Origin of the sequence: Pseudomonas sp. EA_15y_Pfl1_P101 (assembly GCF_963970835.1) — a bacterium.
Classification (GTDB): domain Bacteria; phylum Pseudomonadota; class Gammaproteobacteria; order Pseudomonadales; family Pseudomonadaceae; genus Aquipseudomonas; species Aquipseudomonas tritici.
This window is the reverse complement of the sequence record NZ_CAXAPA010000023.1, coordinates 1-56,463: the sequence shown is the minus strand read 5'-3', so window position 1 is coordinate 56,463 and position 56,463 is coordinate 1. Positions and strand designations below refer to the sequence as shown.

Genomic DNA, 56,463 nt, shown 5'->3' with positions numbered 1-56,463 from the left:
GCCAGGGCGCGGGAGTGGTCGGCAATCACTAGGGTGTCGGCACGCAGGCTGACTTCCTGACCGTCGAGCAGAACCAGCTTCTCGCCTTCTTCAGCCATGCGAACACGGATGCCGCCGTTGATTTCGGCGAGATCGAAGGCGTGCAGCGGCTGGCCCAGCTCAAGCATCACATAGTTGGTGATGTCGACGGCAGCGTCGATGCTGCGTACGTCGGCCCGACGCAGACGCTCAACCATCCACAGCGGGGTTGGCTTGGACAGGTCGACGTTGCGGATCACACGCCCCAGGTAACGTGGGCAGGCGTTTGGCGCCAGCACTTCGATCGGGCGCACCTCTTCATGAACGGCAGCCACGGCTGCAACCACTGGGCGGGTGACCGGGGCGTTGTACAACGCGCCCACTTCACGGGCCAGGCCGGCGAGGGACAGGCAGTCGCCACGGTTCGGGGTCAGGTCGACCTCAATGCTGGCGTCTTCCAATTCCAGGTAAACACGGATGTCCTGGCCCACTGGTGCGTCGGCCGGCAATTCCATCAGACCATCATTGCCCTCACCTACTTGCAGTTCTGCCTGGGAGCACAGCATGCCGTTGGACTCAACGCCACGCAGCTTGGCCTTCTTGATCTTGAAGTCGCCCGGCAGCTCAGCACCGATCATGGCAAACGGGATCTTCAGGCCCGCGCGCACGTTTGGCGCTCCGCACACGACCTGGAAGGTTTGCGCGCCATTGCTGACCTGGCACACACGCAATTTATCGGCATCAGGGTGCTGCTCGGTGCTCAGCACCTCGCCCACTACCACACCGCTGAAAACACCGGCGGCCGGCGTAACGCTATCGACCTCAAGACCGGCCATCGACAGACGAGCAACCAGCTCATCGCGATCTACCTGCGGGCTTACCCAGCCGCGCAGCCATTGTTCACTGAATTTCATCCTGCTCTCCTAAAGATTCGTTACGACTAGCGAAATTGCGCGAGGAACCGCAAGTCGTTGTCGAAGAACAGACGCAAGTCGTTCACGCCGTAACGCAGCATGGCCAGACGCTCAACGCCCATACCGAAGGCAAAGCCCGAGAACTCTTCCGGATCGATGCCGGACATGCGCAGCACATTGGGGTGAACCATGCCGCAGCCCATCACTTCCAGCCAGCCAGTCTGCTTGCAGACGCGGCAGCCTTTACCGCTGCACATCACGCATTCCATGTCGACTTCAGCGGACGGCTCGGTGAACGGGAAGAACGATGGACGGAAACGCACCGCCAGTTCCTTCTCGAAGAACACGCGAAGGAATTCTTCGATGGTGCCTTTGAGGTCGGCGAAGTTGATGTCGCGATCAACAAGCAGGCCTTCGACCTGGTGGAACATCGGCGAATGGGTGATATCCGAGTCGCTACGGTACACACGGCCTGGGCAGACAATGCGGATCGGCGGCTTGTTCGCTTCCATGGTGCGGACCTGTACCGGCGAGGTATGGGTGCGCAACAGCATGTTCGCGTTGAAGTAGAAGGTGTCGTGCATCGACCGGGCCGGGTGATGGCCTGGGATGTTGAGCGCCTCGAAGTTGTGATAGTCGTCTTCGACCTCAGGGCCTTCGGCAATGCCGTAGCCGATATGGGTGAAGAACTGCTCGATACGCTCCAGAGTCCGGGTGATCGGATGCAGACCGCCCGAGGCCTGGCCGCGGCCTGGCAGGGTGACATCAATGGACTCGGCCGCGAGTTTGGCCGCAAGATCGGCCTCCTCGAGCGACGCCTTGCGCGCATTGAGAACCTCTGTGACACGCTCCTTGGCGACGTTGATGAGCGCGCCGACTTGCGGGCGCTCTTCAGCCGGCAAATTCCCCAGGGTCTTCATCACCTGAGTCAATTCACCCTTTTTGCCAAGGTAGTGAACCCGGATTTGCTCCAGGGCATTGATATCTTCAGCGCTTTGCACAGCCTCAAGAGCTTGAGCGACGAGCGCGTCCAGGTTTTCCATGTACAGACTCCAGATACAAAATAGGGGAAGAGCTTGAAGGCTCTTCCCCTATTTATGACGTTTACCACCTAGGGCTGCAGGAGCAACCCAGGGTGACTGTCGGGGGTACTTAAGCCAAGGTGGCTTTAGCTTTCTCGACAATCGCAGCAAACACCGCTTTTTCGTTCACGGCCAGTTCAGCCAGAACCTTACGGTCGATTTCGATGGACGCTTTTTTCAGGCCAGCGATGAAACGGCTGTAGGACAGACCGTTAACACGTGCACCAGCGTTGATACGAGCGATCCACAGAGCGCGGAACTGACGTTTTTTCTGACGACGGTCACGGTAGGCGTATTGGCCTGCCTTGATTACCGCTTGCTTGGCAACACGGAATACGCGTGACCGCGCGCCGTAGTAGCCTTTAGCGAGTTTCAGAATTTTTTTGTGACGTTTACGGGCAATGACGCCACGCTTTACACGAGCCATGAGTTACTTCCTCTATCTTGATCCAAAAATTAACGAAGGCGCAGCATGCGCTCGACTTTTGCCACGTCAGACGGATGCAGCAAGCTGCTACCGCGCAGTTGACGCTTACGCTTGGTCGACATTTTGGTCAGGATGTGGCTCTTGAAAGCGTGCTTGTGCTTGATACCGTTAGCAGTTTTCAGAAACCGCTTAGCAGCACCACTTTTAGTCTTCATCTTTGGCATGTTCGGATACTCCGCATTCAGTTGATAAACATAATCAGAAGGCCTGCCGTGCCCTGTTGATTACTTCTTCTTTTTCGGGGCGATGACCATGATCAGTTGGCGTCCTTCCATCTTAGGATGCTGTTCGACCGAACCGTACTCGAGCAGGTCAGCTTCAACCCGCTTGAGGAGTTCCATCCCCAGCTCCTGGTGGGCCATCTCACGGCCGCGGAATCGCAAGGATACCTTGGCCCTGTCCCCATCACTCAGGAAACGTACCAGGTTGCGCAGTTTTACCTGGTAATCCCCTTCCTCCGTCCCTGGACGAAACTTGATTTCTTTAACCTGGATCTGCTTCTGGTTTTTCTTGGCTGCGGCAACCTGCTTCTTCTTCTCGAAGATCGATTTGCCGTAGTCCATCAGCTTGCAGACAGGCGGTACAGCATCGGCGGAAATCTCCACCAAATCGAGCTTGGCTTCTTCAGCCTTAAGAAGCGCGTCTTCAATTGACACAATCCCAAGCTGCTCACCTTCAGCCCCAATTAACCGAACCTCACGTGCCGAGATATTCTCGTTGATCGGGGCTTTCGGTGCAGCTCGTTTATCTTGTCTCATTTCACGCTTAATAATAATTACTCCGAATCTGGGCGACCACGCCGGGAAACCGCTTGCGCGAGGAACTCAGCGAGCTGGGCGACGGGCATCGAGCCCAGGTCAGCACCTTCACGAGTACGCACAGCGACAGTCTGCATCTCGACTTCCCGATCTCCAATAACCAAAAGATAGGGAACCTTGAGCAAAGTATGCTCGCGGATTTTAAAGCCGATCTTTTCATTTCTCAAGTCGGACTTGGCACGAAATCCGCTTTCGTTGAGAGTTTTTTCAACTTCAGCGGCAAAATCTGCCTGTTTATCAGTGATATTCATGATCACTGCCTGGGTCGGAGCCAACCACGCGGGGAATGCACCCTCGTAGTGCTCGATCAGGATCCCGACGAAACGCTCGAACGAGCCGAGGATCGCCCGGTGCAGCATAACCGGGTGTTTACGGCTGTTGTCTTCGGAGACATATTCGGCTCCCAGACGGATCGGCAGGTTAAAATCGAGCTGCAGGGTACCACACTGCCAGACGCGGCCAAGGCAATCTTTCAGCGAGAACTCGATCTTCGGACCGTAGAACGCGCCTTCACCCGGCTGCAGATCGTACGCAAGGCCCGCGCTGTCGAGCGCTGCGGCCAGTGCCGCTTCGGCGCGATCCCACAGCTCGTCGGAGCCAACGCGTTTTTCCGGACGAGTGGACAGCTTCATTTCGACTTCGGTAAAGCCGAAATCTCGATAAACGTCCATGGTCAGCTTGATGAACGCAGCGGATTCAGCCTGCATCTGCTCTTCGGTGCAGAAGATGTGGGCATCGTCCTGAGTGAAGCCGCGCACGCGCATGATGCCGTGCAGCGCACCCGACGGCTCGTTACGGTGGCAAGCACCGAACTCGGCCAGGCGCATTGGCAACTCGCGGTAGCTCTTCAGGCCCTGGTTGAACACCTGCACGTGGCAAGGGCAGTTCATCGGCTTGATAGCGTAGTCGCGGTTTTCCGACTGCGTGGTGAACATATTGTCGGCGTAGTTGGCCCAGTGCCCGGATTTCTCCCACAGGCTACGGTCAACAACCTGAGGCGTCTTGATCTCCAGGTAGCCGTTCTCGCGCTGCACCTTGCGCATGTACTGTTCGAGCACCTGGTACAGGGTCCAGCCGTTCGGGTGCCAGAACACCATGCCCGGCGCTTCTTCCTGGAGGTGGAACAGGTTCAGGCGCTTGCCGATCTTGCGGTGGTCACGTTTCTCGGCTTCTTCGATGCGCTGGATGTAGGCAGCCAGCTGCTTCTTGTCAGCCCAGGCGGTGCCGTAGATCCGTTGCAACTGCTCGTTCTTGGCGTCGCCGCGCCAGTAGGCGCCGGACAATTTGGTCAGCTTGAACGACTTGAGGAAGCGCGTGTTCGGCACGTGCGGGCCGCGGCACATGTCGACATATTCTTCGTGGTAGTACAGGCCCATGGCCTGCTCGTCCGGCATGTCTTCCACCAGGCGCAATTTGTAGTCTTCGCCACGGGCGGTGAACACGTCGATCACGTCGGCGCGCGGCGTGACTTTCTTGATCACGTCGTAATCTTTTTCGATCAGCGCGTGCATGCGCTGCTCGATGGCTGCCAGGTCGTCCGGCGTAAAAGGACGCTCGTAGGCGATATCGTAATAGAAACCTTCGTCAATGACCGGGCCAATCACCATTTTCGCGGTGGGGTACAGCTGCTTGACCGCATGGCCAATCAGGTGAGCGCAAGAGTGGCGAATGATCTCAAGCCCCTCTTGATCCTTGGGCGTGATGATTTGCAGACTGGCATCGGAGGTGATCAGGTCGCTGGCGTCGACCAGCTTGCCGTCGACTTTGCCAGCCACAGTGGCCTTGGCCAGGCCAGCACCAATGGATGCGGCGACCTCAGCTACGGAAACCGAATGATCGAAAGAACGTTGACTGCCATCGGGAAGAGTAATAGTTGGCATGGCGCCTCCTCTCCTAGTGGTGACCCCTACCAAAGGTCACGTGGGTTGGGATGAGCCAGTACAAGATCCAACACCAGGCCGTTCAGTGATGAACGCCTGCCTCACAGCGGCAGGAGCCTTTCGGCCAACCGATAATCAGACCAGAGTGACTGGAGTGAGCTAAAAAGAACGTGGCAAGGCGGCAAATGGCGCGCCTGGAAATAGCCAGGCTGCGGATGCTAGCACAGATGAACGGTCATCGCGCCGCCGCCATCTTGCGTAAACACAAATTCCGGCCTTTATAGCTGCAAAAGTGAACTTGAGCTGTACGCAACGCCTCAAACCCACTGAGAATCGCCGTTCGTCCTCGACCCAAAGGAGCATCCTCATGATGCGTTTCACCTCTACCCTCGCTCTCGCCGCTTCCCTGACCCTCCTTTCTCTCGGCGCACAGGCAGCTGCCCCGTCGAACTGGCCAGCCGGTGCTCGCGACAGCTTCGTCAGCGATTGCAGCGCAGCTGCGAGCCAGAATGTGGATGCCAAAACTGCCAAAGCCCATTGCGAATGTGGCGCAGACAAGATCAACGCCGAATTGAGCACTGCGGAGATCAAGGAACTCATGACCAACCAGAACGCCAGCCCGGAGCTTAAAAACAAGGCAGTCGCGGCTATTTCGTCCTGCAAAGTCGTGAAGAAAAAGTAAGATTCTTGGCGGCTCACATGCCTGTTTCGCCGGAAAAATGGCCCGAAAACTGCCGTTTCTCACAAATTACGCAGCTTTTACGGCTTTTTTTACGAGCTGATATTTCGAGCTAAAGCCCCGTAAATCGGGGCTTTCAGCCGACCAAAGAATCAAACGCAACGCGATTGATTAGCAAACAATGCCTTGGGGGGGCTCCCAAGCCGAACATTTCGACTATGATAGCCCTGTGTGCCCAGTTGGCCTGAGCAGCACAGCACTACTGACAAATATATGTTTCTTGGAGATACACCATGTCTAATCGCCAAACCGGCACCGTTAAATGGTTCAACGATGAAAAAGGCTTCGGCTTCATCACTCCTCAAGGTGGCGGTGACGACCTGTTCGTACACTTCAAAGCTATCGAAAGCGACGGTTTCAAAAGCCTGAAAGAAGGCCAAACCGTTTCCTTCGTGGCCGAGAAAGGCCAAAAGGGTATGCAAGCGGCACAAGTTCGCGGCGAGTAATTCTCCGCTGAGCTAAAAAAACCCCGTCCATGTGACGGGGTTTTTTATGGGCGCTGCAAAAGCCAGCAGAGGCTTAGCCGCAATTGACCCGCGTGATCACCAGGTTGTCGTCGGTGCTCAGGTTCAAGCGGTCGGAGCGGTATTCGAGGGTAATCATGTCGTTCGGCTTGAGGATTCGTGCGTTCTGCGCACCGGCTCGCGTACGCGCCTGGTCCAGCAACTGGGGCGAAGCTTTCTGGCCTATGGTGAATTCGGCGGCCTTCGACTCACAGCGGCTGTAACCGGCACCGGCCGCGGCGGCGTCTTTGGCTGGCTCAGAGGCACCCGGGGTGCTGCAACCCGCCAACGCGAGTGCTGCCAACAAAGTACCGAATGATGCGAGCTTCCAAGGCATGAAGCCTCCTATGATAAAAAATGGACAGAGATCGTGCGACAGCGATTGGGCGGATTGGTTTCAAGACGTAAATCGCCGCAGGGCAAGTCTGCCTGACTCTCGACAGGCATTCGCCCGGTCAATCGTGACCAGATATGAATGAAATCAGTAGATGTCGATGTAGGCGAATTCTGGGTGTGGCCAGTTCTGTTTTAACGCGTTGAAAATCTGCGTCACCCAGACCTCGTCGCTGGCGGCCACATTGCCTACGTATCCGGAGCCTTTGGCCCAGGTCTCCAGGCGAAACAGCAGCCCGTCGATGTCCACACCGCCTACAGCGTGGCCTGAAGAGATAAAGGCGATTCCGGCTTTGGTCACCCGTAACTGGGTATGTTCGTCGTCGCTGGCACTGGCCAGCAGTTGGCGCACATTCGCCAGGGTCAGGTTCTCGGGGTTGTTCAGGTCGATCTGCACGTGGTGTTCCCCGGCAATTAAACAGGCCGACAGTGTCGCACAGCGCCGACGTCATTCCGAGCCACCTCATGCCTAAGTATCAGTGCCAAACGCAACGTAAAATGGTTAACTGCCCCGGTAAGAACCGCGCTCCAGCGCACTACACAGCACTTTTAGCCCCGCGAGATAGTCATGACCACCGTAACGCTCCAAGCCGACATCAAAGCCAAGTGGCCCCAGGGACAGAGCTCCTACAGCCCCGGAAGCCCGGAGGAATTGGCCATCATCGGTATCGACCTGCTGGTCAAGGAATTGGGCACACGGGCGGCGCAGGCGTTCATCGGCCAGGTATTCGAGAAATACCCGGCCGACCACATGGGGGCACACAACCCCGAGCTCGAATAAGAACCGGCCGACGAACGCCGACCAGTCAACACATTACTTCAGGCGCGCGAGACGCTCGGTCAACAAATCGAAAAAGCCCTGCGCATCACCGCTCTCAACCCAGAACACGTTCTTTTCGTGTTTCAGGCCGTCGTACCAATCGACAATGGTCTGGCCGAAGGTCGGGCCTTCTCGGCTGTCCACCACCACATTGGCCTGACGACCGCTGAACAGCGAAGGCTTGAGCAGGTAAGCAATGACGGTAGCGTCATGCACCGGGCCTCCCGGAATGCCGTAATGCTCCATGTCGCCCTTGACGTACTCGTTGAGAATGTCGCCGACAACCTTGCTCGCGTTGTTATTGATGTCGGCAATCTTTTTCAGGCGCGCCTCGCTGGTCAGTACCTTGTGAGTCACGTCCAGCGGCAGGTAGGTCAGCTTGACGCCACTTTTGAGCACAATCTCGGCCGCGATCGGGTCAGCGAACAGGTTGAACTCCGCCACCGGGGTGATATTGCCGCCATTGAAGTGCGCGCCACCCATCACCACCACTTCCTTGATGCCTTGGGTGATTTCCGGCGCCTGGGTCAGTGCCAGCGCCAGGTTGGTCTGCGGGCCGAGCATGGCGATAGTAATGCTGTGAGGCTTGGCAGTGCTCAGGGTCTTGATCAGGTAATCAACGGCATTGCCGTCAGCCAGGCCTTTTTTAGGTTCATGCACAGTGACGCCGGAAATACCTTCCTTGCCATGAATATTCTCAGCGTAGATCGGCGTGCGCAGCAGCGGCGCTGGCGCACCGGCGTAGACCGGGATTTCCTCGCGCCCTGCCCACTCGCGGGCCAGGCGTGCGTTGCGGGAGGTCTTGTCCAGGCGCACGTTACCGGCGACGGTGGTCAGCGCACGAATGTTCAGTTCCTCCGGCGAAGCCATGGCGAAGAGCAATGCCACCACATCATCGGCGCCTGGGTCGGTGTCGATGATCAGGTCGATTTTTTCCGCCGCGTGGGCGCTCGCTGCTGTGAGTGCGGACAAAAGCAGGACACTCCGGAACAGGTTTTTCAGGGTTGGGAGACCACGTTGCATAAAACACTCCTTGTCGTTGGGAACTCTAGAAGGTTACGCCGGACACCAGCGCGATATTGCAGTAAGGCTGGCATTCGCCGGTGCGCACTACGGCGCGCGCCTTGCGGCTGAGCAGCTTGAATTCTTCATGGCTGGCCAGGCGCCGCTCACCGAGGGCTGCCTGCTCTGTGAGCGTATTGAGGTCGGCCAGCGCCGGCGGCTGCTTGAGCAGGATTTCTTCGGCCAGCACATGGCTTTCCACCTGCATTTCGCTGAGCACGATACGCAAAGTGCTGATGAAGTCCGGGATGCCCTGGGTCAACGCCAGGTCAATCAACTCGACGCCCGGCGGCACCGGCAGGCCGGCATCGCCAATCACCAGGATGTCGCCATGCCCCAGGGAGGCGATCACACGCGACAGTGCGATATTCAGCAGAGGTGTCTTTTTCATGAGGGCACAAAACCTTGTACGTCGTGCAGCGTTGGAATAGAGGGTTGCGCACCGGCTCGGGTGACCGACAACGCCGCCGCGACCTGACCAAAACGAATCGCCTCGGCCTCGCTTTTGCCATCGGCCAACGCCGAGGCAAAACCACCGACAAAGGTATCGCCTGCCGCCGTGGTATCCACAGCCTTAACCTTCGGCGCCAGCAGATGCTCAAAGCCCTGGCCGTCGGCAAACAGCGCGCCCTGAGAGCCCAGCGTGATGATGACCTTACCGGCGCCCGCCTGAATCAGCTGGGTCGCCGCCGCCTTGGCGCTCTCAATGGAGTCGACCATCACACCGCTCAGAGCGGTCGCTTCGCTTTCATTGGGGATCAGGTAGTCAATCGAGGCGTACCACTCAGCCGGCAATGGACCGCTGGCCGGGGCCGGGTTGAGGATCACCGTCTTGCCCAATTCACGCCCGCGCTTGAGGGTGTAGCCCACAGTGTCCATCGGCACTTCCAGCTGGCAAACGATCACGTCGGCCGCCTGCAGCACCGCGTCGAACGCCTGCAACGAGGCCGGCGTGAGTTCGCCGTTACTGCCCGCGACAATCACAATCGCGTTCTGGCTGCTGTCATCCACTACGATCAATGCCACGCCACTGGAGCCGTCCACGCTGCTGACGGCCTGGCAGTCGATGCCTTCCACCAACAGCGCGTCACGCAACTGGGCGCCATAGGCATCGGTACCGACACAACCTATCATCGAAACATCGGCGCCCAGTCGCGCCGACGCTACAGCCTGGTTCGCGCCCTTTCCGCCAGGCACCGTGGAAAACGTTTGGCCGATGAGGGTTTCACCGGCACGCGGCAACCGGCTGGCGCGGGTGACCAGGTCCATGTTCAAACTGCCCACTACCACTACTTTTGCTGGCATACATCAGTACTCATCAATTCGGTTCAGCGGTATTGCGCGAACGTACCGGCGACGGGCGCCGTCGACTCACGCAATACGATGCTCGGCGTCACGATGCGTTGATCGATCGGCAGTTGGGGGGTTGCAATTCTTCGCAGTAAAAGCTCGGCCGCTGTTTCGCCCAGTTGCACGATCGATTGCCCGACCGTGGTCAGCGCCGGATAGACGTAGCGGCCCATTTGAATGTCATCGAAACCGATCACCGACAGCTCACCCGGCACGCGGATATTACGCTCCGCCGCTGCGCGCAACACGCCGAAACCGATCATGTCGTTGCTGGCAAAAATGGCGCTGGGCGGATTTTGCGCCAGTAATTGCACGGCGGCGGCATAACCGCCAGTGCTGGTGAAATCACTTTCCTGGGTGCGATTGGCCCCCACCGCCACGCCCGCCTCACTCAACGCGCGGTGATAACCCGCCAGACGCATCTGCGCGACGCGGGTATGGGCCGGGCCGCCAATGCAGGCGATATCGCGGTGGCCCAGGTCGAGCAGGTGCCGGGTCGCCAGGTAGGCGCCCTCCTCGTGATCGATACGCACGAGGTCCACGTCAATGCCATCCAGCGCGCGGTCGACGATCACCATGGGCGTACGCACCGCACTCAAGCCTGCGGCAAGGCCACTGTCGTCGCCACCCACCGAGGTCACGATCAAGCCATCGATACGCTTCTCCAGCAATACGCGCAGATAGCTGCGCTGCTTTTCAGCGTTGTCGTCGGAGTTGCAGAGGATCACGCAATAGCCATTACGCTCGCAGTAATCCTCGATGCCCCGGGCCAGCTCCGCAAAATATGGGTTAAGGCTATTGGGCACCAGCAAACCGATGGTGGCCGTGGTCTTGGCTTTGAGTGAGCGCGCGACAGCGCTGGGCACATAGTCGAGTTGCTTGATCGCCGCCTCGACCTTGATGCGTACCGGCTCGCTGACAGGGCGAGTCTTATTCACCACATGGGACACCGTGGTGTAGGAAATACCTGCAAGCGCGGCCACATCCTTGATCGTTGCCATGGTTCAGCCTCGCCGACTGGCGCGCTGGCTGCGGTAGGTATCCAGAACCACGGCAATCACGATCACGGCACCGGTGATGATGCGCTTAGTGGGTTCCGTGGCACCGATCTGCGCAAGGCCAGCGGCCAATACCGAAATAATCAACACACCAAAAAAAGTACTGATCACCGAACCACGCCCGCCCATCAGGCTGGTACCACCGATGACCACCGCAGCGATCACTTGCAGCTCCAGGCCGGAACCCGCGTTCGGGTCCGCCGCTTCAAGGCGCGAGATCTGGAACAACGCCGCCACACCGGCCAGCAGGCCCATGAGGCTGAACACCAGGATCTTGTAAGGCTTGGGATTGATCCCAGCCAGGCGCACGGCTTCTTCGTTGGTGCCGATACCGATCAGATAGCGACCAAACACAGTACGCGTCAGTACGAGTTGCGCGGCGATGATCACCAGCAAGGCAATGATGAACGACGGTGAGATACCAAGGACAATCGGGTTGGACAGCCAGGCAAACGAATCACCGATGTAAGCCGTGCGCGATCCGGTCATCTGGTACGCCACACCACGGGCCATTTCCAGCACGCCGAGGGACACGATAAATGAAGGAATGCGCCAGGCCACGGTGATCGAGCCGGTGATGGTGCCGGCCAATGCGGCGCAGCCCATACCCAGCACTGCGGCCGGCAATACACTCCAGCCCCAACTGAGAATGGCCACGCTGACGGCCGAGGCCGCCAGTGCCAGCACCGAGCCCACTGACAGGTCGATGCCGCCGATGATCAGGATGAAGGTCATGCCCACCGCCAGAACCATCAGGTCCGGAATCTGGTTGGCCAGGGTGCTGAAGGTGGCGTAGGACAGGAAGTGGTCGCTGAGCACCGAAAACAGCGCAATCATCGCCAGCAAAGCGCCCGCCAGGCCCAGGTAAGTGCCCAGGCCATAGAAGTTGCCGCCGGCTTTACCGGGTGAAGTGGTGGTTTTCATGGGGTATCCCTAAGCACTGCGCCGTTGAGCAGCGCATCATGTTTTTGATAGCCGGCAAAGGCGGCGGCGAGCAATTCGTCCTGAGTCCAGCTGTCGCGCTCGAAGGTGTCGATCAGGCGCCCAGCGGACAACACACCGATACGATCACAGATCAGCATGAGTTCACGCAGATCGCTGGACACCACCACCAGCGCTTTGCCCTGGCGGGTCAATTCGCCGAGCAAGGCATAGATGTCGAATTTGGCACCGACGTCGATACCGCGAGTCGGCTCATCGAACAGCATCACCGAGCAATCGCGCTCCAGCCAGCGGCCAATCACCACTTTCTGTTGGTTACCGCCAGACAGCTCGGACACCAACTGCGCCGGGCTGGAACTGCGAATGCGCATGGCATCGATCTGGCGCATGGCCAGTGCGGTTTCGTTGCGGCTGTTGACTAAACCGCCGCCGGAAATTTCCGGCATGTTGCCCAGGGCAATGTTGGCGCTGATGGACTGAGTCAGCAGCAGGCCTTCGCCCTTGCGGTCCTCGGTGATCAAAGCAATGCCATGGCCCACCGCGTCTACCGGCGAGCGGATGCTCACCACTTGAGCCGGCGAACCGAGTGCAACAGTGCCGCTGTCGGCAAGGTCGGCGCCGAAGATCAGGCGTAACAATTCAGTACGACCGGCGCCGATCAGGCCGGAAATGCCGTAAATCTCACCTGCGCGCACTTCAAAGGACACGTCGCGGACTTTGTCCGAGCGGGTCAAGCCTTTTACCGTCAGGGCCGGGCCACCAATGGTGCGTGGGCCCAGGTCAATGTGTTCGCCCAGTTCACGACCGACCATCAAGGTGACCAGTTGTTCGCTGTTGTAATTGGCCATCGGCTCGACACACACCAACTTGCCGTCGCGCAACACTGCAATGCGCTGAGCAACACGGGCCAGCTCTTCCAGCCGGTGTGAAATGTAAATGATCGCCACGCCCCGGGCCTGCAGACGAGTGATTTGTTCAAACAGCATCTCGACTTCACGGGCGGTAAGCATCGCCGTGGGCTCGTCGAGGATCAATACGTGGCAATCGCCGATCAGGTTGCGGGCGATCTCGACCATTTGCTGATGGCCAATGCCCAGGGTGCCGACCAAGGTATCCGGGTCGATGGCGTCCAGGCCGACCTGGGCCATGGCCTCAATCGCAGCCTTGCGCAGTTGCTTGCGGCTGATCCAGCCACAGTGGCTGGGCAGGTTATCCAGAAACAGGTTTTCGGCCACGGTCAACGTGGGCAGCAGGTTGAGTTCCTGCATAACCATGCGCACGCCCAGCTCTTCGGCCTGGGTGCGGCTGGCTGGACGGTAGTCCTGGCCATTAAACTGCATGTGCCCGGTGGTGGGTGTGACCAACCCGCCGATGATCTTCGACAAGGTACTTTTGCCTGCGCCGTTCTCACCAGTCAGCGCCAGCACTTCACCACGATTGAGCGTCAGGGTGATGTCGGACAGAACCGGTTGGGCATAGGTCTTGCCGATACCGCTGACCGAGAGGACAGCGTTCGGGGCGGAAGATGACATAGGAAAATCTCCAGGCGCCCGCTCAGGACGAGCGGACGCTGTTGGGTGCTGCCAGGATTACTTCTTGAGGACGAGTTCGACCGGGGTTTCGATCACGCCGTCTTTGGAATCGACTTTCTCACCCTTGACCAGCTTGAGCGCGTTCTGGATACCGAACACGGCTTGCTGGGCAGCAGCCTGGTCGGCGGTCGCCAGCACACGGCCGTCCTGCAGCATCGGCTTGATAGCCTCAATGTTGTCGTAGCCTACGACCAGCACCTTGCCGGCCTTGCCTGCCGCACGCACAGCGGACACGGCGCCCAGGGCCATGTTGTCGTTACCGGCCAACAGGGCCTTGAGGTCCGGATACTCGCTCAGCATGGCGGAAGCCACTTTGCGGCCTTCGTCAATTTCCCAGTTACCGGATTGCGTAGAGACGATCTTCAGGCCGGCAGCGTCCATCGCATCCTTGAAGCCAGCTGTGCGCTGCTGGGCGTTGGTTGTGGTCGGGACGCCTTCGATAATGCCGACCTTGTCACCCGAGGCCAGTTGCTTGGCCAGGTAATCGCCCACCAGCTTGGCGCCTTTGCGGTTATCCGGGCCTACGAAAGGGATATCGAGGTTTTTGCTTTTCAGCACAGCCGGATCCAGGCGGTTGTCGATGTTGACGATCTTGATCCCGGCTTTAGAGGCATCCTCCAGCACTTTCACCAGCGCCTTGGAGTCAGCTGGCGCGATAACGATGGCATTGACCTTGGACAGGATCATCTGCTTCACGATATCGATCTGCGCGCTGGTATCGGTTTCGTTCTTGATCCCGTTGGTGATCATGTCGAAATCGGCGGCGTGATCTTTCTGATAAGCCTTGGCACCGTCTTGCATGGTGACGAAGAATTCATTGGCGAGGGATTTCATGACCAGGCCGACCTTGGGTTTGGCGGCGGCGTCATCAGCAAATGCAGAGGAAAGAGGCAAAGCGGCGGATGCGGCAGCAAGCACAGCGACAGCAAGAAGACGTCCAGCGAATGGCAGCTTCATGGGTTCACTCCGATCTTATGATTATTGTGAGCAACGCTTGCACCGAAGAGTGCTTCGGCAGCCTTCCCACCCGGGTGGCTGATACGAGCTGTCACGACACTTCAGGCGTGTTACGTGAAACATCTCGCAAACGTTTGCGTTATTCAAACTATGAGAACCTTGTCGAGATTTGTCAACGGTTGAAAGCAGCCTTTCATTCAAGCCATACAGCACCTCGCTCGCGCCTGACAAAGGATGTGATTAAACACCGCCCTCCCCGGCCGCTCTCTAAAACGACAGGCCGTGCCGCGCCACGCCTACAAACTCGAAGGACCGACCGCCAACTTTTTTCGGACAACCGAACGCAATACAGCCCGATGTTCGGAAAGCCGGACGCCCACTCGGTCTAACAGGCCACGAAAAGAATATAAATTCTTACAAATCAATAAGTTATTTTACGTCCGCGCGCACAATCGGCCTGGTACAGATCCTGCTCTACTCAACCACCTCGTGGCATTCAGAACCGCCCGGGTGTTCTAGATGAACCTGCTACAGCACTCATCAAAAACCAGAGAGAAAAATAATGAAATCTGCACTGAAGACTTTTGTTCCGGGCGCGTTGGCCCTCCTGCTGCTGTTCCCCGTTGCCGCCCAGGCAAAGGACGTTGAAACCAAGACCAAACTGTCCAACGTGGTGATCCTCGCCACCGGCGGCACTATTGCCGGTGCTGGCGCCTCCGCCGCCAACAGCGCCACCTACCAGGCCGCCAAGGTCGGCATTGAGCAATTGATCGCCGGTGTTCCTGAGCTTAGCCAGATCGCCAACGTACGCGGCGAGCAAGTGATGCAAATTGCGTCCGAAAGCATCAACAATGAAAACCTGCTGCAACTGGGTCGTCGCGTCGCCGAACTGGCTGACAGCAAGGACGTGGACGGCATCGTGATCACTCACGGTACCGACACTCTGGAAGAAACCGCCTACTTCCTGAACCTGGTAGAAAAGACCGACAAGCCCATCGTGGTGGTCGGCTCCATGCGTCCAGGCACCGCGATGTCGGCAGACGGCATGCTCAACCTGTACAACGCCGTGGCCGTGGCCAGCAGCAAAGAGGCACGCGGTAAAGGCGTGCTGGTTACCATGAACGACGAGATCCAGTCGGGTCGCGACGTCAGCAAGATGATCAATATCAAGACCGAAGCGTTCAAGAGCCCATGGGGCCCACTGGGCATGGTGGTTGAAGGCAAATCCTACTGGTTCCGCTTGCCAGCCAAGCGTCACACCATGGACTCGGAGTTTGATATCAAAAACATCAAGAGCCTGCCCGATGTCGAGATCGCCTATGGCTATGGCAACGTGAGCGACACCGCCTACAAGGCCCTGGCTCAAGCGGGCGCCAAAGCCATCATCCACGCCGGTACCGGCAACGGCTCGGTATCGTCCAAAGTCGTACCTGCACTGGTGGAGCTGCGCAAGCAAGGCGTGCAGATCATTCGTTCCTCCCACGTCAATGCCGGCGGCATGGTTTTGCGTAATGCCGAACAGCCTGACGACAAGTACGACTGGGTCGCGGCGCTCGACCTGAACCCGCAGAAAGCGCGCATCCTGGCGATGGTCGCCCTGACCAAGACTCAGGACAGCAAAGAGCTGCAACGGATGTTCTGGGAGTATTGATTCCCGGTGATACCTCGGCAGGAGCGGCTTGCCCGCCCCTGCCTCCTCGCAAACCCTTCGATAAAAACACCTGCGCCCTACACCAAATTACCTGAATTGCTGTCAGACGGACTTCTTGAAGTTTAAGCAGTTGCGAAATCGCCTACAGTTAAATACTGTATGTGCGTACAGCAAACTAAGGAATACTCCGTGGCAAAGTCCTCTCCCGCAGCGCCAACCCCACCTGGTGCCTACGAACGCCTGGCCATTCGTGTGCAAAAGATCATCAATTCGACCAACGCCCAGAAAGCCAAGGCGGCTTTGATTTTCCGTTTGCCGGAAGAGCCGGAGGATGAGTGGGCGCGCTTGCTGGAGGAAATCGCGGAGAACGACAACGTCACCCTCGCCTATCGGGACGATGGCGGTGTGCAGATTTTCTGGGTTGTGCCGAAGGAAGATTGATTCAATGAGTGTCCGTTTTATCGCTGTGTGTTGCCTGTTTTTCGCCGTTACCGCCCACGCCCAAGCGCCCCGAACCTTCAGCGAAGCCAAGAAAGTCGCGTGGAAACTGTACGCCCCACAATCCACCGAGTTTTATTGCGGGTGCAAATACACCGGCAACCGCGTGGACCTGAAAGCCTGTGGCTACATCCCACGCAAAAACGCCAACCGTGCCGCGCGCATCGAGTGGGAGCACATCGTTCCGGCCTGGCAGATCGGGCATCAGCGCCAGTGCTGGCAGAACGGCGGGCGCAAGAACTGTACGCGCCATGATGACGTGTTCAAACGCGCCGAAGCCGACCTGCACAACCTGGTGCCGAGCATAGGCGAGGTCAATGGTGACCGTAATAACTTCAGTTTTGGCTGGCTGCCGGTGCAAAGCGGGCAGTACGGCTCATGCCTGACCCAGGTGGACTTCAAGGCGAAGAAGGTAATGCCACGCCCTTCCATTCGGGGAATGATCGCTCGCACGTATTTCTACATGAGCAAGCGATACGGCTTGCGCCTGTCGAAACAGGATCGCCAGTTATACGAAGCCTGGAACAAGACCTACCCGGTGCAGTCCTGGGAACGTCAGCGCAACCAGACCGTGGCGTGCGTGATGGGACGCGGCAATGAGTTTGTCGGCCCGGTGAACCTTAAAGCCTGCGGTTGAAAAAGGGCGGAAACCCCGCCCGTCCAAGTCGTTACTGCGTAGCCTTGTGTTCAATGATTTCTGAAACAGTATCGGTTTTCTTGGCTCGGGCCATTTTCTCGTTGAGCAGCGTCTGCTTGGCTTCGGCTTCGGCCTTGGTTGCAAACGGCCCCAGCAGTACGTCGTCCTTGCCGTCTACCTTCACGATGTAAAAATTGAAACCATGTTCCAGCAACCAGGCCGTGAGGTCGGTAATCGCCTGCAACTTGTGGTCCGGCGGGCCAACCCGCACGTCCCATTCCTGGGCGGCAATCGCGCCGGTCTGGGGCTGGCTTTCGGTCACGACAGGCTTGGCCTTTGGCGCATCGACGCTTTTGCCTTCACCGCAACCGGCCAGTGCCAACACCGCAATTGCCATCGCTACTTTACGCACTGCCCTGCTCCTTTAAAGATAAAGAGGCGACTTTATCATTCGCTGTCTATTCTGGCCGTCATAAACGTTGGATTAAACAATGCGAATGATGTATCGCAGACCTGTATGATGCCGCCATGGGAATTAATGTCGCCTCTATGCGTCCTAAAAAGAGGCAGTCACAGGGAAGCGCTAAGCAGTACGCTACACACATCCGACACCTGCCCTGTCTGAAACATGTGTCCTTAAAAGTAATCAAGGAGAAGTCCATGCTTATACTCACCCGCAAAGTTGGTGAAAGCATAAACATCGGTGATGACATCACGATCACCATTCTGGGCGTCAGCGGCCAGCAAGTACGAATCGGCATCAACGCCCCCAAGGATGTTGCCGTGCATCGCGAGGAGATCTACCAGCGCATCCAGGCCGGCCTGACTGCTCCGGACAAAAACCAAACGCCTTGAAGTGCCTTCAGTAGCCAGCCCTTTCGTTCACTGTAACGGCTGGCGAAAACTCCTTGGAACTGCTTTTGTCTTTATTGCGTGAGTGACGTCGCCAATGTGTTCATCTTCGTGGACAAGATGAAACTGTCTTCACGCTTGGAACTTGCTCTTTCATTCAAGGCCGAATCTCCTGACTGACTCTAGCCATTCGTGTGCATTCAGGAGCACGTCAATGAGGCCTACGACCACCCCACAATTTGCCTACAGGTCTTGGTTGATCGCCCTATTGATAGGGTTGATCTTCGTCGGGCTGACCTATGGCTTGAGGTACGCAATCGAAGGCACTGGCTCCACCGCCCCCCACTCGTGGCTGGACCTGGCGCTGCTGCTCGGCGGCTACCTGTTCCTGTTTTGCCTCAAACCCATCCAGCGGGCCGTGCAACGTCGGTTGTGCCGACAAATGACACGCTGATACCGCATTCGTCGCTATCAGATCGCCGGTGTTTACAGCGCTCCAACTCGACCTATGCTTGGGCGTGCATGATCAGTAAAAGGGGCTGAAGCAAGATGGATACCCTGAGTAAATCGAAAATCGAGTCCGCACTGGCAGCCCGCCTGCCCAGCTATCAAGTGACTTGCACATTGCATGCGGACGGAACGCTTTCGGCAGTGCTCAGCGGCCCGGAAACCGACCACTTTGCAATTACCGGGATCGTACGCGCCCATTATCAGGGCGCCGAAGCAATCGCGCGGCTGGCCAATGAAGTTCTCCGGGAGATGGTGCTGTCACGCCAAGGCATGAGGAATGATCGGATGCAGCCGCCCGATCCAGCCATTGCCGAACAAGGCCGAGGCCGTTAACGGGCTCGGCCTTTTTTGTGTCAGGCAGCACCGCTCTGCACATACAACAAGCCGTCTGCGTCGCACTGCACCTTCAACGGTTCATACCCGTCAATCGAAGGATGCTCGGTGACCATAGGCGTGTGATGTGTCGACGTCACGACCATCACATCCGCCCCTGCTGCCTCTGCCGCCCGGATGCCTACCGCCGCGTCTTCAAACACCAGACAATCCTGCACCGGCACACCCAGGCGTTGCGCGCCCAGCACGTAACACGCGGGGTTCGGCTTGCCGACGGCAACATCTTCAGCGGTCACCAGCACCGCCGGCGGCGCAATACCTGCCGCTTGCAGCCGGCGCAACGCCAGTTCCCTGGGTGCGGAAGTGACCAGCGCCCACTGATCACCCGGCAGGCTATTCAAAAACGTGACCGCGCCGGGGATCGCAACAACACCGTCCACATCATTGATTTCAGCCTCGGTAATCCATTGTGCCTCCACCTCAGGATCGACGCCTGGCAATGCCTGGCCTGTGATGGTATCGATCGCACGGGCACCGTGAATGGTCTTCAAAAACGCTGCCACATCCAGGCCATGGCGTTCAGCCCAGATGCTCCACACCCGTTCGGCAGCGGCAATGGAATTGAGCAACGTCCCATCCATATCAAATAGAAAGGCACGGTAACGGCGGTTGAATACAGCTGAACCTTGGATGGACACTGCTTGGTTTCCTCATCGGCTTTAACAAATATCGGCCCGATGCAATCTACGGATCACCTCGGCACTTGTAAACGCAACCGACGTCGGATGCATTACAGGTTTGTAAGGCAGCCGCAAGTCTTGGCAGCACCCTCACTTCATACAGCGAAGTCGTCAGTCACCCACGCCGGATGACGCCACTTCCTCCTGATGAAAAGGGTCCCACCATGAAACCTGCAAGCAAACTCTGCCTGATCGCCGCCAGCCTGCTGATGCTGGGCACTGGCACCGCCATGGCAGGCACAGTCGCACCGATCAAAGCCAATAACGTGGTGCTGGTACATGGCTCATGGGCTGACGGTTCGAGCTGGTCCGAGGTCATCACCCGCCTCCAGGCCACCGGCTTGCACGTTACCGCCGTGCAGAACCCGCTGACCTCGGCGGCCGAAGACGTCGCCGCCACCAACCGCGTACTGGACCAACAAGACGGCCCTACCGTGCTGGTCGGCCATTCCTACGCCGGCGTCAACCCTGAGCCCCGCATTACAAACTTGTCATCATCCTGTTGGTGGGCTGTTCGGGACGGCTGGTTACCGTGTACTCACTGCCACGACGTGACAGCCAACCCTTTTAGAGAGATACCGTCATGAAACTGTTTATCCTCGGCTTTGCCGCTCTGCTCGCAACCGGTTCTGTGTTTGCTGCCGAACCCGTGATCCACGACAAAACCGGCTTCTTCGTGCACCTGGATGTGGCCAAAGTACTGTCGAGCACCGACACCTACGGCCGATGCGGCATTGTCCCGGCGCAACTCAACTACCTGGACAGCCAGGGCCGTGAACACGTGTTGGACTACCAGGTCCTGGCCACCGGTTGCCCTAGTGACAATTGATCGGGCTACACTTGCGCCACGCATAGAGACAAGGCACTTCCCATGAACATTCTTGTAGTCGAAGACGAACCCAAAGCCGGCAACTACCTGCTCAACGGCCTTCAGGAGTTGGGTTATTCCGTCAGCCTCGCCCGTGACGGCGTGGATGGCTTGCACCAAGCCCTGGAAACGCCGTTCGACGTCATCGTGCTGGATGTGATGATGCCGAAAATGGACGGTTGGGAAGTGCTGCGCCGTCTGCGCAAGGAAGCCGACACGCCAGTGCTTTTCCTTACAGCCCGCGACGACATTGCCGACCGCATCAAGGGCCTGGAATTGGGCGCCGATGATTACCTGATCAAGCCGTTTTCCTTCGCTGAATTGGTGGCGCGTTTGCGTACCCTGACGCGCCGCGGCCCGAGCCGGGAAGAGGAGCAGCTACAGATCGCCGACCTGCACATCGACGTGCTAAAGCGCCGCGTCACCCGCGCGGGCACACGCATCACCCTGACCAACAAAGAGTTCGCCCTGATGCACCTGTTCGCGACCCATCAGGACCAGGTGCTGTCCCGTTCGCTGATCGCCTCGCGTGTGTGGGACATGAACTTCGACAGCGACACCAACGTAGTAGACGTGGCCGTGCGACGCCTGCGCTTGAAAATCGACGACCCGTTCCAGCTCAAGCTGATTCACAGTGTGCGGGGCATCGGCTACCGCTTCGATACCCAGCCATGAGCAGGCGCAGTCATTACTCCTTGACCCTGCGCCTGGCGTTGATCTTCGCGCTGCTCGCCTTCGCCCTGCTGGCTACCCTGGGCGTGGCGCTGTACCGCGAGCTCGAACGGGAGCTGATCATGCGCGACGATGCCGCATTGATTTCCCGTGTCGATCAACTGCGCAACTTGCTCAACGACAGCAACACGCTCGACCTGATCAAGACCAAGCCGGAACTGTTCCAGAACATGCTGGGTAACCACGAGTCGGTACTGAGCATTGCCGCGCCGGGACAAAAACCGCTGCTGCTGGTGAACCCGGGTAATATCGATTTGCCGTCCGTGCCACCCGTCGCGAAGGATCACGCGCTGGGACTCGCCGACGTGCACCATCTGCCTGGCGTGAATGGCGTGCCCTTCTCCACCGTCGCCGCCTCCATCGACTCCGGCGACCTGGGCAGCCTGCAAGTCACCAGCGGACGCCTGATGACCGAGCGCACCGCGGTGCTCGCCAGCTATCGCTTGAGCGTTTATATCTTGGCGAGTATTGCCGCAATCCTCCTGGCAGTGGTCGGTTACCTGCTTGTTCATCGCGGGCTCTTACCGTTGCGCCGCCTGGCCCGACACGCCCAGGGCATTGGCGTCGGCAACCTCGCCGAACGCCTCGATAGCCATGGCGCACCGAAAGAACTGCTGCCGATGATTGATTCGTTCAACACCATGCTTGAACGGCTGGCCAAGGGCTTTGTGCAACTGGGCCAGGTCTCCACCGACATGGCCCACGAACTGCGCACGCCAATCAATAACCTGCTGGGCGAAACCCAAGTCGCCCTGCAACAGAGCCGCAGCATCGAAAGCTATCAGCAACTGCTGGCGTCCAATGTCGAAGAGCTTGAACGCCTGGCACGGATGCTCGACAACATGCTGTTCCTGGCCCGCACCGACCCGGCCAGCGCCCTGCGTCAACGCCAGGAGCTCAGTGCCACGGATGAGGTTGAACGCATTGCCGAGTACTTTGAAGGCTTGGCGGGCGATGTGGACATCAGCATTCAGGCCAGAGGTGAAGGAGTGATCTGGGCGGAGCCGATGTTACTGCGCAGGGCGCTGGCGAACCTGTGCGCCAATGCCATCAAATATGGTGCGCCGGGGACTGAGTTGTTGATTCAGGCGGTTCCTGATGCCGAGGGCATTTACCTGAAGGTCAGCAACCAAGGCGAAACCATAGCGGCCGAGCATCTGCCGCGACTGTTCGAACGGTTTTACCGGGTGGATGAATCACGAGAACGCTCCGCCCAATCCAATGGGTTGGGCTTGTCGATTGTGGCGACCATCATGCAGTTGCATAGCGGGCGGTACAGCGTGAGCAGCCACGATGGCGTGACCTGCTTTGAGCTGTTTTTCCCAGGACGCGTGGCGTAACGTTTGCCCCTTCAGTCAAAGGCGCCATTGAGTACTTCGTAAATGATGCCCGACGCAATGGTCACCAATATCAGATCGGTACCTGCTTGCTGCCATTCATACCCATCATAACGGGGCAACTGGCCCAATAAACGACCATCCAGTTTTTTGGCGATGCCCGGCGGTAATGGCTTACCGCGCGCGAGGTTCTTCTGGATACCAGGGGGCAAGGCTGGCTCCGGGTTCCAGTAGTTGCGGTAGCCACCCAATACATTCAGTACCCTGCCTCGATCGACGCTGGGGCCGTGACTACCCGATGCGCCTTTGCCTTTGGGTTTGTCATGCCCCTGCCCGACCGAGCTATTGCCTTTATTGTTCCCCTGCCCCTTGCCATTACCAGGATCGGCCAAGGCCATACCACTGCCAGCAAACAAGAAAAGCGAAAGCACGACAGACACGCATTTCAGAGACTTGATCATGGCGATTACCGTGGAATGGGTGTCCCTGAACTGTAGTTGAAGGTTGGCGCTCACGCCCAGCCCTCAACTGACCTGACCGCCCACTTCGACGATATCCATCGAAGTTTGCCATGCCGCAGACACCGCGATGCGCAACCCCTCGACCAGGGTCGACAGCACCATCGGCGGCTGGCATGCCCCGTAAACATCAGGCACATGGATAAAGCCACTGCGCACGCCGGATCCCGCCAACTGGTGTTGCAGCCGATAGAACACCTGATTGCACACAAAGGTGCCTGCTGTTTGCGATACCGATGCCGCAATTCCGGCTTTGCCCACAGCCTTGACCATCGCCTTGATCGGCAGCGTCGTGAAGTAGGCTGCCGGGCCTCCAGCCACGACTGCCGTATCGATAGGCTGCTCGCCCAGATTATCGGGGATGCGTGCATCGTTGATGTTGATCGCCACCCGCTCCATCGAGATAGTGCTACGCCCCGGCCCCAGGCCGGTGGCGATCACCATCGCCGGGTGCAGCTCATCGATCAACTGGGTCAGGCACTCGCCAGCGGTCGCAAAGGCGCACGGCAGCCGACGCGCGACGATCTGAACATCGCTTCCCAGCAGCACGCCATCCAGTTGGCGCACAGCTTCCCAGGAAGGATTCACCGGGTCTTGATCAAAGGGCTCGAAGCCCGTCAGCAGTACAGTTTGCATATCGACCTCACATCAACAGGTAAAGCAGTACGATATTGACCACCAGCATCATCAGCGCGGTCGGCAATTGGGCCTTGATCACCGCGTTCTTGTCCGGCAGCTCCAGTAACGCAGCCGGCACAATATTGAAGTTGGCGGCCATGGGCGTCATCAAGGTCCCGCAGTAGCCGGAGAACATGCCGATCGCTGCCATCACCGCCGGGTTACCGCCGTAGATTCCCACCAGTACCGGCACGCCGACGCCGCCAGTCATCACCGGGAAAGCCGCGAAGCCGTTCCCCATGATCACTGTAAACAAGGCCATGCCCAACACGTAGACCATCACCGCCACCAACTTGAAATCCAGGTTGATATAGGTGGTAGTGACATGCGCTACAGCCGTGCCGACCCCAGCTTCGTTGAACAGCAAGCCGAGCATCGCCAGCATTTGCGGCAGCACCATGGCCCAGCCCAGGGCTTCTGTGAGGCGGCGGGATTCGCGCAAGGCTTGTACCGGCGTATCGCGGGTCAGCCAGCAGGCAAGGCCGAGGGCGATCAGGCAGCCGATGCCGAGGGAGACGAAGGTGGTGTTTTTCGGGTCCAACAGCGGTGTGCCGCCGATTTCGGTATGTTTGAGCAACACCGAGCCGATCACCGTGGTCAGGGGGATGGCCAACGCAGGGATAAACAGTTTGTGACCCAGCCGACCGGCACTGGCACGCGAAGCCTTTTCATGCAACTCAGCATGCTTGCCACGTCCGACGCAGCCCATGCCGGCGATCAACGCCATGACCACGATGCCGACACCGATAACCACCGACGGCAAGCGTTCACCGATCAGGAACGGAATGGCGAACAACAGCCAGAACAACGCACTGGACCAGCGCTTGGGATGGGTTCTGTCCATCACGATCATGCCCGCCGTGATCAACAGCAGCACCCCGGCCAGCCAGTAGAGGTATTGAATGGAAATGATCATTGCGCGGCCTCCACGGGGGTGGCGGCAGACGTCATCTCACGGGTGAGCCTTCGGTCAAACCGATGCAGACGGATCGCATGGATAATAAACGCGCAGATCGCCGTAGGAATGCCCCACACCGCGATGTGCAGAGGTTCCACATCAATCCCTGAGCCGAGCAGGAAGGTGTGCATCAATGCGATGGCGCCAAAGGCGACAAAGATGTCTTCACCAAAAAAAAGCCCGACGTTGTCTGTCGCGGCGCACATGGCCAACACCTTGTGACGCAATTTGTCTGGCAGCTTGCCGTAGCGTTTTTCCGCCGCACCCTCGGCCATTGGCGCCAGTAACGGGCGCACCATCTGCGGGTGCCCGCCCAGACTGGTCAAGCCCATGGCGGCCGTGGATTCGCGCACAAACAGGTAAATGATCAACAAGCGCCCGACCGTGGCGCGCTCGAACCGTGCAATCCAGTTCTGCGCATGCAGGCGCAGCCCATGGCGCTCCAATAGGCCGATGACCGCCAGGGGCAACAACAGAATCAACTGCAGAGCTCGGGTCTGAAGGAAACCATCGCCCATGGTGGCAAGGATTTTTTCCAGTGGGAAATGGGCGGCAAAACCGGTGGCGATAGCGGCGGCGGTGACCACCAGCAGAGGGTTGATGCGCAAGACAAAGCCAACCACGATCACAAGTACGCCGATCAACGGCCATAAGTTCACAACAGTTTGCATGGCGGAGAGGTCCTTTAGTGCGCGCTGCGGCGCCATTACAGCAGGATGTGAACAAAGGGTTCACAGCAAGAAGTGGCGTGCAGTCGGCTCGGTTTTTATTGTTGACCCGGAAGGTCGAGCGTCAGTGGCGGCAACTTTGCTGGCTGGGGCGGGAGGTGTCCAACAAGAAAAATTGTTGCTGCAAACCAATAAATTTTGTGGGTGATTGAGTCGCGCGTACGTAGCAAGGTGTGGACAGACCGGGAAGGATTCGCGCATCTTAGCGCCGCCCGTTTATCAGCCGTGTGCTGGCAACCCGCGCACGCTTCACTCAATACTGCTGTGGATATGGACATTCAATGAAAGCCCAAAAAATCCTGATCGCCCTCTCCTGCGCCGTTGCTTTATCCATGCTGGGTGGCTGCGCCGCCAAGGTAAAAAGCGGTGGTAGCGCCGCGCTGACCCTCTCGGATTCCGCCAAACACAACCTCGTGGTGAGCATCAAGGGCGAAGGCCCGGTCGAGCAAAATCCGGACTGGAACCTACTCAAGCGCGACTGGAACAACGCGCTCCAGGTAGAAGCCCGCCAGGCCGGTTTCAATGTCACGGAAAGCCCTGCTGTAGCGCCGAGTGATGAGGAAGGTGTCGCCATCAGCATCAACGTGAGCAAGTTCCGCTACATCGAGCCGGGCTCGCGGTATGTCGCCGGGGTGTTGGTCGGTAACGCCTGGGTCTTCTCCCGCGCCGACTACTCCGACCTGAAATCCGGCGCACCGATTGGTTCGCGCACCTACGACACCTCATCGTCCGCCTGGGAAGGCATTGCCTCGGCCATGACGCAGAAGCAGGTGCAGGCGATTGCCAAGCAGATGATCAGCGATATCAAGAGTGCCAAGGCGAAGTAAGCCGTCCTTGTGAGCGAATTTTTCGAGCTGACCTGAAAGCTGATCGACCTGGTGCTCAGATATCTAGATATCGCAAGCGACCGCACCCCGCCACGGCGAAAACGCGTGTTCTCATTCGGATTCGTAATGTTTTTACTGTTGGTCGCGGTGGTTGAACTGGTGGTGCTGCAGGCATTTCTTGGAGGGAACGGCTGAGGCTGTCGCTTCGGTTTCCAGCGGCGCGACTGACCTCAAAAACCCTGTTTATAGTGGCGGGACACTTGCGGGGTTCAACATGCAAAAAGCCCAGCGATTAGCTGGGCCTGCATTGAAACACCTACGCTGCAGGTGACTCAGAGGCTGGCGAAACCACCTTGAGTGTGAGCTTTGGATCAGCCACCTCCACCCAGCCCTTCTTCAAAGACTCATCCGCCACAATTTTACGCATCAAAAAGCAGTAGATGATTGGCAAACCGGCACTTAGGATTGCCATCCAAGGCGGGCCTGCGATAAAACTCAGCCCTATGACGACCATCCAGATAAACAAATGCCGCCAGAGTCCGGCCAAGCGGAGATCAGGGAAACCCAGAAACTATATCGCCAGAACCTGAAACGAATCGACGTCTTCAATCTGGTCACTGCCTGGACGTTTGAAGTAGCGGGCCACTGCACTGCCCTTTTGGGTTTAACCCAGCGAATCCAGCACTGTAAGCCCGGGACGAACAAGGCTGCGCGAGACGGGAGCTCGGTGTATAGAGCACGCCGAAATGCGACACAAAAACAAAAAAGGGCCCACCTTTCGGTGAGCCCTTCTAGACCGCCCAGCAGAGCGGATTTTGTTTGGTAGGCGCGATTGGACTCGAACCAACGACCCCCACCATGTCAAGGTGGTGCTCTAACCAACTGAGCTACGTGCCTGCTGTGAGGCGGCATTTTACGGAATTCCGGAGGGGTGTCAACATCTTTTTTGCAGCTAACCCTATGAATATGCGAATTTTTTATTGGCGTGGAGCCCACGCGTGAATTTCGGGTGGCTGGCAGGCAATTTTCAACTCAGGTAGGATCAGCGCACTCGTAAAAAATATAAAACAGAGGTTCCAGGATGGCGAACACCCCCTACCCCCAGTCGTATTACGCCGCTTCCGCGAATACCGTTCCACCTCGCCCGGCACTGCAAGGCGAGGTCGAAACCGACGTGTGCGTGATTGGCGCCGGCTATACCGGTCTTTCCAGCGCGCTGTTTCTGCTGGAGAACGGTTTTCGCGTGACGGTACTGGAAGCCGCCAAGGTGGGGTTTGGCGCCTCGGGCCGAAACGGCGGGCAGATCGTTAACAGCTACAGCCGTGATATCGACGTGATCGAGCGCAGCGTCGGGCCGCAGCAGGCGCAGTTGCTGGGGCAGATGGCGTTTGAGGGCGGCAGGATCATTCGTGAACGCGTCGCCAAGTATCAGATCCAGTGCGACCTGAAGGACGGCGGGGTATTCGCCGCACTTAACAGCAAGCACATGGGCCACCTGGAGTCGCAAAAGCGCCTGTGGGAACGCTACGGCCACACGCAGCTGGAGTTACTGGACGAACGTCGCATCCGCGAAGTGGTGGCCTGTGACAACTACGCCGGCGGTTTGCTGGACATGAGTGGCGGGCACATCCACCCGCTCAACCTGGCCTTGGGCGAAGCAGCAGCGGTTGAATCGCTGGGCGGAACGATCTACGAGCAATCGGCAGCAGTGCGCATCGAGCGCGGCGCCAACCCAGTGGTGCACACCGCCGAGGGTAAGGTCAGGGCCAAGTTCATCATCGTCGCGGGCAATGCCTACCTGGGCAACCTGGTACCGGAACTGGCCGCCAAATCAATGCCGTGTGGCACGCAAGTAATCACCACGGCGCCGCTGGGCGATGAGTTGGCGATGACGTTGCTGCCGCAGGATTACTGCGTCGAAGACTGTAACTATCTGCTCGACTACTACCGCCTCACCAGCGACAAGCGCCTGATCTTCGGCGGTGGCGTGGTGTATGGCGCACGCGACCCGGCAAACATCGAGGCAATCATCCGCCCGAAGATGCTCAAGGCCTTTCCGCAGCTCAAAGACGTGAAAATTGACTACGCCTGGACCGGCAATTTCCTGCTGACCTTGTCGCGCTTGCCGCAAGTCGGTCGGCTGGGCGACAACATTTACTACTCGCAAGGCTGCAGCGGCCATGGTGTGACGTACACGCACCTGGCGGGCAAGGTACTGGCGGAGGCGCTGAGAGGCCAGGCAGAGCGTTTTGATGCGTTTGCGGACCTGCCGCACTACCCGTTCCCGGGTGGGCAACTGCTGCGCACGCCGTTTGCGGCGCTTGGGGCCTGGTATTACGGGCTGCGCGACAAGTTGGGCTTCTAACGCTATCCAACTGTGGGAGCGGGCTTGCTCGCGAATGCGGTGGTTCAGTCACTGGAAATATTGACTGACGAACCGCCTTCGCGAGCAAGCCCGCTTCCCACATAAGCCAAATCCCAGACACAAAAAACCCCGGTCTTTCGACCAGGGTCTTTGCTATCGAATCAAAGTAGCCAAAGGCTTTCTTTGTGCTTCAAGGCGTTCAGTGGGCCTTGAAGCAGATATGGCGCAGCGGACGGGACTCGAACCCGCGACCCCCGGCGTGACAGGCCGGTATTCTAACCGACTGAACTACCGCTGCGTATCGCTTGACCAGTTGAACGTAAACCCTCAACTGTCTTTAAACATCTGATCGATCAGCCTTGGCTGTTCAATCTCAAGCCTGACAGATCAAGCCTGGAAAATATGGCGCAGCGGACGGGACTCGAACCCGCGACCCCCGGCGTGACAGGCCGGTATTCTAACCGACTGAACTACCGCTGCGCGTCGGTGCAACCTTTAACGTTGCGTCTTGCCCTGGAGCAAAACTCTCAAGAAGTGGTGGGTGATGACGGGATCGAACCGCCGACCCTCTGCTTGTAAGGCAGATGCTCTCCCAGCTGAGCTAATCACCCTTTGCTTCGTTGAGGCCGCGAAATTTACGCAGGTAGCGGACCTAAGTCAATAGCAGGATTGAGTTTTTTTAAAAAACAGCTGTAAGTTGCAAGCTTCAAGCTGCAAGTTAAAAGCTACCGAAAACCGGCTTTCACTTACAGCCTGAAGCTTGCAGCTGCCACTCACTGCTCATAGACCATCTTCTTGCTCATGCCACCGTCCACCACAAACTCTTGCCCGGTGACAAACCCCGCTTGGCGCGACAGCAACCACGCCACCATCGCCGCCACGTCCTCGACCGTACCCACCCTGCCCGCCGGATGCTGGGCGTGATCGGTATCACTCAGCGGCTCGGCGCGACGGGCTGCGGGATCACGCGCATCGATCCAGCCAGGGCTGACCGCATTGACCCGCACTTCCGGCCCAAGGCTCATGGCCAAGGCGTGAGTCAGCGCCAGCAGGCCACCCTTGCTCGCCGCATAGGCTTCGGTGTCCGGCTCCGACTGGCGAGCCCGCGTCGACGCCAGGTTGACGATGGCACCGCCATGGGCACGAAGATACGGCGCACAGTGCTTGGCCAATAACATCGGCCCACTGAGATTCACAGCCAGCACCCGATTCCAGTAAGCCAGATCCAGGCTTTCCAGGGTAATGTTGCGCGGGTCAGCGACCGCCGCATTGCACACCAGCGCGTCCAGGCGCCCGAACTGCCCGAGCACTTCGGCGACGCCCTGGGCCACTTGCTTCTCGTCGGCCACGTCCATGGTGATAAACCAGGCGTTTTCGCCCAACACCTTGGACACCCTGGAACCGCGCTCGCGGTCCAGGTCGGTCAACACGACTTGCCAGCCTTCGCTGATCAGCCACGCGGCAATCCCGAGGCCAATGCCCCGCGCCGCGCCTGTCACCAGCGCGACACGCCCGTTACTGGCTGCCGCCGTATCCATGGACCACTCGATCACAAGGCCGCCAGCCCGCGAGCCAGGTCAGCCTGCAAGTCGGCAACGTCTTCCAGGCCCACCGCAACGCGGATCAGGCTGTCACGGATACCCGCCGCCTCGCGCTCCTGTGGCGCCAGGCGCCCGTGGGAGGTGGTGCTCGGGTGAGTAATGGTGGTCTTGCTGTCACCCAGGTTGGCAGTGATGGAGATCAGGCGAGTGGCATCGATAAAGCGCCAGGCGCCGCCTTTGCCGCCCTTCACTTCGAAGCTCACCACGGCACCGAAACCACGCTGCTGGCGCTGGGCTAACGCGTGTTGCGGGTGGCTCTTGAGACCGGCGTAGTGCACTTTCTCGATACCGTCCTGTTGCTCCAGCCACTCGGCCAGGGCCTGGGCGTTGGCGCAATGGGCCTTCATGCGCAGGCTGAGGGTTTCCAGGCCTTTGAGGAAGATCCAGGCATTGAACGGGCTCAAGGTCGGGCCAGCGGTGCGCAGGAAGCCGACGACCTCTTTCATCTGCTCACTGCGACCGGCGACCACACCGCCCATGCAACGACCCTGGCCGTCGATGAACTTGGTGGCCGAGTGCACAACAATGTCCGCGCCCAGCTTCAACGGCTGCTGCAGCGCCGGGGTGCAGAAGCAATTGTCGACCACCAGCATCGCGCCCTTGGCGTGAGCGACTTCGGCCAACGCGGCGATATCCACCAGCTCAGCCAAAGGGTTGGATGGCGACTCGACGAATAGCAACTTGGTGTTGGCTTTGATCGCAACGTCCCAGCCGGACAGGTCTGCCAGGGGCACGTAGTCCACTTCAATGCCAAAGCGCTTGAAGTACTTTTCGAACAGACTGATGGTCGAGCCGAACACGCTGCGCGACACCAGCACATGGTCGCCGGCGCTGCACAGGCTCATCACCACCGCCAGGATTGCCGCCATGCCGGTAGCGGTGGCCACCGCTTGCTCAGCACCTTCAAGCGCGGCGATACGTTCCTCGAACGCGCGCACGGTCGGGTTGGTGTAACGCGAATAGACGTTACCCGGCACTTCGCCAGCAAAGCGCGCAGCGGCGTCGGCCGCCGTGCGGAACACGTAGCTGGACGTGAAAAACATCGGATCACCGTGCTCACCTTCCGGCGTGCGGTGTTGGCCGGCGCGCACAGCCAGGGTATCGAAAGCTACGCCATCGAGGTCGCTGTCCAACCGACCGGCATCCCATTCCTGACTCATGCTGCCACTCCTTACTCAATTCTTTATTTAAGATACAAAACCGGCCCCTCAGGGCCGGTTGTCACTCAGTTGTTGTACAGGTCGATGATCGCGCTGACCGCCTGGGTCTTGATCTTCGACGAGTCATTACGCGCCTGCTCGATCTTGTTCAGGTAGGCATCGTCGACATCCCCGGTCACGTACTTGCCGTCGAACACGGCGCAGTCGAACTGGTCGATCTTGATCTTGCCACCGCCGACCGCTTCGATCAGGTCCGGAAGGTCCTGGTAGATCAGCCAATCCGCGCCGATCAGGTCGGCAACATCCTGGGTCGAACGGTTGTGGGCGATCAGTTCATGGGCGCTCGGCATATCGATACCGTACACGTTCGGGTAACGCACGGCAGGCGCGGCAGAACAGAAGTACACGTTCTTAGCACCGGCTTCGCGGGCCATCTGGATGATCTGCTTGCAGGTGGTGCCACGCACGATGGAGTCATCCACCAGCATCACGTTCTTGCCGCGGAACTCCAGCTCGATCGCGTTGAGCTTCTGGCGAACCGACTTCTTGCGCGCCGCCTGGCCCGGCATGATGAAGGTACGGCCGATGTAGCGGTTTTTCACGAAGCCTTCGCGAAACTTGACACCCAGGTGGTTGGCCAATTCCAGCGCAGCGGTACGGCTAGTGTCCGGAATCGGGATTACCACGTCGATGTCATGCTCAGGACGCTCGCGCAGGATCTTCTCAGCCAGCTTCTCGCCCATGCGCAGGCGTGCCTTGTACACCGAAACGCCGTCGATGATCGAATCCGGACGCGCCAGGTAGACGTGTTCGAAGATGCACGGGGTGAGTTTCGGCGCCACGGCGCACTGGCGGGTGTGCAGCTTGCCGTCTTCGGTGATGTACACCGCTTCGCCCGGCGCAAGGTCGCGAATCAAGGTGAAGCCCAGCACGTCCAGGGACACGCTTTCGGAAGCGATCATGTACTCGACGCCTTCGTCGGTGTGGCGCTGGCCGAACACGATCGGGCGGATGCCGTGCGGGTCGCGGAAGCCAACGATGCCATAACCTGTGATCATGGCGACAACGGCGTAACCACCGACGCAACGGTTGTGCACGTCAGTCACGGCAGCGAACACATCCTCTTCGGTCGGCTGCAGCTTGCCGCGCTGGGCCAGCTCGTGGGCGAACACGTTGAGCAGCACTTCCGAGTCAGAGTTAGTGTTGACGTGGCGCAGGTCAGATTCGTAAATCTCCTTGGCCAGCTGTTCAACGTTGGTCAGGTTACCGTTGTGCGCCAGCGTGATGCCGTAAGGCGAGTTGACGTAAAACGGCTGAGCTTCGGCCGACGTCGAGCTGCCGGCAGTCGGGTAACGCACATGGCCAATGCCCATGTGCCCGACCAGGCGCTGCATGTGACGCTGGTGGAACACGTCACGCACCAGGCCATTGTCCTTGCGCAGGAATAACCGGCCGTCGTGGCTGGTCACAATACCGGCAGCGTCCTGGCCGCGGTGCTGGAGGACGGTTAGCGCGTCATACAGCGCCTGATTGACGTTCGACTTACCGACGATACCGACGATGCCACACATGCGACGCAACCCCTACTTAATGAATCTTGACTGAACCCAGCTTACTGAGGCGTTATGGCCGGTAAGAGGTGTTCCTTGAACGGAAGATCAGCGGGTACGCTGATTCCGCTGGCCAGCCACTGACTGCTCCACCCCAAAATGAGGTTCTTGGACCAATCTGCAACCAATAGAAATTTTGGCACGAGTACCGACTCCTGCCACCACGAATCCTGCTGTACCGGCCCCAGGCTCAACAGCCCGACTGCCACGACCACCAGCAACGCACCACGCGCAGCGCCAAAGGCCATGCCGAGAAATCGATCGGTCCCGGAGAGGCCGGTGACACGTATCAACTCGCCAATAAGATAATTGACCATTGCCCCCACCAGCAGCGTGGCGATGAACATGATGGCGCAGCCCGCGATGACACGGGCCGAAGGTGTCTCGATGTATCCAGCCAGGTAGACCGACAATGAACCGCCGAACATCCAGGCTACGACTCCTGCGATGATCCAGGTCAGCAACGACAGTGCTTCTTTTACGAAGCCGCGGCTTAGACTGATCAAAGCGGAGATGGCGACAATTGCAACAATCGCCCAATCAACCCAGGTAAATGGCACAGTGCAGCCTACGGACAGATGAGGCGGCGCATTTTAGCAGAGCGCTGGGCTGTCGGTAAGCTGTGATTGCGGCTGCTTTGCAAATCAATAGTTTGTGGCGAGCCAACGTGATTTCAAGCCAACCACAAAACGAATGCGGGAGCTGACTTGCCTTCGATGGCGCCGGCACATTCAACATCACTGTTGATTGATCCGGCGTCATCGCCGGCAAGCCAGCTCCCACGTTTGGCTTGCATCCCTACCAAGTGCTGGTGGTATCAGCCGCGCTCAGGCTGGAAGCGAGTCACAAAACCCTTGAGGTTCTGCTGGCGATCCAGCAAGTCCCGCAGGCGATCCGCTTCGGCACGCTCGATCAACGGCCCGACAAACACGCGGTTCTTGCCGTCGGCGCTACGGATATAGGCGTTATACCCCTGGCTACGCAGCTTCTTTTGCAAGGCGTCGGCGCCCTCGCGACTGCCCAGGCTGGCCACTTGAATCGACCAACTGATCGGCAAGCCATTCGGATCGATACGACTCTGGCCCACATCCGGCTTGCCCGGTGCGGCGGGCTGCGGTGCTACCGGCTTGGGCGCAGGTGCAGGCGCGACGGGCTTGGCAGCGGCGACCGGCGCAGCGGGTGCCGGCTTGACCACTGGCACGCTTGGCTGCACCGGCATCGACGGTGCTTGCTGCGCAGCCACTTCATCATCCGTCGGCACAGGCTCCTCTTCCGGCAAGGCCTGGGGCTCAGGCACGACCACAGGCTCGACCTGAACCTGCGGCACCGCCGGGGCTTGTGGCGCGGCCGGAGCCTCAACCACGACCTGGCGCTCTTCGTCCTGACGAGAAAACAGCATCGGCAGGAAAATCACCGCCAGCGCTACCAGAACCAAGGCTCCGACCATTCGCTGCTTGTACGCGCTATCCAGTAATGCCATGTGCAGCTTCCTCCGTGGAGCGCCGGGCTAACCACTCAAGCGCCTCGGCAACGCAATAAAATGACCCGAACAATAGAATTTCATCGTCGGGCGTAGCAACGGCGCACTGCGCTTCAAGGGCCTCGGTGACGCTTGTATACGACGCCACAGGTGCACCAAGGTTCTGCAACGCCAGTTCCAGCCCAGCAGCCGGGCGACTACGCGAAGTATCCAGCGGCGCCACAGCCCAGGCCTGGACACTGCCCAACAAGGGCGCGACCACGCCATCCAGGTCCTTGTCCGCCAGCAGACCGAATACGGCAAGGCGACGACCGACCGACGGCGTGCGTGAAAGGCGCTGAGCCAGGTACTCGGCCGCATGGGGGTTGTGCCCCACATCCAACAGCAAGTTCAGGCGCTTGCCCTGCCATTCGAACGCACGACGATCCAGACGCCCTACCACGCGAGTCGCCAGCAATGTGGCAGCAATCTGCTCGGCATTCCACGGCAGATCCAGCAGCAGATAGGCTTGCAGCGCGAGCGCGGCGTTTTCCAATGGCAGGTTCAATAGCGGCAGGTCACGCAGTTCCACCGCCTGGCCACGGGCATCGAGCCCACGCCATTGCCAGTGCTGCTCAACGATCTCAAGATTGAATTCGCGGCCGCGCAGGAAGAACGGGCAACCCAGCTCGCGCACCCTGTCCAGCAAGGTGTGCGGCGGATTTAGGTCACCACACAGCGCAGGCTTGCCCTGGCGGAAGATACCGGCTTTTTCATAAGCCACGGACTCACGGGTGTTACCCAGATAGTCGGCGTGGTCCACGCCAATGCTGGTGACCAGCGCAAGGTCGGCATCCACCACGTTGACCGTGTCCAGACGCCCGCCCAGACCGACTTCCAGCACCACCACATCCAGTTGCGCACGCTCAAACAGCCAGAACGCCGCCAGGGTGCCCATCTCGAAATAAGTCAGGGAAATCTCGCCTCGGCCCGCATCGAGTGCGGCGAAGGCTTCGCAGAGTTGCGTATCAGTGGCTTCGACGCCATTGAGTTGCACCCGCTCGTTGTAACGCAGCAGGTGCGGGGAATTGTAGACGCCGACTTTCAGCCCTTGGGCCTGGAGCAGCGCCGCGACAAAGGCACAGGTAGAGCCTTTGCCGTTGGTGCCGGTTACCGTGATCACGCGCGGCGCCGGACGACCCAACCCGAGGCGGGCCGCTACCTGTTGCGAACGCTCCAGGCCCATGTCGATGGCGGAAGGATGCAACTGCTCAAGGTAGGCAAGCCATTCGCCCAGGGTGCGCTGGGTCATAGGTTTGCAGGCACCGGCGGCACCACAATCGGCTCGACTTTAGGCGCGACGTAGACAGGCGTCGGCAGGCCCATCATTTGCGCCAGCAGGTTGCCCAGGCGCGGGCGCAGCTCACTGCGCGGGATAATCAGGTCGATAGCACCGTGCTCCAGCAGGAACTCGCTGCGCTGGAAACCTTCGGGCAGCTTTTCGCGTACGGTCTGCTCGATCACGCGCGGGCCGGCAAAGCCGATCAGGGCCTTTGGCTCGCCGACGATCACATCACCCAGCATTGCCAGGCTGGCGGAAACACCGCCGTAGACCGGGTCAGTGAGCACGGAGATGAACGGGATGCCTTCTTCGCGAAGACGCGCCAGTACCGCGGAGGTCTTGGCCATTTGCATCAGGGAAATCAGGGCTTCTTGCATACGAGCCCCACCGGAGGCGGCGAAGCAGATCATCGGGCAACGGTTTTCCAGGGCATAGTTGGCCGCGCGGACAAAGCGCTCACCGACGATGGCCCCCATGGACCCCCCCATGAAGGAGAATTCAAACGCCGACGCCACAACTGGCATGCCGAGCAATTTGCCGCTGACGGAAATCAGCGCGTCTTTCTCGCCGGTCTGCTTCTGCGCACCGACCAAGCGGTCCTTGTACTTCTTGCTGTCACGGAACTTGAGACGGTCAACCGGCTCCAGGTCAGCGCCCAGCTCGTTGCGGCCGTCAGCATCCAGGAAAATGTCGATGCGGGCGCGCGCGCCAATACGCATGTGGTGGTTGCACTTGGGGCAAACGTCCAGGGTCTTTTCAAGCTCGGGGCGATACAGCACCGCGTCACAGGATGGGCACTTGTGCCACAGACCTTCAGGAACCGAGCTTTTCTTCACCTCGGAACGCATGATCGAAGGGATCAGTTTGTCTACTAACCAGTTGCTCATGCTTTCTTTCTCCAGTACCGGTGGCTTGAACACAGCCCCGCGTATGCCCTTGAGCTAAATTCATATGTGGCGATGACACATACTGGACGGGGTCAGACGTTCGACCGGCCATTTCCTGCATGCACCCTCAGCCTTCCAGACAACCTGCCAGCGCAGGGTTGCCACTTCATTTCCGGGCCACCCTGAGGCGGCGCCGGGCTGTTTTACACAGTGGTAGTTATGGACGGCGGCAGACTGCCAGCCGTCACATCCCACCACCGCTGTTGCGCACGGCCCGCATGAATGCGCGAATCTTGCTGTGGTCCTTGATGCCCTTGCCCTGCTCTACCCCACCACTGACATCCACGGCATACGGCCGAACCTGTTTGATCGCGGCCGCGATATTCGCAGGGTTGAGCCCGCCAGCCAGGATGATCGGCTTGCTCAAACCTTCGGGAATCAGCGACCAATCAAACGCTTCGCCGGTGCCGCCGGGCACGCCTTCGACGTAGGTGTCGAGCAGAATCCCGCGAGCGCCACCATAGGCGGCACACGCCGCCGCGATGTCATCCCCGGCCTTGACGCGCAACGCCTTGATATACGGGCGCTGATAGCTTTCACATTCTTCCGCCGTTTCGTCGCCATGGAACTGCAGCATGTCCAACGGTACGGCATCCAGGGTTTCGTTGAGCTCACACCGGCTGGCGTTGACGAACAGACCCACGGTGGTCACGAACGGCGGCAATGCGGCAATGATCGCCCGCGCCTGCAACACACTCACCGCCCGCGGGCTCTTGGCGTAAAACACGAAACCGATGGCATCCGCGCCCGCCTCGACCGCCGCCAGCGCGTCTTCTATGCGGGTAATCCCGCAAATCTTGCTGCGAACGGCTGACATGTCGTGAAAACCTCGGGGTTGGAACCAGAAAGTCCCGGATGGTAACAAAAGCTTTTCCGGGCGTCAGCCGCCAAGTTCGCTGAAACCTGTGAGGAAGTGTGGCCCGATGAAACGTTCCGGCAATTCGAACTCGTCGCGGTACTCCACATCCACCAGGTACAGGCCGAACGGATGTGCCGTGACCCCGCCCGTGCGGCGAATGCGGCTTTCCAGTACTTCCTTGGCCCACTCCACCGGGCGCTCGCCCGTGCCGATAGTCATCAGCACCCCGGCAATGTTTCGAACCATATGGTGCAGGAAGGCCCCGGCGCGAATATCCAGCACAATCATCTTGCCGTGACGGGTCACCCGCAAGTGGTGGACCTCCTTGATCGGCGACTTGGCCTGGCACTGGCCGGCACGAAAGGCGCTGAAATCATGCACGCCCACCAGGTGCTGCGCCGCTTCGGCCATGCGTTCGGCATCCAGCGGGCGGTGGTTCCAGGTAATTTCTTCGTTGAGGTGCGCCGGGCGGATCTGATCGTTGTAGATCACGTAGCGATAACGCCGGGCGATCGCCTTGAAGCGTGCATGAAAGTGCGCCGGCATCACCTTGGCCCAGCTGACACTGACGTCATGGGGCAGATTGATATTGGCGCCCATCACCCACGCTTTCATTGACCGTTCAGCCTGGGTGTCGAAGTGCACTACCTGGCCGCAGGCGTGCACGCCGGCGTCGGTGCGCCCGGCGCACATCAGCGATACCGGCGAATCGGCGACTTTGGACAGGGCCTTTTCCAGGGTTTCCTGCACCGTCAGCACACCGGAGGCCTGGCGCTGCCAGCCGCGATAGCGCGAGCCTTTGTATTCCACGCCAAGGGCGATGCGGTAAAAGCCTGCGGCCGCCATTTCGGCGGCCGCGTTATCTATATTTGCCAAGAACTGAGAGCCTGATGAGTTGCGCAGAGGGGGTCATTATGCCGGTTTGTGTGGGAGCCCACAAAAGCAAAACGGCGCCCCGAAGGGCGCCGCTGCTTTAACAGTCGACGATCACGCCAGCCGGTCAAGCATTTCCTTAGCCTCGCCGCGCTGGGTCTCATCTCCTTCAGTCAGCACTTCGGAGAGGATGTCCCGCGCGCCGTCCGCATCGCCCATGTCGATATAGGCTTGGGCCAGGTCAAGCTTGGTGGCCACCTCATCCGTGCCGGAGAGGAAGTCGAATTCCGGCTCATCATCCCCCAGCGCCGCGTCTTCCGCAGTAAAGGACGGCTCGATGGACGGATGTTCCAGGCTCTGGGACAGGCGGTCCAGTTCGGCATTGACGTCATCCAGCTCCGACGCAAAAGCATCAGGCTTGGCGCTTGCTTGCGGCTCGTCGGCCAGGGACAGGTCGAAATCTTCCGGCAGATCGAAATCGTCCAGCGCCGCAGGGGTCAGGGTCGGCGGTTCGACAGCAGGCACGTCCTTCATCTGCTCGTCCAGGCCCGAGAGGAAGTCGTCATCGGATTGCGCCGAAGCCGGTGCATCAGGTTGCAGGTCCAGGTCGAAGTCCGACAGATCATCCGGAGCGGCCTTGGCTTCAGTCTGCTGCTGCAGGAGCGACTCGAATGTCTGCTGATCGTCCTTGACCTCAGCCGGGGATGCCGCTTCCAGATCGTCCAGGCTCAAATCGAAATCGGTGTCGAAGCTCTCTGGCGCAGGCTCAGCCGGCTTGTCTTCGAGCAAATCCTTGACGTATTGAGCGTCCAGCGCGGCGGCGGCAACCGCAGCGCTGACGCCCGCCGCCAAAACGGCCATGGCCGGGAAGCGGCTTTTGAGCTGCTCGACCTGGGCGTGGTTTTCACCATTGGCTACCAGTTGACGCTCTTGGGTGACGAAGCCGTCCTTGTCGCTTTGCAGGCCGTAGACTTCCATCAGCTTCAAACGCAGGTCGCTGCGCTTGGGCTCATGCTTAATTGCCTGCTCCAGCACATCGGCGGCCTGGTTCAGGTGGCCGCGGTCGATATGGGATTGGGCCTGGGCCAGTGAATCGCTGGAGTTTTCCGGGGCCACAGCAACAGCCAGCGGCGCAAGTACAGAGGCAACGGTCGGCACAACAACTGCCGGCTCAACGGCTGGGGCCGCTGCTGGAGCGGCGGCCAACTTGACGCTTGGCGGCGGCACTTCGAGGCCTTCGAAACTGTCCGGCGGCAGGTCGTGGTCGATGTTGGAGGCGAACTCCGGCTCTTCAGCCAGGGCCCGCGCCATGCGCAGGTGCTTTTCCTCTTCGCGGCGAGCATTTCGATGGCGCGCCCACAACAGCAGGAGCGACAGCACCAACAAAATAGCCGCACCGCCGAGCAAGCCGAGCAAGGCGGGGCTAGTCAGCAGGTCGTTGAATTTGCCCTCGGTGGTGGCAGGCGCTGCATCAGCTTCGACCGGTTCAGCCGCTGGCACAGGCGCTGCTGTCGCTGCATCGGGCACTGAAGGGGCAGCAGCCGGCTCACCCGCCAACTGAGCGGGCATTGCTGCAGTGGCCGGAGCGACCGGAGCCCCCTTTTCAGCCTGTAAACGGGCAAGCTGATCGTTTTTCAGTTGAATCAGTTTTTGCAGCTTGTCCAACTGGCTTTGCAGGTCGGCCGCGCGGCTTTTCAGCTCTTCGTTGTCGCGACGAGTGGTGTCCAGTTGCTCCTGGGTCATTGCCAGTTTGTCGCTCAGAACCGCGCTGTCGCCAGCCTTGCCTTTGGCGCCCTTCTTGGCCGCCTCGGCCGAAACCAGGCTCAAGTTGTCCTTAGCGTTGGTAGTCGCTGGCGCGTTGCCAGCTTGGGCGCGCTTGGTGGCGTCCAGTTGCTGCTTACCCGCCGCAGGGTTGGTGGCGACGCGCCGACCCTGGCGCCAGGCGTTATTCTGCGCGCGGACTTCGGCTATCGCCTGGGGTTGCGGCAGCGCGGTGCTTTCTACGGTATCTGGCAGGCGCAGGACCTGGCCGGTTTTCAGGAGGTTGATATTGCCGTCGATAAACGCGCCCGGGTTGAGCGCCTGGATCGCCAGCATCGTCTGCTGGACCGAGCCGCCATTGCGATTCTTCGCGGCAATTTCCCACAAGGTGTCGCGGGAGGTGGTGGTGTACTGCGCCGGCTTGCTCACGGCTGGCGCGGTGCTGGCCGGCGCCGCCACACGCGAGGCAGGTGCGGCGGCCGTCGGTGCCCGCTGGTCGAATTTGGCCGGGTCGAGCAATACGCTGTAATCGCGCATCAGACGGCCATTGGGCCATTGCACCTGCAGCAGGAAGCGTACGTAGGATTCCGGCAGCGGCTTGCTTGAGGTGACACGCACCACGCTGCGGCCATTGGGATTGACCACCGGGGTAAACGTCAGGTCATTGAGGAACGCCTGGCGATCGACACCCGCGTCCACAAACGCCTGAGATGAGGCCAGGCTCGGCGTGATCTCGGAAGCCGTGAGGCCACCGACATCGAGCAATTCGATCTCCACCGCCAACGGCTGGTTCAACTTCGACTTGAGGGTCATCTCCCCCAGCTGCAGCGCCTGCGCCATACCGGAGGACAGCGCCGAGGCGGCCGCTATTGCTAACACCAGTTTGCGAACTTGAACCATAGCCTCATCCTTTGTTTGAACACTCCCCGGCCTGCGAGAAGGTTGGTAACCGCTGCCATAAGGCATGGCGAGCCGATAGGTTACCGACGCGCTTCTGTTCTGCTTTGGACCAAGCATAGTGCCTGGCTAGAATCAATCTACAAATTGCCGCCAAGTATCTTTTACACAAGGTCTTTTATCAACAACTGCGCCAACTGTACGGCGTTCAGTGCGGCGCCTTTGCGTACGTTATCTGACGTCAACCACAGATTTAGTTCCGCCGGGTCATCCACACCCTTACGGACCCGCCCTACATAAATAACATCCTGGCCTACCGCGTCGCCCACTGCGGTGGGATAGTCCCCCTCATCCACGAGCTCTATACCTGGAGCTGTGTCGAGTGCGCGGTTCACGGCGGCGAGATCCACCGCTGCGCCCAATTGCAGAGACACAGTCAGGCTATCGCCAAAAAACACCGGGGCTTGAACGCAAGTTGCGGAAATCTTTAGCAAAGGTAATTCCAGCACTGCACGCAGTTCATGGACCAGGCGTTTTTCCAAGGCTGTATGACCCTGGGCGTCTGGCGCGCCGACTTGCGCCAACACATTGAACGCGACCTGACGATCAAAGAACGTCGGTTCCAGCGGGCGCATGTTCAGCAGCTCAGCGGTTTGACGTGCGAGCTCGCTGACCGCCTCGCGCCCCTGGGCCGACATTGCCAGGTTGGCGGTGACGCTCACGCGTTGGATATCCAACAGGCCACGCAAGGGCGCCAGTACCACCGCCAGGTTGGTCGCCGATGGGCTTGGGCTGCCGAGCTGGAACGGTTTTTTCAGGCCATCAAGCACATGGGCGTTGGCTTCCGGCACCACTTGCGGCGCTTGCGCGGCCGGCAAGGCGCCAGACAAGTCGATCACCGAGCAACCCGCCGCGGTGGCACGCGGGGCGAAACTCAAGGTAACCGCCGGTCCCGCCGCAAAAAAAGCCAGTTGCACTTTGCTGAAGTCGAACTCATCGACTTCCCTCACCCGCACGTTCTTGCCGCGAAACGGCACGGATGCGCCAGCCGAGTTGTTGCCCGCCAGCAAATGCAGGGTGCCCACCGGGAAGCTCAACTCTTCAAGGATCTGCACCAGGGTTTCGCCAACGGTGCCGGTGGCGCCGATTACGGCGATATCAAAGGTCTGGGTCATGGGGGCTGCCTCGGGCATTGCGGGGGAGCGGCACTTTACCGGGTGGTGGGGGGTGAGGCAATTAACCCAGCGTTTGTGGTGTGACTGATGGCCTCTTTGCAAGCAAGCCCCACATTCGACCGAGTTAAATGCAATCAAATGTGGGGCTTGCTCGCGAAGAGGCCCAAAAGCACAACAAAAAAAACCCGCGCCTGTCAACAGAACGCGGGTTTCTCATCTTGCCTCAAGCGATCAACGCTCCAGCAGAATCCGCAGCATACGACGCAACGGCTCAGCCGCACCCCACAGCAGTTGGTCGCCAACGGTGAACGCGCCCAGGTACTGGGTGCCCATGTTCAGCTTGCGCAGACGACCCACCGGCACATTCAGGGTACCCGTGACCTTGTTCGGGCTCAGCTCCTGCATGCTGATATCACGGTTGTTCGGCACAAGCTTGACCCACGGGTTGTGCTGGCTGATCAGCCCTTCGATATCGGCAATCGGCACATCTTTGTTCAGCTTGATGGTCAGCGCCTGGCTGTGGCAGCGCATCGCGCCGATGCGCACGCAGATGCCATCCACCGGGATCGGGCTCTTGAAGCGACCGAGGATCTTGTTGGTCTCGGCCTGGGCCTTCCACTCTTCGCGGCTCTGGCCGTTCGGCAGTTCTTTGTCGATCCATGGGATCAGGCTGCCAGCCAATGGCACGCCGAAGTTCTCGGTCGGGTACGCATCGCTGCGCATGGCTTCGGCCACACGACGGTCGATATCGAGGATCGCGCTGGCCGGGTCCGCCAGTTGATCGGCGACGGCTGCGTGGGTCGCGCCCATTTGCTTGATCAGTTCACGCATGTTCTGCGCGCCGGCACCGGAAGCCGCCTGATAGGTCATGGCGCTCATCCACTCGACCAGGCCGGCTTCAAACAAACCGCCCAGGCCCATCAGCATCAGGCTGACGGTGCAATTGCCACCGATGTAGTTCTTGGTGCCGGCGTCCAGTTGCTGGTCGATGACCTTGCGGTTCACTGGGTCCAGGACGATTACCGCGTCATCCTGCATACGCAGGCTCGAGGCGGCGTCGATCCAGTAGCCCTGCCAGCCGGCTTCGCGCAGCTTGGGGAAGACTTCGCTGGTGTAGTCGCCACCCTGACAGGTCAGAATCACGTCGAGGGTCTTCAGCTCTTCAATGTTGTAGGCGTCTTTGAGCGGGGCAATATCCTTGCCCACGGACGGCCCTTGGCCACCCACGTTCGACGTGGTGAAAAACACCGGCTCAATAAGATCGAAATCCTGCTCTTCCAGCATCCGCTGCATGAGCACGGAACCGACCATACCGCGCCAACCGATCAGACCTACACGTTTCATCGCAACTACACCTTGTTAAAAAGTGGGCCGCCTTGCAGCAACAACTGCAAGCGGGCCCGAGAGATTACAGATTCCGCAGCGCGGCGACTACTGCGTCGCCCATTTCTTGCGTACCGACCTTGGTGCAACCCTGCGACCAGATGTCGCCAGTGCGTAAACCCTGGTCCAGCACCAGGCTCACGGCTTTCTCGATGGCGTCTGCAGCGTCGCTCAGGTTGAAGCTGTAACGCAGCATCATCGACACCGACAGAATCGTCGCCAGCGGGTTGGCAATGCCCTGGCCCGCGATGTCCGGCGCCGAGCCGTGGCAAGGCTCGTACATGCCCTTGTTGTTGGTGTCCAGGGACGCCGATGGCAGCATGCCGATGGAACCGGTGAGCATCGACGCCTGGTCGGACAGAATGTCGCCGAACAGGTTGTCGGTGACGATCACGTCGAACTGCTTCGGCGCGCGCACCAGTTGCATGGCGGCGTTGTCGACGTACATGTGGCTCAGTTCGACGTCCGGGTAGTCCTTGGCCACTTCTTCAACAATTTCGCGCCACAGCTGGCTGGAAGCCAATACGTTGGCTTTATCCACCGAGCAAACCTTTTTGCCGCGCACGCGGGCCATGTCGAAACCGACACGGGCGATACGACGGATTTCGCTCTCGCTGTACGGCAGCGTGTCGTAGGCCTGGCGCTCACCATTCTCCAACTCACGCACGCCGCGTGGCGAGCCAAAATAGATACCGCCGGTCAGCTCACGCACGATTAGGATATCCAAGCCCGCCACCACTTCCGGCTTGAGGCTCGACGCGTCGGCCAGTTGCGGGTAGAGGATCGCCGGGCGCAGGTTGCCGAACAGGCCCAGTTGCGCGCGGATTTTCAGCAGACCGCGCTCAGGGCGGATGTCACGTTCGATCTTGTCCCATTTCGGGCCACCCACGGCGCCGAGCAGTACGGCGTCAGCCGCGCGAGCGCGGTCCAGGGTTTCGTCGGCCAGCGGCACGCCGTGCTTGTCGATGGCCGCACCGCCGATCACGTCGTGGCTCAGTTCAAAGCCCAGGCTGTACTTGCTGTTGGCGAGTTCCAGGACCTTGACCGCTTCGGCCATGATTTCCGGACCAATACCGTCGCCAGGGAGAATCAGAATCTGCTTGCTCATGCGTTCCTCATTTCATCAAGCGACCCGCCCGTGGGCAGGTCGGGGAAAATCAATCAGCGTTCGGCCCAGACCACCAGCACGTCGGTGCTGAAGGTGCCGTCGGCCTGAATTTCGTAGTAATCGCGCACTTCCTGGCCCATCGCCGTTTGCAGCTCGAGGATTGCGGCGCGCAATACCGCTGGCGTGCGCATGCGCTCGACCCACGAGGTGTATTCCAGGCGCAGGCGCTGACGGCTGCTGTTGCGTACGTGCAAACCGGCTTCGCTGAGCTGACGCATCCATTCGGCGGCGGAGTAATCACGCACGTGGCTGGTGTCGCGCAGTACTTCGACGGTTTGCAGGTAAGTGTCCAACAGCGGGCTGCCCGGTGACAAGACGTCCACGAAGGCCGCCACGCCGCCTGGCTTGAGCACCCGGCGTACTTCACGCAGGGCCAGGCCGAGGTCGCTCCAGTGGTGGGCCGAATAGCGGCTGAACACGTAGTCGAACTCGCCGTCGGCGAACGGCAGGCGTTCAGCGGCGCCCTGTACGGTGCGAATGTTGTCCAGGCCGCGGTCTAAAGCTGCGCCGGCGACTACGTCGAGCATCTGTTGGGAGAGGTCGTAGGCCACGACTTCTTTGACCAGCGGCGCCACGTGAAAACTGACATGACCGGCGCCGCAGCCCAAATCCAGCAGTCGCGCACTGCCCTGCCCTGCCAGTTCGGCCTGGAGCAGCGCGAATTCGGTGCCTTGGGCGTGCACGGCACTGCTCAGGTAGGCCGAGGCTTGCTCACCGAATTGTTTTTGCACGACTTGGGTGTGGGCGGTGCGTGTCATGGTGGTTTTCCTTGGGACTTGTGTTGTTTTTACTGCCGCTTTCGCGAGCAAGCCCGCTCCCACATTCGACCGAGTTCCTTCAGTTGAAATGCAGTCAAATGTGGGAGCGGGCTTGCTCGCGAAGGGGCCAGTCCGGCTTACATAGAATCAGGCATCGCGAAACAACCATGGCTGGCTAGCCCGGTGCTTGGCCTCAAACGCGGCAATTGCATCACCGTCCTGCAAGGTCAGGCCGATATCGTCCAGGCCGTTGATCAGGCAGTGCTTACGGAAAGCATCGACTTCAAAGTGATACACCTTGCCGTCCGGACGGGTCACGGTTTGCGCGGCCAGGTCAACCGTCAACTGGTAGCCCACATCGGCTTCCACTTGTTTGAACAGTTCGTCGACTTCTTCATCGGTGAGGATGATCGGCAACAAGCCGTTCTTGAAGCTGTTATTGAAGAAGATGTCGGCATAGCTCGGCGCAATGATGCTGCGAAAGCCATATTCTTCCAGCGCCCACGGCGCGTGTTCACGGCTGGAGCCGCAGCCGAAGTTTTCCCGGGCGAGCAACACGCTGGCGCCTTGGTAACGCTCGGCGTTGAGCACGAAGTCCTTGTTCAGCGGGCGCTTGGAGTTGTCCTGGTAGGCGTAGCCCACGTCCAGGTAGCGCCACTCGTCGAACAGGTTCGGGCCAAAACCGGTGCGCTTGATCGACTTCAAGAACTGCTTGGGGATGATCTGGTCGGTGTCCACGTTGGCACGGTCCAACGGCGCAACTAAACCTGTGTGTTGTGTAAAAGCACGCATCGGGTATTCCTCAGATCAATTCGCGAACGTCGATGAAACGACCGTTGACGGCAGCCGCAGCGGCCATGGCCGGGCTGACCAGGTGGGTGCGCCCACCGGCACCCTGGCGCCCTTCGAAGTTACGGTTGGAGGTGGACGCGCAATGCTCGCCCGACTCCAAACGGTCCGGGTTCATCGCCAGGCACATCGAGCAGCCCGGCTCACGCCATTCAAAGCCGGCCTCGAGGAAAATCTTGTCCAGGCCTTCCGCCTCGGCTTGCGCCTTCACCAGGCCCGAACCTGGCACCACGATGGCTTGCTTGATGGTCGAAGCGACTTTTCGGCCTTTGGCGATCACCGCTGCAGCGCGCAGGTCTTCGATCCGAGAATTGGTGCAGGAACCGATGAACACGCGATCCAGTTGAATGTCGGTAATCGCCTGGTTGGCTTTCAGACCCATGTACTTCAAGGCGCGCTCAATGGAACCGCGCTTGACCAGGTCGACCTCTTTGGCCGGGTCTGGCACGTTCTGATCGACGGCCAGAACCATTTCCGGCGAAGTGCCCCAACTGACTTGCGGTTTGATCTGGGCAGCGTCGAGTTCAACCACAGTGTCGAACACTGCATCGGCGTCGGACACCAGGTCTTTCCAGGCTTCTACCGCAGCATCCCAATCGGCGCCTGCTGGCGCGAACGGACGGCCTTTGACGTAGTCGACGGTCTTCTCGTCCGCCGCCACCATGCCCACACGGGCACCGGCTTCGATGGACATGTTGCAGATGGTCATGCGGCCTTCGATGGACAGGTCGCGAATCGCACTGCCAGCGAACTCGATGGCATGGCCGTTACCGCCGGCGGTGCCAATCTTGCCAATTACCGCCAGCACGATGTCTTTAGCGGTCACGCCGAACGGCAATTTGCCCTCAACGCGCACCAGCATGTTCTTCATCTTTTTGGCGACCAGGCACTGGGTGGCGAACACATGTTCAACCTCAGAAGTACCGATGCCGTGGGCCAAGGCGCCAAACGCGCCGTGGGTGGAGGTATGGGAGTCGCCGCAAACCACGGTCATGCCCGGCAAGGTCGCGCCCTGCTCCGGGCCGATCACGTGGACGATGCCTTGACGCACGTCATTCATCTTGAATTCGGTGATGCCATATTCGTCGCAGTAGTCGTCGAGGGTCTGCACCTGCAAACGCGATACGGTGTCGACGATGGCGTCGATGCCGCCCTTGCGCTCAGGGGTGGTCGGTACGTTGTGGTCCGGGGTAGCGATGATCGAGTCGACGCGCCAGGGCTTGCGCCCGGCCAGTCGCAGGCCTTCGAACGCTTGGGGCGAGGTCACTTCATGGATGATGTGACGGTCGATATAGATCAGCGACGAGCCATCGTCGCGCCGTTTCACTTCATGGGAATCCCAAAGCTTGTCGTAAAGCGTTTTGCCGGCCATCAGTCGGTCCTCATCATCGGTGCTTCTATACGCCGGGCTTTTCAATAACCCTTTGGCTTGTGAGGCTGATGGTATGGCGCTACATTAAATAACTCAAATTCATATTTTTTATGCTTTGGATTACCAACTGGAATACCACCATGGACCTGGCCAACCTCAATGCTTTTATCGCCATCGCCGAGACTGGCAGCTTCTCCGGCGCCGGTGAACGCCTGCACCTGACCCAACCCGCCATCAGCAAACGCATTGCCGGCCTGGAGCAACAACTAAAGGTGCGATTGTTCGACCGCCTGGGTCGTGAAGTCGGCCTGACGGAAGCCGGTCGAGCCCTGCTGCCGCGCGCCTATCAGATCCTCAATGTGCTGGACGACACGCGCCGCGCACTCACTAACCTGACCGGCGAAGTCAGCGGTCGCCTGACCCTGGCCACCAGCCACCATATCGGCCTGCACCGCCTGCCGCCTGTGCTACGCACCTTTACCCGGGAATACCCCAATGTGGCGCTGGATATTCAGTTCCTCGATTCGGAAGTGGCCTACGAAGAAATCCTCCACGGCCGCGCCGAAGTGGCAGTAATTACCCTGGCGCCCGATCCGCACAACCTTGTACGTGCCACCCCGGTGTGGGACGACCCACTGGATTTCGTGGTGGCGCCGGAGCACAGCCTGATCAGCAATGACCGCGTCAACCTGGCCGATATCGCCGGCCATCCGGCGGTTTTCCCGGGCGGCAACACCTTTACTCACCATATTGTCAGCCGGCTGTTCGAGGCCCAGGGCCTCACGCCGAACATCGCAATGAGCACTAACTATTTGGAAACTATCAAGATGATGGTGTCGATCGGCCTGGCCTGGAGCGTTTTACCGCGCACTATGCTCGATGAGCAGGTGGCAAGTATCGCTTTGCCGGGCATACAGCTCAGTCGCCAGCTAGGCTATATCGTGCACACCGAAAGGACGCTGTCGAACGCTGCGCGGGCTTTCATGAGCCTATTGGATGCACAGGTCGATCTGCCAGAGGTACCGGCATGACACTGTGCGGCCTCAAGGTCTGAAAGAACCCGCGCTTTCCGCCCATCGAGCCAAGGCCCTTTGATAATGCGCAACCCCGCCGATTCCGTGCCACCCCTGCCCCGCATCTACGCCCTTGATCCTCAACAGGCGGAGCAAAGCTGGGACAGTGCCCCGCAGTTGCTGGCAGCGCTCAATGCCGCCCGGCTAGGTGCATGGTGCTGGGAGATCGACAGCGGCAGGATAAGCTGGTCGCGGGGCACCCAGGCGCTGTTCGGCTTTGACCCGCGCCAACCACTGCCCAAGGACCTGGATTATCTCGACCTGCTGGCGCCACAGGATCGCGCCCGAGTGGTGCGGGCCTTTCACGCCGTACTGGCCGGCGAGCCATTCGAGCAAGCCATGCACCACCACATCCAGTGGCCGGACGGCACCCATCACTGGCTGGAAATCAACGGCAGCCTGGCGCCAGATAAAGCCGGTCGGCGCCGCATGATTGGGGTTATCCGCGAGACCACCCGCCAGCGCGAACGCGAGCACGCCCTCAGCCACTCCGAAAAACGCTTTGCCACCTTGTTCCACCTGTGCCCCAACATGGTATTACTGACCCGCCAGTGCGACGGTTTGATCAGCGAAGCCAACCAATATTTCGAAATGCTCTTTGGCTGGCCGCTGGCCGATGCCATTGGCCGCACCACTCTGGAGCTCGGCCTGTGGCGCCGCCCGGAGCAACGTGCGTTGCTGGTCAAGGCCACGCAGCGCAAGGGCCGGCCCATTACCATGGAGGTGCAGTTTTGTGCCAGCAACGGCCAGGTACACGATGGCACCCTCAGCGCACAAAAGGTCGAGTTGGAAGGTGAGGCGTATTTACTCAGCACCTTTCTCGACACCACCGAGCGCAAAAACGCCGAGCAAGCCCTCAAGGACAGCCAGGAACGCCTCGACCTGGCCCTGGATTCTGCGCAACTGGGCACCTGGGACTGGCACATCCCCACCGGCATGCTCTACGGCTCGGCACGCTCCGCCCAATTGCACGGCCTGCCGCCCGAACCGTTCCATGAGTCCTTCGATGCGTTTTTCGAAGGCATGCCCCATGAAGAACGCGACAGCATGCGCGACGCCTACCGCACCCTGCGCGAGGGGCCAGCCGGCAATTATCAACTGACCTACCGCGTGCCCATGGAAGACGGCAGCTCGCGCTACCTTGAAAGCCGTGCCCGCCTGTATCGCGATGACAAAGGCGCGCCGCTGCGGATGGCCGGCACCTTGCTGGACATCACCGACCAGGTGGAGCGCGAACAACGCCTGACCGCCTCCGAAGAAAAATTCGCCAGCCTGTTCCAGGCCAGCCCGGATCCAATCTGCGTGACCTGCCTGAACAGCGGCGCATTTATGGAGATTAACCCTGCCTTTACCCAGACCTTTGGCTGGACCGCCGCTGAGGTGATCGACAAAAGTGCCGAGCAGATCGGCCTGTGGGACGAGTCGAGCAAACGCCTGCAGCGAATCGAGCGGGTAATCCGCGAGCATACGCTGAGCAATGTGGCGATCGTGGCGCATCACAAAAACGGACAAAGCCTGACGTGCGTGATTTCCAGCCGTTTGATCAAGGTCGGCGACCAGCCATGCATCGTCACCACACTGCGGGACATCACTCAGCAACAACGCTCGGAAGCTGCACTCAAGGCCAGCGAGGAAAAGTTCGCCAAGGCCTTCCATTCCAGCCCCGACGCGATTTCCATCACCGAGCGCGACACCGGCCGTTATGTGGAGGTCAATGACGGTTTCTGCCGCCTGACCGGCTATCGCGCCAAGGAAGCCATAGGCCTGACCCTTTACCAAATCGGCATCTGGGCCGATGAAAACCAACGCGCCGCGCTATTGGCCGAATTGCAGATCAAAGGCCGCATCCACCACCTGGAAATGCTCTGGCACAACAAACGCGGCGAGTTGCTGGCGGTGGAGGTCTCGGTGGAGCCCATCACCCTGAATGAAACCCCGTGCCTGCTGCTGACAGCACGGGACGTGAGCCTGCTGAAAAACGCCCAGGCACAGATCCGCCACCTGGCCTACCACGACCCGTTGACCAACCTGCCCAACCGCGCCCTGTTGATGGACCGCCTAAGCCAGCAAATTGCCCTGCTCAAGCGCCACAATTTGCGCGGTGCGCTGCTGTTCCTGGACCTTGACCACTTCAAACACATCAACGACTCCCTCGGCCATCCGGTCGGCGACTCGGTGCTGAAGATCGTCACCGCACGTCTGGAGGCCAGCGTGCGTATGGAAGACACCGTGGCGCGCCTGGGCGGCGATGAGTTCGTGGTGCTGCTCAGTGGCCTGGATGGTTCGCGCATGGAAGTCAGCAATCAGGTGCAAGAACTGGCCGACACCCTGCGCGAATTACTCTCGGAGCCGATGTTCCTCGATGGCCATCGTTTGCAGGTCACGCCGAGTATTGGCGTGGCGCTGATTCCCGACCATGGCACCACGCCGGCGGACTTGCTCAAGCGCGCCGACATCGCCCTGTATCGCGCCAAGGACTCAGGGCGCAACACCACGCAGATGTTCCATAACAGCATGCAAAAAACCGCCAGCGAACGCCTGCGCATGGAGACCGACCTGCGCCTGGCGCTGTCGCGTGGCGAGTTCAGCGTGCATTACCAGCCGCAAGTGGATGCACGCGGCAACAAGATCGTCGGCGCCGAGGCGTTGGTGCGCTGGCAGCACCCGCAACTGGGCGCGCAGTCGCCGTCCGAATTCATCAAGGTACTGGAGGACAGCGGCCTGATCCTTGAAGTCGGTACCTGGATCCTTGATGAAGCCTGCGCGGCCTTTCAACAACTGGTCGCGGAAGGCCTGGTAGACCCGTTGAACTTCAGCCTGTGCGTGAACATCAGCCCTCGGCAGTTCCGCCAGAACGATTTTGTGGAGCGGGTGGAGCGCAGCCTCAAGCAGCACCAATTGCCGTTCAACCTGCTGAAACTGGAAATCACCGAAGGCATTGTGATCCAGAACCTGGACGACACCATCAGCAAAATGCGCCGCCTGAAAAAACTCGGCGTGAGCTTTGCGATGGATGACTTCGGCACCGGTTACTCATCGCTCACTTACCTCAAGCGCCTGCCGGTGGATGCGCTGAAGATCGACCAATCCTTTGTGCGTGACGCCACTCACGACCCTAACGACGCCGAAATCATTCGCGCCATAGTGGCGATGGCTCGCAGCCTGAACCTGGTGGTGATCGCCGAGGGTGTGGAAACCCAGGATCAACTGGCATTCCTGCAGGGCTTGGGTTGCCATTTGTACCAAGGCTATTGGCACAGCCGACCACTGCCGATGATCGGATTCAGGGAGCTGTTGATCGCCGACAAGGGTGGGGTTTAAACCAGTTTCAGTGCGTGCCCGCCCTTTTCCATCCAGCGCGAGTGGTTCAAGTCGCGCTTGGCGCCATATTCATCGACAGCGCCGTCGACAACGACCACGGAATGCCCGAAGTTCGCCAGAGTACCTGGCACGCCTGACGCCAGTTCCTGCACGCTGCTCTGGCGAGTGAAGGCGTACAGGCCCAAGCGGCGCAGCGCGTCGCCAGGCACCTCACCGTCATTCAGTGTTTTGAGGGCGACGTCAAAGCCGGCACCGGCGCGGAATTCGTGGTCTTCCAACTGTGCACGCTTGGCGCTCGCGGCATAAAGGAACACGGCGTCCTCAACCAGGCCTTTATCCGTACCGTAGAAGTTAGCCGCCGCGCGTGCCATTTCCAGCTCGACGTAGGTGAGGCGCACCGTGCAGCCATCGCGCATGGTAACGGTGAAACCGTCCGGCGTTTCGTCGACACGCTTGAAGATCCCCAAAGGGTTTTGCCCGTATTTCATCATCGCCGCCTTGATCGCCGACACCGTGACACAGTTACCTTCCACGCCTTGATAGAAACCGCCCCAGATATCGACTGGCTTGACGCCGACGGGGGGCGCCGGAAATTGCGCTGGCTTTGCGTTGCGCGCTCGGGCAACGTCCGCGGCAAGCTGGTAGCCATAGTCCTTTACGATGGCCTGTTTCTCACCTTCGCGATGCTTGATGCCATCCACTACCAAAGCGCTTGAATAGTTGAAGGCAGGGGTGACGCCAACGCGGGTTGGATCGCGCAGCTTGTCGGGCGGAACAACCCGTAGAAAGCCGGTCAGGCCCATCCCCTTCAAGACATTGTAAGTGTGCTCTCCGCGCAAGGTGCTCAATAACGCTGCCTCGAACTGAGCATTGCGTTCAACCTGCTTGCGCTTGGTAAAGGCGGCCAGCATGAAATTGGCGTCGATGACCATGTGCGCGTCAGGGCCGGTAAACCGCGAGGCTTCGGTAGTGCGCTGCAGTTCCTGTGTTGACAACGTCACTTCAAAACCATCTTTCATGGTGACGCTGTACCCATTCTCCGTGGTCTCGACATTGTTAAACATCTCGGAGGGCGATTGGCCAAACCTGAGCATCATCATCTTGATCACTGCGGCATGGCTGCTCAGGTCGAATACTTCGCCAAACGCTCGCGAGGCCGCAGTGAAACCCTGCAGAACCTCGGCGACCTGGGGGCGAACACTCGTCGTGACCTGTTCAACCTTGGGCATGACGATCGGCGAGACGGGGGCTGGAGCCCTGGGGGGCTTCGGCGCGCTGTCATTAACCAGCGTATACATGTAGGTTCGATCGGGAGAACTCTGCCTGCCGAAGCGCTGCACCTTGCCGGCGTAAATCAGCGCTGAACCAGCGTCATAACTGTCTACCACCCCTTTCCCCCCTTCACCGACAACCGCTGCAGTGGGTAGGTATTGGAAATGACCGGACAAGCCCATGCCTTTGAGCATGTTAAAGGTCGTTTCACCTTGCAGAGATTGAGTCAGCACCGAGGTAAAACTTGGCAAATCAGCGGCGCTGCCACTGCCCAGCTGTTTGCGTTTAATGAACACCGCCAGAGCGAAATTTGCACTGCCCAGTACCACGTTGTCCTGACCCGTAAAACGCGATGCGCCCCCTGCCCGTTGCAACTCCTGCCGGGAAAGATGCAGCCTGTAACCATCTTTCATGGTCACCTCATAACCATCGCCATTGCTCCGCACATTGCTGAACATATCGCCAGGGCGCTCTCCAAATGTGAGCATCATCAGTTTGATGACGGCGCTGTGCGAACTCGCATTGTAATGCTCGCCGAAACCACGCTCAGGGGCATCAAATGCAGTGAGGAGAGAAGTGTCTTTTTCCGGGTGCTTCGATAACTGCAACGCTATAGGATGTGAGCGAGCAGAAGATCCAATTGCGAACGTACTCATATCGTTCACTCTTAAATGAAATAGTTGGACGCGGCCGCGATAGGAAACGATTAAACTTCATAGCCCAATCAGCGTAATGCTATGGCTTGACCATCGCGCGGCCTGCCCCCCCTATTACCCCACAACTCTTCATGCCCGCCGATGACCGCAACCGAATGTGTGTCCGTATTCACCATGCCCAACTGCCCGCTTGCCAACTCACTGACCGAGGCCTTTTTCAAATAATTGCCCAGGCCCAAGCGCTTGAGTGCCTCACCGGTTTCTTTCTCGTCTTCACCATCATTAAGGCTACTTATTGCCGCCCTGAAGCTTGCACCCGCCTTGCCATCATTGTTCTCCTCCTGTGCTCGTTTGGCGCTTACTGCAAACAGGAAGTTGGCGTCCTTGAGCATCCCAATATCCCGCCCCGTAAATTTGGCACCGCGGGCAGCCTGCGACAATTCCTGATCGGATAAACGGAGGTGGTAACCGTCACGCAGCGTCACGCTATATCCCTTCGCCGTCTTCTCGACCTTGGCAAAGATGCTTTTTGGACTTTGGCCAAACCTGGCCATTGCCACCTTTATCGCTGCAACGGTGACGCAGTTACCCTCATCGCTCTGTCGAAAACCACGCCAGATATCATCCGCCTTAACTCCAATTGTCTTCTTGGAAAGACCTGAACGTTCATCAACCTCCGCGCTCTGCGATGGCCGAAAAGGAAACAACGTGGCGCTGAAGGGGACACGGGGTACAGCGGCGGGCATAACAAGGAGCCGTCCGGCCGCTCTGCCACTTATACCGTTAAATGGGTATGCCGTTGTAATGAAGGATGCCGCCTGATTATCCCCGCGCCTGACAGCCGGGCAGTCCACCCAACCCTCGCGATAACCCGTGTTCTTTTTTCCAGTTGCCAGCGCAGACACATCAGTCGAATCAACACTAGGCTGAAGTGTTTGCCAAGGTGTCTGACTGACGCCCCTGGATATAATCGAATCTACTACGTAGTGCTCATCCCTGAGTCCTGTCACCCTAGTATTGAATACTGAAAACATGGACCCCTACCTTGTACAGGACTCCCCAACTGCACTCGCAATCGGGGAGTATTGATCAGCAATTAGCTCTTGAAGATGACAATGGCCGCATCAAAAATTCATGCTGGACACTGCCGCTTGTCAGCCGTTGTCATAATACGCGCTGATTGACGGCGCCGAGACGCTGATGGATAGGGTGTCCAGCACCTGGAGCCGGAGATGTAATTCCGGTGCGGACCTTGGACTCCTGATCTTTCTGGATCTCAATCTTTGGCTTAATACCGACCTTAATCTCATCGTCTGTTTTACCACCCGTCTTCACCTTTGCGACTGGCGTACCGCCGGTCGTCACCTTTGCACTTGTTTCAGCAACGGGTTTCGCCTCTGCACTGATCTTGGTAGCGGTCTTAGCCTCGATTGCTGGCGGCGTGCTGCTGCTTACGCCCACGTTTGGCTCATCGACAATCAATCGCGGCTTCAGCGACGAACGCGGGCCTGACCAATCCTCCGAACTTACCCTTACCTGAATACCGGCAGCCAAACTAATCTTAAAATGCTTACCTTTATCTGGCGTCAGGCTCACCTGCGTGCTGCCATCAGGCAAGACCGTGACCTTAGCATCACCCTCGGCCCCGACTTTTACCGGTGCACCTTTCTCACCATTCGGCAGCGTCGATTCGGTGGCATTTCCTTTCAAACCAATCTGCACGCTACCGTCAGTGCCGACCTTCACCTGCGCGCCTTTCTCACCACTGGGCAGCGTCGATTCAGTACCGTTACCTTTCACGCCAACCTGCACGCTACCGTCGGTGCCGACCTTCACCTGCGCGCCTTTCTCACCCGTTGGCCGCGTCGATTCAGTACCGTTGCCTTTCACGCCAACCTGCACGCTACCGTCGGTACCGACCTTCACCTGCGCACCTTTCTCACCCGTTGGCCGCGTCGATTCAGTACCGTTGCCTTTCACACCAACCTGCACGCTACCGTCGGTGCCGACCTTTACCTGCGCACCTTTCTCACCCGTTGGCCGCGTCGATTCAGTACCGTTGCCTTTCACGCCAACCTGC

Annotated in this window: 56 protein-coding genes, 4 tRNA genes and 1 pseudogene (1 of these 61 only partly in view); 17 read left to right on the top strand and 44 right to left on the bottom strand. The window is 59.3% G+C overall.

Features of this window, described 5'->3' with window-relative positions; translation table 11 throughout:
• The 6 genes from pheT to thrS all read right to left on the bottom strand — a co-directional run.
• Nucleotides 1-932 carry the start of a phenylalanine--tRNA ligase subunit beta gene (gene pheT / locus AACY36_RS26490; protein WP_339497732.1) on the bottom strand. Its footprint begins 1,447 nt before the window's first position, so 932 of the gene's 2,379 nt are visible here — the first part of the coding sequence; the start codon lies at nt 930-932; its stop codon lies off the left edge, out of view.
• A 26-nt stretch (nt 933-958) separates the two neighbouring features.
• Complete coding sequence (pheS, locus tag AACY36_RS26485) at nt 959-1,975, bottom strand: phenylalanine--tRNA ligase subunit alpha (RefSeq protein ID WP_034099107.1); 1,017 nt, start codon at nt 1,973-1,975, stop codon at nt 959-961.
• 109 nt (nt 1,976-2,084) lie between these two features.
• Complete coding sequence (gene rplT / locus AACY36_RS26480; protein ID WP_003174975.1) at nt 2,085-2,441, bottom strand: 50S ribosomal protein L20; 357 nt, start codon at nt 2,439-2,441, stop codon at nt 2,085-2,087.
• A gap of 29 nt (nt 2,442-2,470) precedes the next feature.
• Nucleotides 2,471-2,665, bottom strand: coding sequence for a 50S ribosomal protein L35 (gene rpmI, locus AACY36_RS26475; RefSeq protein ID WP_002553160.1), 195 nt, complete (start codon nt 2,663-2,665; stop codon nt 2,471-2,473).
• A gap of 60 nt (nt 2,666-2,725) precedes the next feature.
• Nucleotides 2,726-3,277, bottom strand: a complete 552-nt coding sequence (infC, locus tag AACY36_RS26470; protein ID WP_170947229.1) for a translation initiation factor IF-3 — start codon at nt 3,275-3,277, stop codon at nt 2,726-2,728.
• Nucleotides 3,277-5,199 carry a threonine--tRNA ligase gene (thrS, locus tag AACY36_RS26465; RefSeq protein WP_339420638.1) on the bottom strand — a complete coding sequence of 641 codons (1,923 nt, stop codon included), beginning with the start codon at nt 5,197-5,199 and terminating at the stop codon, nt 3,277-3,279. The genes infC and thrS overlap by 1 nt, the downstream gene beginning before the upstream one ends.
• Nucleotides 5,200-5,566: 367 nt before the next feature.
• Between thrS and AACY36_RS26460 the strand changes: the two genes are divergently transcribed.
• Both AACY36_RS26460 and AACY36_RS26455 read left to right on the top strand, forming a co-directional pair.
• Nucleotides 5,567-5,881, top strand: coding sequence for a hypothetical protein (locus AACY36_RS26460; RefSeq protein ID WP_015884935.1), 315 nt, complete (start codon nt 5,567-5,569; stop codon nt 5,879-5,881).
• A gap of 290 nt (nt 5,882-6,171) precedes the next feature.
• Nucleotides 6,172-6,384, top strand: a complete 213-nt coding sequence (locus AACY36_RS26455; RefSeq protein ID WP_003234260.1) for a cold-shock protein — start codon at nt 6,172-6,174, stop codon at nt 6,382-6,384.
• Between the two features lie 73 nt (nt 6,385-6,457).
• On the opposite strand, the gene AACY36_RS26450 is transcribed toward AACY36_RS26455, so the two are convergent.
• Together AACY36_RS26450 and AACY36_RS26445 are read right to left on the bottom strand one after the other, a co-directional pair.
• A complete protein-coding gene (locus tag AACY36_RS26450) occupies nt 6,458-6,778 on the bottom strand; it encodes an I78 family peptidase inhibitor (protein WP_339420637.1) in 321 nt (106 codons plus the stop codon).
• Between the two features lie 144 nt (nt 6,779-6,922).
• A complete protein-coding gene (locus AACY36_RS26445) occupies nt 6,923-7,231 on the bottom strand; it encodes a hypothetical protein (protein ID WP_339420636.1) in 309 nt (102 codons plus the stop codon).
• A gap of 171 nt (nt 7,232-7,402) precedes the next feature.
• Here AACY36_RS26445 and AACY36_RS26440 point away from each other — a divergent pair, with 171 nt between their 5' ends.
• The gene (locus AACY36_RS26440; RefSeq protein ID WP_339420635.1) at nt 7,403-7,615 is read left to right on the top strand and encodes a hypothetical protein; all 213 of its coding nucleotides are present in this window, start codon (nt 7,403-7,405) and stop codon (nt 7,613-7,615) included.
• A gap of 33 nt (nt 7,616-7,648) precedes the next feature.
• Here the strand turns inward: AACY36_RS26440 and AACY36_RS26435 are convergent, their stop codons facing one another.
• From AACY36_RS26435 to AACY36_RS26405, 7 genes are read right to left on the bottom strand one after another with little or no spacing between them, the layout of a single operon-like run.
• Nucleotides 7,649-8,677 carry a nucleoside hydrolase gene (locus AACY36_RS26435; RefSeq protein ID WP_339420634.1) on the bottom strand — a complete coding sequence of 343 codons (1,029 nt, stop codon included), beginning with the start codon at nt 8,675-8,677 and terminating at the stop codon, nt 7,649-7,651.
• A 25-nt stretch (nt 8,678-8,702) separates the two neighbouring features.
• Nucleotides 8,703-9,107: a D-ribose pyranase gene (gene rbsD / locus AACY36_RS26430; protein WP_314566768.1), complete on the bottom strand. Its 405-nt coding sequence runs from the start codon at nt 9,105-9,107 to the stop codon at nt 8,703-8,705.
• Nucleotides 9,104-10,021, bottom strand: coding sequence for a ribokinase (gene rbsK, locus AACY36_RS26425; RefSeq protein WP_339420633.1), 918 nt, complete (start codon nt 10,019-10,021; stop codon nt 9,104-9,106). The genes rbsD and rbsK overlap by 4 nt, the downstream gene beginning before the upstream one ends.
• Nucleotides 10,022-10,044: 23 nt before the next feature.
• Nucleotides 10,045-11,067: a LacI family DNA-binding transcriptional regulator gene (locus AACY36_RS26420; RefSeq protein WP_339420632.1), complete on the bottom strand. Its 1,023-nt coding sequence runs from the start codon at nt 11,065-11,067 to the stop codon at nt 10,045-10,047.
• 3 nt (nt 11,068-11,070) lie between these two features.
• Nucleotides 11,071-12,048: an ABC transporter permease gene (locus AACY36_RS26415; protein WP_339437341.1), complete on the bottom strand. Its 978-nt coding sequence runs from the start codon at nt 12,046-12,048 to the stop codon at nt 11,071-11,073.
• On the bottom strand, nt 12,045-13,598 hold the full coding sequence (locus tag AACY36_RS26410) for a sugar ABC transporter ATP-binding protein (RefSeq protein WP_339497731.1): 1,554 nt from the start codon (nt 13,596-13,598) through the stop codon (nt 12,045-12,047). Before AACY36_RS26410 ends, AACY36_RS26415 begins: the two co-directional genes overlap by 4 nt.
• A gap of 57 nt (nt 13,599-13,655) precedes the next feature.
• Entirely contained in the window at nt 13,656-14,615 is a 960-nt protein-coding gene (locus AACY36_RS26405; RefSeq protein ID WP_049712409.1) for a sugar ABC transporter substrate-binding protein, read from the bottom strand.
• Between the two features lie 562 nt (nt 14,616-15,177).
• On the opposite strand from AACY36_RS26405, the gene AACY36_RS26400 reads away from it, so the two are divergent.
• From AACY36_RS26400 to AACY36_RS26390, 3 genes are all read left to right on the top strand, one after another.
• Nucleotides 15,178-16,266, top strand: coding sequence for an asparaginase (locus AACY36_RS26400; protein ID WP_339420628.1), 1,089 nt, complete (start codon nt 15,178-15,180; stop codon nt 16,264-16,266).
• Nucleotides 16,267-16,455: 189 nt separating this feature from the next.
• Nucleotides 16,456-16,707 (top strand): DUF1654 domain-containing protein, encoded by a 252-nt coding sequence (locus tag AACY36_RS26395; protein WP_339420627.1) that lies wholly within the window; start codon nt 16,456-16,458, stop codon nt 16,705-16,707.
• A 4-nt stretch (nt 16,708-16,711) separates the two neighbouring features.
• Nucleotides 16,712-17,401: an endonuclease I family protein gene (locus tag AACY36_RS26390; RefSeq protein WP_339420626.1), complete on the top strand. Its 690-nt coding sequence runs from the start codon at nt 16,712-16,714 to the stop codon at nt 17,399-17,401.
• Between the two features lie 31 nt (nt 17,402-17,432).
• Here AACY36_RS26390 and AACY36_RS26385 read toward each other — a convergent pair whose 3' ends face one another.
• Nucleotides 17,433-17,798 (bottom strand): SPOR domain-containing protein, encoded by a 366-nt coding sequence (locus AACY36_RS26385; protein WP_339420641.1) that lies wholly within the window; start codon nt 17,796-17,798, stop codon nt 17,433-17,435.
• Nucleotides 17,799-18,061: 263 nt separating this feature from the next.
• Between AACY36_RS26385 and csrA the strand changes: the two genes are divergently transcribed.
• From csrA to AACY36_RS26370, 3 genes are all read left to right on the top strand, one after another.
• Entirely contained in the window at nt 18,062-18,256 is a 195-nt protein-coding gene (gene csrA, locus AACY36_RS26380; RefSeq protein WP_003192511.1) for a carbon storage regulator CsrA, read from the top strand.
• Nucleotides 18,257-18,467: 211 nt separating this feature from the next.
• A complete protein-coding gene (locus AACY36_RS26375; RefSeq protein ID WP_339420625.1) occupies nt 18,468-18,707 on the top strand; it encodes a hypothetical protein in 240 nt (79 codons plus the stop codon).
• Between the two features lie 95 nt (nt 18,708-18,802).
• Complete coding sequence (locus AACY36_RS26370) at nt 18,803-19,096, top strand: hypothetical protein (RefSeq protein WP_339420624.1); 294 nt, start codon at nt 18,803-18,805, stop codon at nt 19,094-19,096.
• A 20-nt stretch (nt 19,097-19,116) separates the two neighbouring features.
• On the opposite strand, the gene AACY36_RS26365 is transcribed toward AACY36_RS26370, so the two are convergent.
• Complete coding sequence (locus tag AACY36_RS26365; protein ID WP_339420623.1) at nt 19,117-19,794, bottom strand: HAD family hydrolase; 678 nt, start codon at nt 19,792-19,794, stop codon at nt 19,117-19,119.
• Between the two features lie 206 nt (nt 19,795-20,000).
• Between AACY36_RS26365 and AACY36_RS26360 the strand changes: the two are divergent.
• From AACY36_RS26360 to AACY36_RS26345, 4 genes and pseudogenes are all read left to right on the top strand, one after another.
• Nucleotides 20,001-20,327, top strand: a pseudogene (locus tag AACY36_RS26360) (alpha/beta fold hydrolase); the annotation flags it as partial.
• Nucleotides 20,328-20,419: 92 nt separating this feature from the next.
• Entirely contained in the window at nt 20,420-20,665 is a 246-nt protein-coding gene (locus tag AACY36_RS26355) for a DUF2790 domain-containing protein (protein WP_339420622.1), read from the top strand.
• Between the two features lie 42 nt (nt 20,666-20,707).
• Entirely contained in the window at nt 20,708-21,379 is a 672-nt protein-coding gene (locus tag AACY36_RS26350) for a heavy metal response regulator transcription factor (RefSeq protein ID WP_339420621.1), read from the top strand.
• Nucleotides 21,376-22,776 (top strand): heavy metal sensor histidine kinase, encoded by a 1,401-nt coding sequence (locus tag AACY36_RS26345; protein WP_339420620.1) that lies wholly within the window; start codon nt 21,376-21,378, stop codon nt 22,774-22,776. The genes AACY36_RS26350 and AACY36_RS26345 overlap by 4 nt, the downstream gene beginning before the upstream one ends.
• Before the next feature lie 11 nt (nt 22,777-22,787).
• On the opposite strand, the gene AACY36_RS26340 is transcribed toward AACY36_RS26345, so the two are convergent.
• From AACY36_RS26340 to AACY36_RS26325, 4 genes are all read right to left on the bottom strand, one after another.
• On the bottom strand, nt 22,788-23,234 hold the full coding sequence (locus AACY36_RS26340) for an anti-virulence regulator CigR family protein (RefSeq protein ID WP_339420619.1): 447 nt from the start codon (nt 23,232-23,234) through the stop codon (nt 22,788-22,790).
• A gap of 63 nt (nt 23,235-23,297) precedes the next feature.
• Nucleotides 23,298-23,927, bottom strand: coding sequence for a pyroglutamyl-peptidase I (gene pcp / locus AACY36_RS26335; RefSeq protein ID WP_339420618.1), 630 nt, complete (start codon nt 23,925-23,927; stop codon nt 23,298-23,300).
• Between the two features lie 7 nt (nt 23,928-23,934).
• Complete coding sequence (locus AACY36_RS26330) at nt 23,935-24,885, bottom strand: DUF979 domain-containing protein (protein ID WP_339497730.1); 951 nt, start codon at nt 24,883-24,885, stop codon at nt 23,935-23,937.
• On the bottom strand, nt 24,882-25,598 hold the full coding sequence (locus AACY36_RS26325; protein ID WP_339420616.1) for a DUF969 domain-containing protein: 717 nt from the start codon (nt 25,596-25,598) through the stop codon (nt 24,882-24,884). The genes AACY36_RS26330 and AACY36_RS26325 overlap by 4 nt, the downstream gene beginning before the upstream one ends.
• Nucleotides 25,599-25,936: 338 nt before the next feature.
• On the opposite strand from AACY36_RS26325, the gene AACY36_RS26320 reads away from it, so the two are divergent.
• Entirely contained in the window at nt 25,937-26,482 is a 546-nt protein-coding gene (locus AACY36_RS26320) for a hypothetical protein (protein WP_339420615.1), read from the top strand.
• A gap of 820 nt (nt 26,483-27,302) precedes the next feature.
• Here AACY36_RS26320 and AACY36_RS26315 read toward each other — a convergent pair.
• A tRNA-Val gene (locus tag AACY36_RS26315) sits at nt 27,303-27,379 on the bottom strand.
• A 184-nt stretch (nt 27,380-27,563) separates the two neighbouring features.
• Between AACY36_RS26315 and AACY36_RS26310 the strand changes: the two genes are divergently transcribed.
• Nucleotides 27,564-28,847, top strand: coding sequence for an NAD(P)/FAD-dependent oxidoreductase (locus AACY36_RS26310; RefSeq protein ID WP_339437349.1), 1,284 nt, complete (start codon nt 27,564-27,566; stop codon nt 28,845-28,847).
• Nucleotides 28,848-29,068: 221 nt separating this feature from the next.
• Here the strand turns inward: AACY36_RS26310 and AACY36_RS26305 are convergent.
• The 19 genes from AACY36_RS26305 to leuC all read right to left on the bottom strand — a co-directional run bounded on the left by AACY36_RS26305 (nt 29,069) and on the right by leuC (nt 48,061).
• Nucleotides 29,069-29,145, bottom strand: a tRNA-Asp gene (locus AACY36_RS26305).
• Between the two features lie 105 nt (nt 29,146-29,250).
• A tRNA-Asp gene (locus tag AACY36_RS26300) sits at nt 29,251-29,327 on the bottom strand.
• 55 nt (nt 29,328-29,382) lie between these two features.
• Nucleotides 29,383-29,458, bottom strand: a tRNA-Val gene (locus AACY36_RS26295).
• A 162-nt stretch (nt 29,459-29,620) separates the two neighbouring features.
• The gene (locus tag AACY36_RS26290; RefSeq protein WP_339420613.1) at nt 29,621-30,385 is read right to left on the bottom strand and encodes an SDR family oxidoreductase; all 765 of its coding nucleotides are present in this window, start codon (nt 30,383-30,385) and stop codon (nt 29,621-29,623) included.
• 11 nt (nt 30,386-30,396) lie between these two features.
• Nucleotides 30,397-31,608 (bottom strand): O-succinylhomoserine sulfhydrylase, encoded by a 1,212-nt coding sequence (locus tag AACY36_RS26285; RefSeq protein ID WP_339497728.1) that lies wholly within the window; start codon nt 31,606-31,608, stop codon nt 30,397-30,399.
• Nucleotides 31,609-31,673: 65 nt separating this feature from the next.
• A complete protein-coding gene (gene purF, locus AACY36_RS26280) occupies nt 31,674-33,179 on the bottom strand; it encodes an amidophosphoribosyltransferase (protein WP_339420611.1) in 1,506 nt (501 codons plus the stop codon).
• Nucleotides 33,180-33,220: 41 nt separating this feature from the next.
• Nucleotides 33,221-33,778: a CvpA family protein gene (locus AACY36_RS26275; RefSeq protein WP_122513270.1), complete on the bottom strand. Its 558-nt coding sequence runs from the start codon at nt 33,776-33,778 to the stop codon at nt 33,221-33,223.
• Between the two features lie 257 nt (nt 33,779-34,035).
• On the bottom strand, nt 34,036-34,698 hold the full coding sequence (locus AACY36_RS26270; RefSeq protein ID WP_339420610.1) for an SPOR domain-containing protein: 663 nt from the start codon (nt 34,696-34,698) through the stop codon (nt 34,036-34,038).
• Nucleotides 34,682-35,989, bottom strand: a complete 1,308-nt coding sequence (gene folC / locus AACY36_RS26265) for a bifunctional tetrahydrofolate synthase/dihydrofolate synthase (protein ID WP_339420609.1) — start codon at nt 35,987-35,989, stop codon at nt 34,682-34,684. The genes AACY36_RS26270 and folC overlap by 17 nt, the downstream gene beginning before the upstream one ends.
• The gene (gene accD / locus AACY36_RS26260; RefSeq protein ID WP_339420608.1) at nt 35,986-36,906 is read right to left on the bottom strand and encodes an acetyl-CoA carboxylase, carboxyltransferase subunit beta; all 921 of its coding nucleotides are present in this window, start codon (nt 36,904-36,906) and stop codon (nt 35,986-35,988) included. The genes folC and accD overlap by 4 nt, the downstream gene beginning before the upstream one ends.
• Before the next feature lie 244 nt (nt 36,907-37,150).
• A complete protein-coding gene (locus AACY36_RS26255; RefSeq protein ID WP_339420607.1) occupies nt 37,151-37,783 on the bottom strand; it encodes a phosphoribosylanthranilate isomerase in 633 nt (210 codons plus the stop codon).
• A gap of 63 nt (nt 37,784-37,846) precedes the next feature.
• Entirely contained in the window at nt 37,847-38,671 is an 825-nt protein-coding gene (gene truA / locus AACY36_RS26250) for a tRNA pseudouridine(38-40) synthase TruA (protein ID WP_065874106.1), read from the bottom strand.
• 141 nt (nt 38,672-38,812) lie between these two features.
• Nucleotides 38,813-41,359, bottom strand: a complete 2,547-nt coding sequence (locus AACY36_RS26245; protein ID WP_339420606.1) for a FimV/HubP family polar landmark protein — start codon at nt 41,357-41,359, stop codon at nt 38,813-38,815.
• A 161-nt stretch (nt 41,360-41,520) separates the two neighbouring features.
• Complete coding sequence (locus tag AACY36_RS26240) at nt 41,521-42,531, bottom strand: aspartate-semialdehyde dehydrogenase (RefSeq protein ID WP_339420605.1); 1,011 nt, start codon at nt 42,529-42,531, stop codon at nt 41,521-41,523.
• Between the two features lie 231 nt (nt 42,532-42,762).
• On the bottom strand, nt 42,763-43,875 hold the full coding sequence (asd, locus tag AACY36_RS26235; RefSeq protein ID WP_339420604.1) for an aspartate-semialdehyde dehydrogenase: 1,113 nt from the start codon (nt 43,873-43,875) through the stop codon (nt 42,763-42,765).
• A gap of 64 nt (nt 43,876-43,939) precedes the next feature.
• A complete protein-coding gene (leuB, locus tag AACY36_RS26230) occupies nt 43,940-45,022 on the bottom strand; it encodes a 3-isopropylmalate dehydrogenase (protein ID WP_017530190.1) in 1,083 nt (360 codons plus the stop codon).
• Nucleotides 45,023-45,075: 53 nt separating this feature from the next.
• Nucleotides 45,076-45,840 (bottom strand): class I SAM-dependent methyltransferase, encoded by a 765-nt coding sequence (locus AACY36_RS26225; RefSeq protein ID WP_339420603.1) that lies wholly within the window; start codon nt 45,838-45,840, stop codon nt 45,076-45,078.
• Between the two features lie 147 nt (nt 45,841-45,987).
• A complete protein-coding gene (gene leuD, locus AACY36_RS26220; RefSeq protein WP_032888286.1) occupies nt 45,988-46,632 on the bottom strand; it encodes a 3-isopropylmalate dehydratase small subunit in 645 nt (214 codons plus the stop codon).
• Nucleotides 46,633-46,642: 10 nt separating this feature from the next.
• A complete protein-coding gene (gene leuC, locus AACY36_RS26215; RefSeq protein ID WP_339420602.1) occupies nt 46,643-48,061 on the bottom strand; it encodes a 3-isopropylmalate dehydratase large subunit in 1,419 nt (472 codons plus the stop codon).
• Between the two features lie 140 nt (nt 48,062-48,201).
• Here leuC and AACY36_RS26210 point away from each other — a divergent pair, with 140 nt between their 5' ends.
• Together AACY36_RS26210 and AACY36_RS26205 are read left to right on the top strand one after the other, a co-directional pair.
• Nucleotides 48,202-49,092 carry a LysR family transcriptional regulator gene (locus AACY36_RS26210; RefSeq protein ID WP_339420601.1) on the top strand — a complete coding sequence of 297 codons (891 nt, stop codon included), beginning with the start codon at nt 48,202-48,204 and terminating at the stop codon, nt 49,090-49,092.
• A 66-nt stretch (nt 49,093-49,158) separates the two neighbouring features.
• Entirely contained in the window at nt 49,159-52,455 is a 3,297-nt protein-coding gene (locus AACY36_RS26205) for an EAL domain-containing protein (protein WP_339420600.1), read from the top strand.
• On the opposite strand, the gene AACY36_RS26200 is transcribed toward AACY36_RS26205, so the two are convergent.
• From AACY36_RS26200 to AACY36_RS26190, 3 genes are all read right to left on the bottom strand, one after another.
• A complete protein-coding gene (locus tag AACY36_RS26200) occupies nt 52,452-54,383 on the bottom strand; it encodes a hypothetical protein (protein WP_339420599.1) in 1,932 nt (643 codons plus the stop codon). The two genes, AACY36_RS26205 and AACY36_RS26200, sit on opposite strands and share 4 nt — an antisense overlap.
• 68 nt (nt 54,384-54,451) lie before the next feature.
• The gene (locus tag AACY36_RS26195; protein WP_339420598.1) at nt 54,452-55,417 is read right to left on the bottom strand and encodes a hypothetical protein; all 966 of its coding nucleotides are present in this window, start codon (nt 55,415-55,417) and stop codon (nt 54,452-54,454) included.
• 130 nt (nt 55,418-55,547) lie between these two features.
• A partial coding sequence (locus AACY36_RS26190) for a hypothetical protein (protein WP_445262858.1) occupies nt 55,548-56,463 on the bottom strand: 916 nt, incomplete at its 5' end.

Coding starts and splice junctions, on each gene's coding strand:
- pcp (WP_339420618.1), bottom strand. CDS start 23,927: ATGCAAACTGTACTGCTGACGGGCTTCGAGCCCTTTGATCAAGACCCG.
- AACY36_RS26460 (WP_015884935.1), top strand. CDS start 5,567: ATGATGCGTTTCACCTCTACCCTCGCTCTCGCCGCTTCCCTGACCCTC.
- rpmI (WP_002553160.1), bottom strand. CDS start 2,665: ATGCCAAAGATGAAGACTAAAAGTGGTGCTGCTAAGCGGTTTCTGAAA.
- rbsD (WP_314566768.1), bottom strand. CDS start 9,107: ATGAAAAAGACACCTCTGCTGAATATCGCACTGTCGCGTGTGATCGCC.
- rbsK (WP_339420633.1), bottom strand. CDS start 10,021: ATGCCAGCAAAAGTAGTGGTAGTGGGCAGTTTGAACATGGACCTGGTC.
- AACY36_RS26370 (WP_339420624.1), top strand. CDS start 18,803: ATGGATACCCTGAGTAAATCGAAAATCGAGTCCGCACTGGCAGCCCGC.
- AACY36_RS26415 (WP_339437341.1), bottom strand. CDS start 12,048: ATGAAAACCACCACTTCACCCGGTAAAGCCGGCGGCAACTTCTATGGC.
- AACY36_RS26450 (WP_339420637.1), bottom strand. CDS start 6,778: ATGCCTTGGAAGCTCGCATCATTCGGTACTTTGTTGGCAGCACTCGCG.
- AACY36_RS26355 (WP_339420622.1), top strand. CDS start 20,420: ATGAAACTGTTTATCCTCGGCTTTGCCGCTCTGCTCGCAACCGGTTCT.
- leuD (WP_032888286.1), bottom strand. CDS start 46,632: ATGCGTGCTTTTACACAACACACAGGTTTAGTTGCGCCGTTGGACCGT.
- leuB (WP_017530190.1), bottom strand. CDS start 45,022: ATGAGCAAGCAGATTCTGATTCTCCCTGGCGACGGTATTGGTCCGGAA.
- AACY36_RS26455 (WP_003234260.1), top strand. CDS start 6,172: ATGTCTAATCGCCAAACCGGCACCGTTAAATGGTTCAACGATGAAAAA.
- AACY36_RS26375 (WP_339420625.1), top strand. CDS start 18,468: ATGAGGCCTACGACCACCCCACAATTTGCCTACAGGTCTTGGTTGATC.
- AACY36_RS26440 (WP_339420635.1), top strand. CDS start 7,403: ATGACCACCGTAACGCTCCAAGCCGACATCAAAGCCAAGTGGCCCCAG.
- AACY36_RS26390 (WP_339420626.1), top strand. CDS start 16,712: ATGAGTGTCCGTTTTATCGCTGTGTGTTGCCTGTTTTTCGCCGTTACC.
- AACY36_RS26210 (WP_339420601.1), top strand. CDS start 48,202: ATGGACCTGGCCAACCTCAATGCTTTTATCGCCATCGCCGAGACTGGC.
- rplT (WP_003174975.1), bottom strand. CDS start 2,441: ATGGCTCGTGTAAAGCGTGGCGTCATTGCCCGTAAACGTCACAAAAAA.
- AACY36_RS26270 (WP_339420610.1), bottom strand. CDS start 34,698: ATGGCATTACTGGATAGCGCGTACAAGCAGCGAATGGTCGGAGCCTTG.
- csrA (WP_003192511.1), top strand. CDS start 18,062: ATGCTTATACTCACCCGCAAAGTTGGTGAAAGCATAAACATCGGTGAT.
- AACY36_RS26385 (WP_339420641.1), bottom strand. CDS start 17,798: ATGGCAATTGCGGTGTTGGCACTGGCCGGTTGCGGTGAAGGCAAAAGC.
- AACY36_RS26435 (WP_339420634.1), bottom strand. CDS start 8,677: ATGCAACGTGGTCTCCCAACCCTGAAAAACCTGTTCCGGAGTGTCCTG.
- AACY36_RS26350 (WP_339420621.1), top strand. CDS start 20,708: ATGAACATTCTTGTAGTCGAAGACGAACCCAAAGCCGGCAACTACCTG.
- AACY36_RS26255 (WP_339420607.1), bottom strand. CDS start 37,783: ATGTCAGCCGTTCGCAGCAAGATTTGCGGGATTACCCGCATAGAAGAC.
- folC (WP_339420609.1), bottom strand. CDS start 35,989: ATGACCCAGCGCACCCTGGGCGAATGGCTTGCCTACCTTGAGCAGTTG.
- AACY36_RS26285 (WP_339497728.1), bottom strand. CDS start 31,608: ATGAGTCAGGAATGGGATGCCGGTCGGTTGGACAGCGACCTCGATGGC.
- truA (WP_065874106.1), bottom strand. CDS start 38,671: ATGGCGGCCGCAGGCTTTTACCGCATCGCCCTTGGCGTGGAATACAAA.
- AACY36_RS26225 (WP_339420603.1), bottom strand. CDS start 45,840: ATGACACGCACCGCCCACACCCAAGTCGTGCAAAAACAATTCGGTGAG.
- AACY36_RS26400 (WP_339420628.1), top strand. CDS start 15,178: ATGAAATCTGCACTGAAGACTTTTGTTCCGGGCGCGTTGGCCCTCCTG.
- accD (WP_339420608.1), bottom strand. CDS start 36,906: ATGAGCAACTGGTTAGTAGACAAACTGATCCCTTCGATCATGCGTTCC.
- AACY36_RS26205 (WP_339420600.1), top strand. CDS start 49,159: ATGCGCAACCCCGCCGATTCCGTGCCACCCCTGCCCCGCATCTACGCC.
- AACY36_RS26410 (WP_339497731.1), bottom strand. CDS start 13,598: ATGTCATCTTCCGCCCCGAACGCTGTCCTCTCGGTCAGCGGTATCGGC.
- purF (WP_339420611.1), bottom strand. CDS start 33,179: ATGTGTGGCATCGTCGGTATCGTCGGTAAGTCGAACGTCAATCAGGCG.
- AACY36_RS26340 (WP_339420619.1), bottom strand. CDS start 23,234: ATGATCAAGTCTCTGAAATGCGTGTCTGTCGTGCTTTCGCTTTTCTTG.
- AACY36_RS26345 (WP_339420620.1), top strand. CDS start 21,376: ATGAGCAGGCGCAGTCATTACTCCTTGACCCTGCGCCTGGCGTTGATC.
- AACY36_RS26330 (WP_339497730.1), bottom strand. CDS start 24,885: ATGATCATTTCCATTCAATACCTCTACTGGCTGGCCGGGGTGCTGCTG.
- AACY36_RS26200 (WP_339420599.1), bottom strand. CDS start 54,383: ATGAGTACGTTCGCAATTGGATCTTCTGCTCGCTCACATCCTATAGCG.
- AACY36_RS26195 (WP_339420598.1), bottom strand. CDS start 55,417: ATGTTTTCAGTATTCAATACTAGGGTGACAGGACTCAGGGATGAGCAC.
- AACY36_RS26290 (WP_339420613.1), bottom strand. CDS start 30,385: ATGGATACGGCGGCAGCCAGTAACGGGCGTGTCGCGCTGGTGACAGGC.
- AACY36_RS26245 (WP_339420606.1), bottom strand. CDS start 41,359: ATGGTTCAAGTTCGCAAACTGGTGTTAGCAATAGCGGCCGCCTCGGCG.
- pheS (WP_034099107.1), bottom strand. CDS start 1,975: ATGGAAAACCTGGACGCGCTCGTCGCTCAAGCTCTTGAGGCTGTGCAA.
- AACY36_RS26320 (WP_339420615.1), top strand. CDS start 25,937: ATGAAAGCCCAAAAAATCCTGATCGCCCTCTCCTGCGCCGTTGCTTTA.
- AACY36_RS26325 (WP_339420616.1), bottom strand. CDS start 25,598: ATGCAAACTGTTGTGAACTTATGGCCGTTGATCGGCGTACTTGTGATC.
- AACY36_RS26240 (WP_339420605.1), bottom strand. CDS start 42,531: ATGACCCAGACCTTTGATATCGCCGTAATCGGCGCCACCGGCACCGTT.
- AACY36_RS26310 (WP_339437349.1), top strand. CDS start 27,564: ATGGCGAACACCCCCTACCCCCAGTCGTATTACGCCGCTTCCGCGAAT.
- thrS (WP_339420638.1), bottom strand. CDS start 5,199: ATGCCAACTATTACTCTTCCCGATGGCAGTCAACGTTCTTTCGATCAT.
- asd (WP_339420604.1), bottom strand. CDS start 43,875: ATGAAACGTGTAGGTCTGATCGGTTGGCGCGGTATGGTCGGTTCCGTG.
- AACY36_RS26405 (WP_049712409.1), bottom strand. CDS start 14,615: ATGAAGCTGCCATTCGCTGGACGTCTTCTTGCTGTCGCTGTGCTTGCT.
- leuC (WP_339420602.1), bottom strand. CDS start 48,061: ATGGCCGGCAAAACGCTTTACGACAAGCTTTGGGATTCCCATGAAGTG.
- AACY36_RS26420 (WP_339420632.1), bottom strand. CDS start 11,067: ATGGCAACGATCAAGGATGTGGCCGCGCTTGCAGGTATTTCCTACACC.